This window comes from Myroides sp. LJL116 (assembly GCF_054871685.1).
On record NZ_JBTXLR010000001.1, the window covers coordinates 57672 to 115342 of the forward strand.

Annotated in this window: 59 protein-coding genes (1 of these 59 only partly in view); 20 read left to right on the top strand and 39 right to left on the bottom strand. The window is 33.4% G+C overall.

All coding sequences use genetic code 11. The features are described from left to right. Positions 1-231: the 3' end of a S41 family peptidase gene (locus ACYSNM_RS00260; protein WP_461755136.1), read on the top strand. It extends 1326 nt beyond the left edge of the window; only the last 231 of its 1557 coding nucleotides appear in the window; its start codon lies beyond the left edge, outside the window; it ends in the stop codon at positions 229-231. A 34-nt stretch (positions 232-265) separates the two neighbouring features. Here the strand turns inward: ACYSNM_RS00260 and ACYSNM_RS00265 are convergent, their stop codons facing one another. Beyond that, on the bottom strand, positions 266-2326 hold the full coding sequence (locus tag ACYSNM_RS00265; protein ID WP_461755137.1) for a M13 family metallopeptidase: 2061 nt from the start codon (positions 2324-2326) through the stop codon (positions 266-268). Between the two features lie 161 nt (positions 2327-2487). Between ACYSNM_RS00265 and ACYSNM_RS00270 the strand changes: the two genes are divergently transcribed. Continuing rightward, positions 2488-3192 (top strand): SCO family protein, encoded by a 705-nt coding sequence (locus tag ACYSNM_RS00270; protein WP_461755138.1) that lies wholly within the window; start codon positions 2488-2490, stop codon positions 3190-3192. Between the two features lie 278 nt (positions 3193-3470). Here the strand turns inward: ACYSNM_RS00270 and trpA are convergent, their stop codons facing one another. From trpA to pdxA, 28 genes are all read right to left on the bottom strand, one after another. Further along, positions 3471-4241, bottom strand: coding sequence for a tryptophan synthase subunit alpha (gene trpA, locus ACYSNM_RS00275; RefSeq protein WP_461755139.1), 771 nt, complete (start codon positions 4239-4241; stop codon positions 3471-3473). Next, entirely contained in the window at positions 4231-5424 is a 1194-nt protein-coding gene (trpB, locus tag ACYSNM_RS00280) for a tryptophan synthase subunit beta (protein WP_461755140.1), read from the bottom strand. The genes trpA and trpB overlap by 11 nt, the downstream gene beginning before the upstream one ends. Further along, positions 5417-6043, bottom strand: coding sequence for a phosphoribosylanthranilate isomerase (locus ACYSNM_RS00285; RefSeq protein WP_461755141.1), 627 nt, complete (start codon positions 6041-6043; stop codon positions 5417-5419). The genes trpB and ACYSNM_RS00285 overlap by 8 nt, the downstream gene beginning before the upstream one ends. Further along, a complete protein-coding gene (gene trpC, locus ACYSNM_RS00290) occupies positions 6036-6827 on the bottom strand; it encodes an indole-3-glycerol phosphate synthase TrpC (RefSeq protein WP_461755142.1) in 792 nt (263 codons plus the stop codon). The genes ACYSNM_RS00285 and trpC overlap by 8 nt, the downstream gene beginning before the upstream one ends. Beyond that, positions 6824-7813, bottom strand: coding sequence for an anthranilate phosphoribosyltransferase (trpD, locus tag ACYSNM_RS00295; RefSeq protein WP_461755143.1), 990 nt, complete (start codon positions 7811-7813; stop codon positions 6824-6826). The genes trpC and trpD overlap by 4 nt, the downstream gene beginning before the upstream one ends. 3 nt (positions 7814-7816) lie before the next feature. After that, on the bottom strand, positions 7817-8380 hold the full coding sequence (locus ACYSNM_RS00300) for an anthranilate synthase component II (RefSeq protein ID WP_461755144.1): 564 nt from the start codon (positions 8378-8380) through the stop codon (positions 7817-7819). 1 nt (position 8381) lies between these two features. Continuing rightward, entirely contained in the window at positions 8382-9770 is a 1389-nt protein-coding gene (locus tag ACYSNM_RS00305; RefSeq protein WP_461755145.1) for an anthranilate synthase component I family protein, read from the bottom strand. A 412-nt stretch (positions 9771-10182) separates the two neighbouring features. Further along, positions 10183-11556: an NADH-quinone oxidoreductase subunit N gene (locus ACYSNM_RS00310; RefSeq protein ID WP_461755146.1), complete on the bottom strand. Its 1374-nt coding sequence runs from the start codon at positions 11554-11556 to the stop codon at positions 10183-10185. 50 nt (positions 11557-11606) lie between these two features. Further along, the gene (locus ACYSNM_RS00315) at positions 11607-13040 is read right to left on the bottom strand and encodes a complex I subunit 4 family protein (RefSeq protein ID WP_461755147.1); all 1434 of its coding nucleotides are present in this window, start codon (positions 13038-13040) and stop codon (positions 11607-11609) included. 9 nt (positions 13041-13049) lie between these two features. Next, entirely contained in the window at positions 13050-14936 is a 1887-nt protein-coding gene (gene nuoL / locus ACYSNM_RS00320; RefSeq protein WP_461755148.1) for an NADH-quinone oxidoreductase subunit L, read from the bottom strand. A 6-nt stretch (positions 14937-14942) separates the two neighbouring features. After that, entirely contained in the window at positions 14943-15263 is a 321-nt protein-coding gene (gene nuoK / locus ACYSNM_RS00325; RefSeq protein ID WP_461752762.1) for an NADH-quinone oxidoreductase subunit NuoK, read from the bottom strand. Between the two features lie 2 nt (positions 15264-15265). Next, positions 15266-15781 carry an NADH-quinone oxidoreductase subunit J family protein gene (locus ACYSNM_RS00330; protein ID WP_461752761.1) on the bottom strand — a complete coding sequence of 172 codons (516 nt, stop codon included), beginning with the start codon at positions 15779-15781 and terminating at the stop codon, positions 15266-15268. A gap of 2 nt (positions 15782-15783) precedes the next feature. Beyond that, positions 15784-16320, bottom strand: coding sequence for a NuoI/complex I 23 kDa subunit family protein (locus tag ACYSNM_RS00335; RefSeq protein WP_461752760.1), 537 nt, complete (start codon positions 16318-16320; stop codon positions 15784-15786). Between the two features lie 6 nt (positions 16321-16326). Further along, the gene (gene nuoH, locus ACYSNM_RS00340) at positions 16327-17358 is read right to left on the bottom strand and encodes an NADH-quinone oxidoreductase subunit NuoH (RefSeq protein ID WP_461752759.1); all 1032 of its coding nucleotides are present in this window, start codon (positions 17356-17358) and stop codon (positions 16327-16329) included. A gap of 12 nt (positions 17359-17370) precedes the next feature. Then, entirely contained in the window at positions 17371-18405 is a 1035-nt protein-coding gene (locus ACYSNM_RS00345) for an NADH-quinone oxidoreductase subunit G (protein WP_461752758.1), read from the bottom strand. A gap of 43 nt (positions 18406-18448) precedes the next feature. Then, on the bottom strand, positions 18449-19807 hold the full coding sequence (gene nuoF, locus ACYSNM_RS00350) for an NADH-quinone oxidoreductase subunit NuoF (protein WP_461755149.1): 1359 nt from the start codon (positions 19805-19807) through the stop codon (positions 18449-18451). A gap of 4 nt (positions 19808-19811) precedes the next feature. Beyond that, on the bottom strand, positions 19812-20342 hold the full coding sequence (locus tag ACYSNM_RS00355) for an NADH-quinone oxidoreductase subunit NuoE family protein (protein ID WP_461755150.1): 531 nt from the start codon (positions 20340-20342) through the stop codon (positions 19812-19814). 4 nt (positions 20343-20346) lie between these two features. Then, complete coding sequence (locus ACYSNM_RS00360) at positions 20347-21582, bottom strand: NADH-quinone oxidoreductase subunit D (RefSeq protein WP_461755151.1); 1236 nt, start codon at positions 21580-21582, stop codon at positions 20347-20349. A gap of 24 nt (positions 21583-21606) precedes the next feature. After that, positions 21607-22128, bottom strand: a complete 522-nt coding sequence (locus ACYSNM_RS00365) for an NADH-quinone oxidoreductase subunit C (RefSeq protein WP_461755152.1) — start codon at positions 22126-22128, stop codon at positions 21607-21609. Between the two features lies 1 nt (position 22129). Beyond that, positions 22130-22681, bottom strand: coding sequence for an NADH-quinone oxidoreductase subunit B (locus ACYSNM_RS00370; protein ID WP_461755153.1), 552 nt, complete (start codon positions 22679-22681; stop codon positions 22130-22132). Positions 22682-22693: 12 nt separating this feature from the next. After that, the gene (locus ACYSNM_RS00375; protein ID WP_461752753.1) at positions 22694-23059 is read right to left on the bottom strand and encodes an NADH-quinone oxidoreductase subunit A; all 366 of its coding nucleotides are present in this window, start codon (positions 23057-23059) and stop codon (positions 22694-22696) included. Positions 23060-23269: 210 nt separating this feature from the next. Continuing rightward, a complete protein-coding gene (locus ACYSNM_RS00380) occupies positions 23270-23470 on the bottom strand; it encodes a cold-shock protein (RefSeq protein WP_461752752.1) in 201 nt (66 codons plus the stop codon). A gap of 232 nt (positions 23471-23702) precedes the next feature. After that, positions 23703-25055 carry an acetyl-CoA carboxylase biotin carboxylase subunit gene (accC, locus tag ACYSNM_RS00385; protein ID WP_461755154.1) on the bottom strand — a complete coding sequence of 451 codons (1353 nt, stop codon included), beginning with the start codon at positions 25053-25055 and terminating at the stop codon, positions 23703-23705. An 84-nt stretch (positions 25056-25139) separates the two neighbouring features. Then, positions 25140-25622, bottom strand: coding sequence for an acetyl-CoA carboxylase biotin carboxyl carrier protein (gene accB, locus ACYSNM_RS00390; protein ID WP_461755155.1), 483 nt, complete (start codon positions 25620-25622; stop codon positions 25140-25142). A gap of 27 nt (positions 25623-25649) precedes the next feature. Next, entirely contained in the window at positions 25650-26648 is a 999-nt protein-coding gene (locus tag ACYSNM_RS00395) for a beta-ketoacyl-ACP synthase III (protein ID WP_461752749.1), read from the bottom strand. Positions 26649-26812: 164 nt separating this feature from the next. After that, complete coding sequence (rpmF, locus tag ACYSNM_RS00400; RefSeq protein WP_461752748.1) at positions 26813-27010, bottom strand: 50S ribosomal protein L32; 198 nt, start codon at positions 27008-27010, stop codon at positions 26813-26815. Between the two features lie 9 nt (positions 27011-27019). Next, the gene (locus tag ACYSNM_RS00405) at positions 27020-27598 is read right to left on the bottom strand and encodes a YceD family protein (RefSeq protein ID WP_461755156.1); all 579 of its coding nucleotides are present in this window, start codon (positions 27596-27598) and stop codon (positions 27020-27022) included. Positions 27599-27656: 58 nt separating this feature from the next. Then, the gene (gene pdxA, locus ACYSNM_RS00410; RefSeq protein ID WP_461755157.1) at positions 27657-28721 is read right to left on the bottom strand and encodes a 4-hydroxythreonine-4-phosphate dehydrogenase PdxA; all 1065 of its coding nucleotides are present in this window, start codon (positions 28719-28721) and stop codon (positions 27657-27659) included. Positions 28722-28780: 59 nt separating this feature from the next. Here pdxA and ACYSNM_RS00415 point away from each other — a divergent pair, with 59 nt between their 5' ends. The 4 genes from ACYSNM_RS00415 to ACYSNM_RS00430 all read left to right on the top strand — a co-directional run bounded on the left by ACYSNM_RS00415 (position 28781) and on the right by ACYSNM_RS00430 (position 31075). Then, on the top strand, positions 28781-29374 hold the full coding sequence (locus ACYSNM_RS00415) for a riboflavin synthase (RefSeq protein WP_461755158.1): 594 nt from the start codon (positions 28781-28783) through the stop codon (positions 29372-29374). Positions 29375-29445: 71 nt separating this feature from the next. Further along, positions 29446-30027 carry an RNA polymerase sigma factor gene (locus tag ACYSNM_RS00420; protein ID WP_461755159.1) on the top strand — a complete coding sequence of 194 codons (582 nt, stop codon included), beginning with the start codon at positions 29446-29448 and terminating at the stop codon, positions 30025-30027. A 2-nt stretch (positions 30028-30029) separates the two neighbouring features. Then, positions 30030-30254: a hypothetical protein gene (locus tag ACYSNM_RS00425; RefSeq protein WP_461752743.1), complete on the top strand. Its 225-nt coding sequence runs from the start codon at positions 30030-30032 to the stop codon at positions 30252-30254. Next, positions 30254-31075 (top strand): mechanosensitive ion channel family protein, encoded by an 822-nt coding sequence (locus ACYSNM_RS00430; protein WP_461755160.1) that lies wholly within the window; start codon positions 30254-30256, stop codon positions 31073-31075. Before ACYSNM_RS00425 ends, ACYSNM_RS00430 begins: the two co-directional genes overlap by 1 nt. Before the next feature lie 73 nt (positions 31076-31148). Here ACYSNM_RS00430 and ACYSNM_RS00435 read toward each other — a convergent pair whose 3' ends face one another. Then, positions 31149-31976 (bottom strand): universal stress protein, encoded by an 828-nt coding sequence (locus tag ACYSNM_RS00435; protein WP_461755161.1) that lies wholly within the window; start codon positions 31974-31976, stop codon positions 31149-31151. Between the two features lie 174 nt (positions 31977-32150). Here ACYSNM_RS00435 and rimP point away from each other — a divergent pair, with 174 nt between their 5' ends. The 4 genes from rimP (at position 32151) to ACYSNM_RS00455 (ending at position 37661) form a co-directional block, all read left to right on the top strand. Next, positions 32151-32618 (top strand): ribosome assembly cofactor RimP, encoded by a 468-nt coding sequence (rimP, locus tag ACYSNM_RS00440; RefSeq protein ID WP_461755162.1) that lies wholly within the window; start codon positions 32151-32153, stop codon positions 32616-32618. Between the two features lie 14 nt (positions 32619-32632). Further along, positions 32633-33871: a transcription termination factor NusA gene (gene nusA, locus ACYSNM_RS00445; RefSeq protein ID WP_461752739.1), complete on the top strand. Its 1239-nt coding sequence runs from the start codon at positions 32633-32635 to the stop codon at positions 33869-33871. Between the two features lie 50 nt (positions 33872-33921). Further along, a complete protein-coding gene (infB, locus tag ACYSNM_RS00450; protein ID WP_461755163.1) occupies positions 33922-36861 on the top strand; it encodes a translation initiation factor IF-2 in 2940 nt (979 codons plus the stop codon). A gap of 125 nt (positions 36862-36986) precedes the next feature. After that, complete coding sequence (locus ACYSNM_RS00455) at positions 36987-37661, top strand: zinc metallopeptidase (protein ID WP_461755164.1); 675 nt, start codon at positions 36987-36989, stop codon at positions 37659-37661. Between the two features lie 39 nt (positions 37662-37700). Here ACYSNM_RS00455 and ACYSNM_RS00460 read toward each other — a convergent pair whose 3' ends face one another. Further along, entirely contained in the window at positions 37701-38441 is a 741-nt protein-coding gene (locus ACYSNM_RS00460) for an endonuclease/exonuclease/phosphatase family protein (protein ID WP_461755165.1), read from the bottom strand. A 230-nt stretch (positions 38442-38671) separates the two neighbouring features. Between ACYSNM_RS00460 and ACYSNM_RS00465 the strand changes: the two genes are divergently transcribed. Both ACYSNM_RS00465 and ACYSNM_RS00470 read left to right on the top strand, forming a co-directional pair. Further along, positions 38672-39604, top strand: a complete 933-nt coding sequence (locus ACYSNM_RS00465; RefSeq protein ID WP_461755166.1) for a bifunctional riboflavin kinase/FAD synthetase — start codon at positions 38672-38674, stop codon at positions 39602-39604. Then, positions 39597-40919 carry an HTTM domain-containing protein gene (locus tag ACYSNM_RS00470; RefSeq protein ID WP_461755167.1) on the top strand — a complete coding sequence of 441 codons (1323 nt, stop codon included), beginning with the start codon at positions 39597-39599 and terminating at the stop codon, positions 40917-40919. The genes ACYSNM_RS00465 and ACYSNM_RS00470 overlap by 8 nt, the downstream gene beginning before the upstream one ends. A 15-nt stretch (positions 40920-40934) precedes the next feature. On the opposite strand, the gene ACYSNM_RS00475 is transcribed toward ACYSNM_RS00470, so the two are convergent. The 6 genes from ACYSNM_RS00475 to ACYSNM_RS00500 all read right to left on the bottom strand — a co-directional run bounded on the left by ACYSNM_RS00475 (position 40935) and on the right by ACYSNM_RS00500 (position 45854). Further along, positions 40935-41720 (bottom strand): UDP-2,3-diacylglucosamine diphosphatase, encoded by a 786-nt coding sequence (locus ACYSNM_RS00475; RefSeq protein WP_461752733.1) that lies wholly within the window; start codon positions 41718-41720, stop codon positions 40935-40937. 3 nt (positions 41721-41723) lie between these two features. After that, entirely contained in the window at positions 41724-42176 is a 453-nt protein-coding gene (locus ACYSNM_RS00480) for a 6-pyruvoyl trahydropterin synthase family protein (protein ID WP_461752732.1), read from the bottom strand. Positions 42177-42254: 78 nt separating this feature from the next. Continuing rightward, positions 42255-43058 (bottom strand): hypothetical protein, encoded by an 804-nt coding sequence (locus ACYSNM_RS00485; RefSeq protein ID WP_461755168.1) that lies wholly within the window; start codon positions 43056-43058, stop codon positions 42255-42257. Further along, entirely contained in the window at positions 43058-43822 is a 765-nt protein-coding gene (locus ACYSNM_RS00490) for an enoyl-CoA hydratase/isomerase family protein (RefSeq protein WP_461755169.1), read from the bottom strand. Before ACYSNM_RS00490 ends, ACYSNM_RS00485 begins: the two co-directional genes overlap by 1 nt. A 150-nt stretch (positions 43823-43972) precedes the next feature. Continuing rightward, the gene (locus ACYSNM_RS00495) at positions 43973-45211 is read right to left on the bottom strand and encodes an MFS transporter (RefSeq protein ID WP_461755170.1); all 1239 of its coding nucleotides are present in this window, start codon (positions 45209-45211) and stop codon (positions 43973-43975) included. A gap of 34 nt (positions 45212-45245) precedes the next feature. After that, positions 45246-45854, bottom strand: a complete 609-nt coding sequence (locus tag ACYSNM_RS00500) for a thymidine kinase (protein WP_461752728.1) — start codon at positions 45852-45854, stop codon at positions 45246-45248. 103 nt (positions 45855-45957) lie between these two features. Between ACYSNM_RS00500 and ACYSNM_RS00505 the strand changes: the two genes are divergently transcribed. The 5 genes from ACYSNM_RS00505 (at position 45958) to ACYSNM_RS00525 (ending at position 51858) form a co-directional block, all read left to right on the top strand. After that, complete coding sequence (locus ACYSNM_RS00505) at positions 45958-47892, top strand: hypothetical protein (protein WP_461755171.1); 1935 nt, start codon at positions 45958-45960, stop codon at positions 47890-47892. 1 nt (position 47893) lies between these two features. After that, positions 47894-48565 carry a 16S rRNA (cytidine(1402)-2'-O)-methyltransferase gene (gene rsmI, locus ACYSNM_RS00510; protein ID WP_461755428.1) on the top strand — a complete coding sequence of 224 codons (672 nt, stop codon included), beginning with the start codon at positions 47894-47896 and terminating at the stop codon, positions 48563-48565. Positions 48566-48671: 106 nt separating this feature from the next. Further along, positions 48672-49094: an OsmC family protein gene (locus ACYSNM_RS00515; RefSeq protein WP_461755172.1), complete on the top strand. Its 423-nt coding sequence runs from the start codon at positions 48672-48674 to the stop codon at positions 49092-49094. Positions 49095-49097: 3 nt separating this feature from the next. Beyond that, positions 49098-50798, top strand: coding sequence for a single-stranded-DNA-specific exonuclease RecJ (gene recJ, locus ACYSNM_RS00520; RefSeq protein WP_461755173.1), 1701 nt, complete (start codon positions 49098-49100; stop codon positions 50796-50798). Between the two features lie 70 nt (positions 50799-50868). Further along, entirely contained in the window at positions 50869-51858 is a 990-nt protein-coding gene (locus ACYSNM_RS00525; protein ID WP_461755174.1) for an aspartate-semialdehyde dehydrogenase, read from the top strand. A 116-nt stretch (positions 51859-51974) separates the two neighbouring features. Here the strand turns inward: ACYSNM_RS00525 and ACYSNM_RS00530 are convergent, their stop codons facing one another. Next, positions 51975-54038, bottom strand: a complete 2064-nt coding sequence (locus ACYSNM_RS00530; protein WP_461755175.1) for a sensor histidine kinase — start codon at positions 54036-54038, stop codon at positions 51975-51977. A 286-nt stretch (positions 54039-54324) separates the two neighbouring features. On the opposite strand from ACYSNM_RS00530, the gene ACYSNM_RS00535 reads away from it, so the two are divergent. The 3 genes from ACYSNM_RS00535 (at position 54325) to ACYSNM_RS00545 (ending at position 56874) form a co-directional block, all read left to right on the top strand. After that, positions 54325-54984, top strand: a complete 660-nt coding sequence (locus tag ACYSNM_RS00535) for a response regulator (protein ID WP_461755176.1) — start codon at positions 54325-54327, stop codon at positions 54982-54984. A 129-nt stretch (positions 54985-55113) separates the two neighbouring features. After that, positions 55114-56541 (top strand): MBL fold metallo-hydrolase, encoded by a 1428-nt coding sequence (locus ACYSNM_RS00540; protein ID WP_461755177.1) that lies wholly within the window; start codon positions 55114-55116, stop codon positions 56539-56541. A 45-nt stretch (positions 56542-56586) separates the two neighbouring features. Continuing rightward, positions 56587-56874 (top strand): Dabb family protein, encoded by a 288-nt coding sequence (locus tag ACYSNM_RS00545; RefSeq protein ID WP_461755178.1) that lies wholly within the window; start codon positions 56587-56589, stop codon positions 56872-56874. 71 nt (positions 56875-56945) lie between these two features. Here ACYSNM_RS00545 and ACYSNM_RS00550 read toward each other — a convergent pair whose 3' ends face one another. Beyond that, positions 56946-57377, bottom strand: a complete 432-nt coding sequence (locus ACYSNM_RS00550; RefSeq protein WP_461755179.1) for a hypothetical protein — start codon at positions 57375-57377, stop codon at positions 56946-56948. Positions 57378-57671 lie beyond the last annotated feature (294 nt).

Sequence of the window (57671 nt, forward strand, 5' to 3'; positions counted from 1 at the left end):
CTACAAACTAACAAAGATGTTCTATTAAGTGATTTCAAGGCGTTTTTGCAAAATAAAAAGTTGTCTTTTCAATTAGAGAAATACCAAAATGAAGTGATAGGATATTTACACGAAGAATTTATACATCAACTCTTTGATGAAACTACCTATTATAAATACAAGCTTTCCCAAGATGAAATTTTAAAGGAGGCTTTACAAAGTATTGAAAAACAAAATGTCCTTCCTAATTAAAGGAAGGACATTTTTTATAGATAGATATATGGGATTACCATATTTTTACTCTTTCTTCTGGTTTGATATATAATTTATCAGTCTCTTGGATATCAAAAGCTTCATAGAAAGCATCTACGTTTTGTAAAGGTACATATGCTCTGTAATGTCCAGGAGCGTGAGGGTCAGTTTTTACTTGGTTTCTAACTGCTTCGTCTCTTGCTTTAGTTCTCCATATTGTAGCCCATGAAATAAAGAAACGTTGCTCTGGTGTAAATCCATCGATTAACCCTGGATCACCATTTTCTGCTAAATACTTTTGTAGTCCATCATATGCAGCATTAACTCCACCTAAGTCTCCAATATTTTCACCTAAAGTAAATTTACCATCTACAAAAACACCAGGAAGTGGTTCTAATTCGCTGTATTGGTCTGCTAGATTAGTACCTAACATAGTAAAGCGCTCTAAATCTTCCGCTGTCCACCAGTTGTTTAGGTTTCCATTTTTATCAAATCTAGATCCTGAATCATCAAAACTATGCGAAATCTCATGTCCAATTACTGCTCCAATACCACCATAGTTGATTGCCTCATCTGCTTGGTAGTCATAAAATGGAGGTTGTAAGATTGCTGCTGGGAAAACGATCTCATTATATACAGGATTAAAATAAGCATTTACTGTCTGAGGTGACATTCCCCAACGAGATTTATCTACTGGTTTTCCATAATCAGAAGTATTTTTAGCTACTCCCCATTTGGTTGCATTTCTCATGTTGTCATAGTAGTTTCCTCCTTGGTCTACATTTTTGATTTCCATTGTAGAATAGTCTTCCCACTTATCTGGGTAACCAATTTTAATAGTTGTAGCATATAATTTTTCTAATGCTCCTTTTTTGGTTTCTTCTGCCATCCAAGGTAAGTTTTGGATTCTTTCACCAAAAGAAGAGATCACGTTTGAAATCATCGCTTTTGCTTTTTCCTTAGCCTCAGCTGGGAATTTTTGCTCAACATATAATTGACCTAAAGCTTCTCCAACACTACTATTAACTACCGCTAAAGCTCTTTCTTCGATTGGACGTTGTTCTTGTGCTCCTTCTAAAGTTTTAGAGTAAAATTCCCAATTTGCTGTTTCCATCTCAGGTGTTAATATACTAGCAGATCTATTTACTAAAGTCCACTTTAAGTATGCTTTAATTTGAGGTAGATTATTCTGTGTTAAGATATTGTTTAATGCAGCGATATATTTTGGCTGTGAAACAATTACTTTATCTAATTTATTCAAGCCTTTAGCTTCAAAATATTGCGTCCAATTGATAACTGGTGCAAGTTTTTGTAATTCAGCTAAAGTCATTGGGTTATAAGTTAATCTAGCATCTCTTCTTTCAACTCTTGTTAAACGAGGTTCAGAAAGTTTTGTTTCGATTTCTAAAACGCTTTTTGCATCTTGTGCTGCTTCTGCAGGCTGTTCTCCTGCAAGAGTAAGCATACGTGTTACGTGATCAACATATTGTTGACGCTTTTCTTTCATATCCTCTGAATCGAGCATATAATAATCCTTATCAGGTAATCCTAAAGATCCAAGAGATAAGTATACCACATTTTCAGAAGAGCTTTTCGCATCAGCGCTTACATAAGAGGAATATAGACCAAGTCCTCCATAATCAGCTAATTCATTAATTAACTTCTCTACTTGCTGTACAGAAGTCATTGCATTAATTTGATCTAATAAGCTTTGAATTGGTTGGGTACCAAGTTCTGTTCTAGTTTTTGAATCTAAATAAGTGTTGTAAATCGCTACAGCTTTTGCTTGATCAGAATTAGGATCTAAGTTTTTATCCTGTGAAGCTTGTTTTAAAATAGCTAAGGCATCTTTGTCTGTATTTTGTCTTAACTCATCAAAACTTCCCCATCTAGTACGGTCATCTGGAATTTCTGTTTTATCATACCAAGTACCGTTTACATAGCGGAAAAAATCATCTCCAGGCTTTGTATCCGTATCCATGTATTCTAAAGTGATCCCATGATTCTGTTGATCCTGGTCTGTTTTTTTGTCATCTTTACAAGATGCCAAGGTAACTAAAGCGATAGCTGAGGCTAGTAATACCTTTTTGTTCATAATATTTAAGTATTTTAGTTTTTGTTGATATAATAACAAAAATAACAAATAAGTTTAGCTAATATAATATTTCATACTTTTTTTTATATAAATGTCATTTGGGTAGACTTTAACTAATTTTAGAAATCGAATTTGTAAATTTGTTGAAAATCAGAGTTATTATGTTAGAGTACTTCAAAAAATACAAATACTTTTTTTTATTTTTATTCTTATTGTGCGCAGGAATTTTGGTAATGTTTTATAATGCTTTAAAATATCGAAAGTCGCTTCCTGTTTTCACCCCATCAATGGTTAATCCAGAGTTAGTAGATACTTTAATTCAGCATCAAGCCAATAAACAAAGGCATAAAGTAGCTGATTTTACTTTTTATAATCAAAATGGGGATACTATTACCCAGAAAGATTATGAAGGACATATTTATGTAGCTGATTTTTTCTTTACTACTTGTACCACTATTTGTCCTATTATGGGAGATAATATGGAATGGTTACAAGAAAAAGTAAAAACCCTACCAGGGGTTAAATTACTTTCTCATACTGTAACTCCAGAAATAGACACTGTTGAGGTTTTAAAACAATATGCTTTAGACAAGAATGTAGACGATTCTATTTGGAATTTAGTTACAGGAGATAAAAGAGATATTTATTTCATAGCTCGTAATTCATACTTAGCAGTAAAGACAGGTTCTGTTGATGAACTTTATGATATGGTACATACAGAGAATTTTGTTTTAGTAGATAAAAATGGAAGAATTCGTGGTTTTTATGATGGAACCAATTTTGATACTAAGGACCCTGAGGCCAAGAATATGCAAGAGCTTTGGGAAGATATACAGTGGCTTTATGAGCATCAAAAAGATAAATAATTAAATGTCAAATAGATAAAAGAAGGTTGAATACCTTCTTTTTTTTTGGATAAACTTTAAGGGTAGCCAATTTTGTTTTATCTTATATACTTACCCTATATGATTAACTAGATGGAATATATAGAAATTATTGTTTACGTTTTATTTGTTTTAGCACTATTATTTTTAATAAAAGTTCTACTTACAAAGAGCAAGAAACCTAGGAAAAAATCGTGTAGAAGTTCCGACAAAGATTGTATATAATAAAAAAGTCATCTTGAAAAGATGACTTTTTTGCTTTATCGTATTTGATTGATAAAAGCCTTTATGCTTTTTTGGTCTATTCCATGTTGTGTAATATGTTTTATAAACGCAGTTCCTATAATTGCCCCACTGCTGTATTTAGTGGCTGCATTAAAGCTTTGTTTATCTCTAACTCCAAAACCAATTAGACGAGGATTTTTTAACCCTAAACTTTCTATTTTTTGATAATAATCACGGTTAGCTTCTAGATCAATAGCACTCCCAGTAACACCTGCACTAGAAACCATATAAATAAAACCTGTAGAATTTTTATCGATTTCTAAAATCCTTTGTTCACTTGTCTGATTACTTACTAGTAAAATATTACTAAGGTTATTCTCAAGCATTAAGCTTTCAAATTTAGATTTATAAAAGTCAAGAGGTAAATCAGGAATTATTAAACCGTCTATACCTATTTTGGAACAAGTGGTAATAAACTCTTCAATACCATATTGCAGAATAGGATTTAAATATCCCATTAGAACAATAGGAATTTGACATTGTGTTCGAATGTCTTTCAATTGTTCTAGTAACTCTGTTAAGCTAAGACCGTTTTCAATGGCGATACTCGAACTCTCCTGGATTACAGGGCCATCGGCTAATGGATCAGAGAATGGAATACCTATTTCAATTAAATCTACTCCTTCTTGCTCTAAATGCTTAATTATAGTGGTGGTGTCTTTTAAGTTTGGGTATCCTGCAGTAAAGAAAATAGACAAAATATTTTTATCTTTCTTTTCAAATAATTCTGTAATTCTATTTTTCATTTGTAAAATATTTTTCATAAGTTAACATGTCTTTGTCTCCTCTTCCTGATAGATTTACAACCACAATGTCAGAGGGTTTAAGTTGCATTTGATTCAGATAAGCTAAGGCATGAGCCGACTCTAAAGCAGGGATTATTCCATCTACTTTACTTAAATGCATTGCCGCCTCTATTGCTTGTTGGTCTGTAACACTAGCTACTTTTATCTTATCCGTCTGATGTAAGAAAGCATGCGCAGGTCCAATTCCTGGGTAGTCTAGTCCCGCTGAGATAGAGTAAGGTTCTGTTATTTGACCATTTTCATCTTGCATTAAGTAAGTTAAGCTTCCATGAATTATACCTTGTTTACCTCTAGCTATAGTTGCTGCAGTTTGTTGAGTATCTACTCCTTTTCCTGCTGCCTCAACAGCAATTAGCTTGGTATGTTGATTGTCGATAAAATGATAAAAGGCTCCCATAGCATTACTTCCTCCTCCGATACATGCGATAACATAATCTGGTTTATCTGTATGCTCTTTTTCAAGTAGTTGGTTTTTTATTTCTTTACTTATAACGGACTGAAATTTAGCAACCATATCTGGATAGGGGTGAGGTCCAACTACAGAACCAATTACATAATGAGATTCTGTAGGATTGTTAATCCAATGTCTAATTGCTTCGTTAGTAGCATCTTTTAGTGTTTTACTTCCACTATGGGCAGGAACTACTGTTGCTCCTAACATCTTCATTCTTTCCACATTTGGTTTTTGACGCTCAATATCTATTGCTCCCATATAAATAGTACATTTTAAGCCTAAAAGTGCACATGTTGTGGCAGTTGCTACGCCGTGTTGTCCTGCTCCGGTTTCAGCAATAATATGTTGCTTATTTAGTCGTTTAGCCAATAAAATTTGTCCAACAGTATTATTAATTTTATGTGCTCCTGTATGATTCAGATCCTCTCTTTTCAAGTAGATTTTAGCATTGAATTGTTTGGATAAATTCTTCGATAAGAAAAGTGGAGTAGGTCTACCTACATAGTCTTTTAGTAGCTGGTCTAACTCTTGTTGAAATTGTGGGTCTTGTAAAATTTGAAGATAATTATTTTGTAATTCTTGTATGTTAGGGTATAACATCTCTGGGATAAATGCACCTCCAAAGTTGCCATAGTAACCGTTGAAATCTGGATCGAATGAATTATTCATGACGTATTGTTTTTATTATTTGTTGTGTTTTTTCTATGTTTTTTAATCCTGGAGAATCTTCAATTCCGCTATTAATATCAAAACCTACTAATTGGCAATGCTCTAGTTTTAAAGCTTGTGTTATATTTTGGTTGTTGATACCTCCACTTAGTAAAAAAGGAGTTGTTCCGGTGTAATTTTTTAATAGCTCCCATGGGAAGGTTTCGCCACTACCTCCATATAAAGGAGTCTTTGTATCAAAAATGAAATGAGTACAATAGACTTCATAAGGGGTTGTCTTCTGAAAATCACTAGCCTTTGCTATAGAGAATGCCTTAATTACCTTAATATTTTTACTCTGGAAAAATGCACAATCACTTGGCGTTTCATCGGAGTGAAGCTGGATGTAATCCAAGTCAAACTCTTGTATTTTTGCTAGGATAAATTCTTTTGAAGCATGTACAAAAACTCCTACTTTTTTTATCCCATTCAAATTACTTTGATCTAATTTGGGTATGGAAGGCATATACCTCTTAGATTTCTCATAAAATATATAGCCTATCAAGTCGGGGTTTAATTTATTTATTTGCTCGATGTTTTGTTGCTGTGTTAAGCCACAAATTTTAATTAACTTACGCATTTAGTTGATTAATTAAGGCGCAAAGCGCCTGTTTTGGATCCTCTTGTCTCATAAAATATTCTCCCATTAAAAAACCATTAAAGCCATTTTCCTTTAAAGTTTTAATGACGTGGGGATTATCTAGACCGCTTTCAGCAATTTTTATAGCATTACTTGGTAAGCGTTTTGCTAGTTCAATACTATTTTGAATGTCCACTTGAAAGTTGATTAAATTGCGATTGTTGATGCCTATTAGGTCAAAATTTAAATCCTTACATCTTTCTATTTCCTCTTGGCTTTGCGTTTCTAAAAGTACCTCTAGTCCAATTTGGTGGGCTAAATCTATATAATCTTTTATTTGCTGGTCCTCTAGTATCTTTGCAATAAGTAAAATTGCATCAGCTCCAATGGCTTTTGCTTCTATAATTTGATAAGAATCTACTATAAAGTCCTTTTGTAAGATGGGAATTTGAGCGATTTCACATGCTTTTTTTAAATCCATCTTCTCCGCACCGAAATAATCTTGATCATGTAATACTGAAATAGCAGAAGCACCATTATTTTGATAGGTTTCTATGAAATAGTCTACTTGAGCATTTTCTCTGATTATTCCTTTAGATGGAGATTGTCTTTTAAACTCTGTAATTAAACCATTTTTGGAAGGATCTAAGATTGCTTGTGAAATAGACTTACCCTTTTTAGAAAATAAAGCGCTGGACTCTAAATCTGCAATAGACCTTTGTTTTTTTCTTTGGTTAAGTTCTTGTAGTTTATTTTCTTTTATTTCTTGTAGTATATTTCTCATAGCTGACGTAATATTTCAAATTTTTCTTTTGCTTTTTTTCCTAATAGGGACTCTTTGGCTAGCTCCATTGATTCATGTATGCTTAAATTAGGATAGTAGGTATGTATTGCTAAGGCACTATTGGCTAAAACGACACTATTTTGCTGATCTGTTCCTTTACCTTTTAAGATCTGCCAGAAAATATAGGCTGATTCTTCAGCGGTCTTTCCACCCTCTATACTTTGTGCTGATATAGCAGGTAAATCGAAATACGTAGAGTCAATGATTTTTTCCTGTTGATTTGTAACTATTTTACATGATTGAGTTAAGCTACATTCATCATATCCATCAAGGGAGTGTATAATTGTATATTGTGTATTGGCTTGTTGTAATAAGTACTGATACATACGCAATAGCTCTAAGTTGGATAAACCAATTAATTGCACCTTAGGACTACATGGATTAGTCAAGGGACCTAACATATTAAAAAATGTTTTAACCCCTAACTCTTTACGTACACTAGCAATATTATGCATCGCGGGATGAAATAAGGGAGCATGTAAAAAGCAAATGTTTGCTTGAGCTAATTGTTGTTTTAAACGCTTGGTATCACTTGTGAAATGAATTCCTAAGTTTTCCATCACACTCGAAGAACCTGAAATGGAAGAAACACCATAATTTCCGTGTTTAGCTACAGGGATTCCTGCACCAGCTACCACAAAGCTAGATAGAGTAGATATATTAAAAGTATCTTTTCCATCTCCACCTGTTCCACAAAGGTCCATTGGATTGAATTCTGATAGATCAATTTTTGTACACAATTCTAACATTGCTGCTCTAAAGCCTTTAAGTTCTTCTAAGGTAATAGCACGCATGGAAAAGCAACTTAGTAAAGCAGCAGTTTGTATTTGGGTATATTCATGGTTAGCCATGTTTATTAGAACTTGTTTAGCTTTTTCAAAAGACAAGGTTTTTTGTTGGGCTAATAGATGTAATATTTCTTTCATAATTTAATTTTTTATCCAGTTGTCAATCATCGTTTTTCCATCCGTAGTAAGTATAGATTCTGGATGAAATTGTACTGCTCGAATAGAATATTCTTTATGCTTAAAGGCCATAATGTTCTGATTATTATCTACCGAAAGTGCAATTAGTGAATCTGGTAAATCGCTAAGGACTAAAGAATGATAATGGCCGATGGAACTATCTTGTTTTATACCATTGAAAAGGTAATCTTTCTCTAAAATTGCCATGGGAGAGCTTATTCCATGCAAGGGATTTTCTAATTGTTTCAATGTAGCTCCGAAGTATACTCCTAAAGCTTGATGCCCTAAACAGACTCCTAATATATCTTTAGTAGAAGCACATTGTTCAATAAGCTGCATTAGCTGTCCATTTTCTTGTGGATTTCCAGGTCCTGGAGATAATAGAATTTTGTCGAATTTATGTAGTTCATTAAAATTGATCTTATCATTTTTGACTACTTGGACACTTACTTCTTTATGTTGTTTTAGTATGTAAACAATGTTATAAACAAAGGAGTCGTAGTTATCTATTACAAGTATGTTCATCATTTTATATATTTTGAGCAAGATTAATTGCTGTTCTAACTGCGGTTAATTTGTTGTTTATTTCCTGTAATTCACTCTGTAAATTGGATAGAATTACTACTCCACAACCAGCTTGATAATGTAGGGTGTTGTTTAAACTTAGGACAGAACGGATAAATATTGCTTGATTTATATTTCCATCTAGACCTAGAATACCAACACTTCCACCATAAAATCCACGAGATTTTGTTTCGTACTTATTGATTAATTCTATTGCTTTTCGTTTGGGAGCTCCGGAGAGTGTACCAGCAGGGAAAGTGTTTTTAAAGACGTTTATGGACTTACTTTGATTCTCTAACACACCACTTACTTTAGAAACCAAGTGAATCACATGAGAGTAGTATTCTACTTTTTTGAATTCTTCTACCTCTACCTTGTTACTTTCTATACTTAAATCATTTCTGGCTAGATCCACTAGCATAATGTGCTCAGCACTCTCTTTTGGGTCATTTTGTAAGGCAATAGCTAACTCTTTATCTTTATTGGCATCATGGGTTCTTTTAAAAGTTCCAGCAATAGGATGTATATAAGCTTTATTCTTTTTTACCACTAGTTGGGCTTCTGGGGAAGAACCGAATATTTTGAAATTTCCATAATCAAAATAAAATAAGTAAGGAGATGGGTTAATACTTCTTAGTGTTCGGTACACATTAAAGTCATCTCCTTGGAATTTTTGCTCATATCCTCTAGATAAGACTAATTGAAAAACATCCCCTTTTTTACAATGGTTATGTACTTCTTTCAAGCTTTCCATAAACTCCTGATCGCTTTGGTCTGTTTGTTCCTCGGAAATGTTTTTAAAGGGATAAGCACTTGGTGAGGCGCATTTCAAAAGTTCAACAATATTATCAAGGGTAGGTTGCTTGTTTTGCTCAACATGTTCGATAATATATAAATCATTATTGAAATGATTAAAAACTAATAAGTATCTAAAGAAGTGGTATTGAATGACAGGTAAGTTATAAGTGCTTTTTTGTAGTTCAATATCTTGGAATAATTCTAAACTTTCGTAGTTGGAATACCCAAATAAGCCATTATTTATAAAAGTAATATTTTGATCTTTTTCTACTTTAAAACTATTGATGAACTTAGTTAGCTCCTGTGAAATATCTATAGCACTATTGGCTAGAAGGGTTTTTTCGGAGTTGGGTTTTGTAACGATAGTTTCTTCTTTCGTAGAAATAAAGCTAGCAATTGGGTCTAAACAGATATAGGTATAATTGTTCTCTTTACTATTATATTGAGAACTCTCTAGTAGAAAGCTATGTGGAAATTTGTCACGTAGTTTTAAATATAGCTCCACTGGAGTGTGTAAATCGGCAAGTTCTTTTTTGTATAAGGTTTGGAAAGTCATGATGTGTTTTGTGTTAGATTAAAAAAAAAATAGGTCTTCCGAAAAATTCAGAAGACCTATTTTATTATTACTAAAAAATTAATATATATATACAGGGGTATCAACCGAATTCTTTTTGGGAATTGGACTGCCACCACCATGATAAAAATGTATTAATAAATTGCATAATCGTAAATAAAAAAAAATTTGTAAAAAAAAAGCCTACTAGAGAGACTCTAGTAGGCTTTGTATATTTTGTATTCGTTTTTATCTTAAAAAAATCAAAACTTGAATTACATACATGATCCAACTGAATCCCAACTCGGATTTAGTCTGCTCCACCAATTTGTATGTAAGTTATTTGTTTTCATGTTTATCTTTATGGGGCTAATATATGAAAAATTCTTTATAAAAATTCTTTTTCAATAAAAAACTAGAAAAAATTAGTGATTAGACCTGGATATATTCCGATTATAATATTAATTAGGATTGCAAGTCCACCAATTACTTGTATGCATAGTTTATTAGAAACAGGCTCTTGTTGTTGGTCTTTATCCCAGTACATTGCTATAACAATCTTCATGTAATAGTAGATACTAATAAAGGAGTTGATAACAGCAAAGATTACTAATGCTATATAACCATTTTCTAGTGCTTGAGTTAATAAAAAGAACTTAGCAAAGAAACCTGCAAAGATCGGAATACCTCCCATAGAAAGTAAAGCTACTGTCATTATGATAGCATAAAGTGGGTTGGTATAACCTAAAGCTTTAAAATTCTCTATGTAATCATTGTCTTTATCTTGGGTTACAGCTATTAGTATACTAAAAGCAGCAATTCCCGCCACACTATAAGCTACAGCATAATAGAAAAGATTGGATGCACCTAAATCAGTAAGTGAAGTTAATGCTATCATCATAAAACCTGCATGGGAAATTCCAGAGTAGGCTAGAAGGCGTTTGACACTTTTTTGGCGTATCGCCATAATGTTTCCTACAGTCATAGAAAGTATCGCAATAACTACTAGAACTAAAGTAACATTTTGTGTAATGCTTGGTAGTAATTCTTGAGAAAGTTTGAAAAGGGTAGCTATAGCTGTTACTTTAACTAAAGTACTCATCATTGCAGTAGTTAAAGTAGGAGCCCCTTGGTAAACATCTGGTGCCCAAAAATGAAATGGCACAGCTGCTATTTTAAATAACATTCCAATAATGATAAGCATACTACCTAAGGAATACCAAACTGGTAAAGCATTATTTAGAGAAATATCAGCAATTTGTTGCATATTAAAAGAGCCTGTTGCTCCGTAAACAAGTGCGATTCCAAATAAAATTGCTCCAGAGGCAAAAGACCCTAGAAGGAAGTACTTCATGGCCGCTTCATTACTTTTAATGTTTTTGGGATCACTTCCACAAAGTACATATAATGAAATAGAAAGTATTTCTAGACCTAGAAAAAACATGGCCATATTTCCAAAGCTTACCATACAAATTGCTCCCATTAATAAAAATATTTTTAGAGAGACATAGTCGGCTATTTTTGAAAAGCTTTGCTTATAAAAATTCTTGCTAAGAGCAAGGATTGCTATGGTAAGTCCTATAAATAAAGATGAAAATGCCGAAGAAAACCTAGTAGAAATAAACATACTATTATAGTAAGATTCTACCTGGTCAATATTGCAAACGGTGTAGATTAAAATAGCTAATAGACCAACTATACTAACTGGAATGACCAATTTACGTAAGTTGATTATCTCTAAAATAAGTACTAAAACCGCTAATACGCCAATTGCTATTAATGTATTCATTTGTTGAATTTTGAAGGGTGATGATCTTTTGTTTTAGACGATCTAATTTTTTACTTGATATAGGAAACAATTTCAATTAAGGAAGGAGTAATTAGATCTACTATAGGTTTTGGATAAATACCAAAGAAAACTATTACACCTATTAATAAAGTCAGTATGCAACCTTCTCTGAAGTCAAGGTCTTTGAATACCTTAGTTGTAGAAGACCCTAACATTGATTTTTGAAACATTCTTAACATATAAAAAGCACCTAAGATAATAGTAGTACCTCCTACGATGGCATACCATATATTAATATGCGATAAACCATAAAGTATATTGAACTCTCCAATGAAACTGAATGTACCTGGTAAACCTATAGAAGCAAATAGTAGGAATAAGAAAGCTGTAGCAAACTTAGGAGCTTGTTCTCTGATTGCTCCCATTTGAGAAATATCTAAAGTTTGGTATCTTTTTTCTATAATACTAGCTACATAAAAAAGACCAACAATTACAAATCCATGTGCAAGCATTTGTAAAACTGCTCCTCTGAAACCATCTAAAGTTAAGGTATAGGCTCCAGCAGCAATTAGTCCAACGTGAGCAAGAGAAGAGTAAGCAAAGAATTTCTTAATATTCTTTTGTCTTAATGCCATTAGGGAACCAAATACTAAACCAATTAGACATAATACAAGAATAACTGGCATTAGTTGCTTGGAGATAGAAGGAGTTATTGGCAACTGCCATCTTATTACCGAATATAAACCCATTTTCAACATTATTCCTGCTAAAAGCATAGTTCCTGCAGTAGGAGCTTTTTCATAGGTAGAGGCCTGCCAAGTATGGAAAGGGAAAATAGGAATCTTTACCGCATAAGCAGCAAAGAAAGCTAAGAACACCCAATATTGTTCTTTCAAACTTAAATTTGCCTTATATAAGTCCAATAATAGGAAACTATTGGTTTTAGTATAAAGGTATATTAGACCAGCTAACATAAATAATGAACCTGCAAAAGTATAGATGAAAAAGGTCAATACTGTCTTTTTAATAGAAGTACTATCGGCATTACTCCAAAGTAAAACAATAAAGTAAATAGGAAGTAAAGCCAATTCCCAAAATATATAATACAAAAGACCATCACTTGCTAAAAAGGTACCTGTCATTGCAAAACACATAAACATAATTAAACCATAAAATATGTGTGGTTTTTTTATCGTATCACAAATCGAACTCCAAATGATAATTGGAGTTAAACTAGTTGTTAGTAAGACAAGTGCTAAAGAAAGTCCATCTGCTTTTAATGCAAAATGTATATTGGGTTTATTTACCCATTGAGTTATATAGCTAGTATCTAATCCTTGATTATGTTGGCATATTAATACAATTGTTTGTATGAATGCCACTAGTCCAAAAAGTAATGCAACTTTACTGGCTAATTTTTTGCCCGAAATATACGTGGCAAATGCTCCTACTAATAAGGTTATTAATAATATAGTAACGTTCATCTTTTAAAATTATCTTACAATGAATAAATAATATAAAATAACACATATACCTAAAACAAAAGCAAATAGGTATAAGCCAATGTTCCCATTTTGTACCTTTTTACCTTGCTCAGATAAACCGTCTGTTATTTTTGCCAAGCTAAATACTGTACCAGAAATAGCAACTTCAATCACGTTTTTACATAAATCAGCTAATAAGAAGATTGGTTTTACAATAATCAAATCATAGAATTGGTCAATGTAGAATTTCTCATAAAGTACTTTATGTAAGCCTTTGATTTGGTCATCGGCTTGAGGTACTTGTGCATTTTTAATGTATTTGGTATAAGCAATTACTAAACCTATAATAGCACCTATCAAGGCAATTGCTATTACCATATATTCAGTGGTTCCAAAATGGTGGATTTCATAACTACCTTTTTTGGTTATTATAGGAGATAGATAGTGATTTAACCAGCTATTTCCAGGAAGACCTATAACTCCAGCAATTAAGGAGCAAATTCCTAGAATCCATAATGGAATCGTCATGGATTTTGGACTTTCATGTAATTGATTCTTTTGCTCTTGTGTACCTCTAAAATTCTTGAAAAAAGTTAAGAATAACACTCTAAACATATAGAAGGCCGTCATAATAGAAGCTATCATTGCAATAATGTAAAGAAACTTATTATGCTCAAATGCGCTAATAAGAATCTCATCTTTTGAGAAGAAGCCTGAGAAAGGAGGGATACCAGCAATTGCTAAAGTTGCTAGTAAAAAAGTTGCTGAGGTTGCCTTCATAAACTTATTAAGCCCACCCATATTTCTAATATCTTGATCCCCTGCCATAGCATGAATAACGGAACCAGCTCCTAGGAATAAACAAGCTTTAAAGAAAGCATGTGTTACCACGTGGAAAACTGCATTTTCATATGCTCCAAATCCTAGTGCTAAAAACATTAACCCTAGTTGAGAGACAGTTGAATAGGCAAGTACTTTTTTGATATCATTTTGAACTAGACCAATAGTAGCAGCAAATAAGGCTGTAAAAGCACCAATTATAGCTATTATGTTTTGTACTGTTGGAGCTAAGTCAAAAACAAAATTCATTCTCGTGATTAAAAATATACCTGCTGTAACCATAGTTGCAGCGTGTATCAATGCAGAAACAGGAGTAGGTCCGGCCATTGCGTCAGGCAACCAAGTGTACAAAGGAATTTGTGCACTTTTTCCTATTGCACCAATAAATAATGCCAGTGCTGCCCATGAAATCCATGTATTTATTTGGTTGTTTGTACCTTGAAGTAAGGTTTCTTTTATTGTCATATAATCCAAAGAATTAAACAACATTGCAAGAATGAAAACACCAATTAAAAAACCTAAGTCTCCAATCCTATTTATGATAAAAGCTTTTTTAGCTGCATTATTATTCTGTTTTTCTTTATACCAAAAGCCAATCAGTAAATAAGAGCATAATCCAACACCTTCCCATCCAATGAAAGTTATTAACAAGTTACTACCACTTACTAACAATATCATGAAAAAGATGAATAAGTTTAAATAACTAAAATACTTATCCACATTAGGATCTGATTTCATATAGCTTATAGAATACCAATGAATCAAAGTACCTATACCTGTTATGAAAAGTAACCATAATAAGGAAAGCTGATCTAAAAGAAAGCCAAAAGAAATATGAAAGTTCGATAAGGCCATCCACTGGAAAAGATCCACTTGAATTGGCTGTCCTGATTTATCTACTTCAATGAAAGCAAAAACGGAGATTATAAAGCAAATTAAAATAGCTAATGTTGCAAGTATCCCTGAGTTATTACCTAGCTTTTTACCAAAAAGTAGATTTATAATAGATCCCAGTAAAGGGACTAACAATAAAAGTAAAATTATATTTGTATCCATATGGAGTTAGCCTTTAAGGTTTTTTAATTTATCAATATCAATGGAGCCAATGTTTCTGTATATACTTACTAGAATAGCTAATCCTACAGCAACTTCTGCTGCTGCAACTGCCATAGTAAAGAAAACAAATATTTGACCTTGCGCATCCTGATGGTAAGTGGAGAAGGCTACTAAAAGCATATTTGCTGAGTTGAGCATTATCTCAATACACATAAACATTACTATTGCGTTTCTTCGATATAGAATACCAAATACTCCTATACAGAATAATAGGATGGATAAGTAAATGTATTTTTCAATACCTATAATTTCAATTACATTTCCCATAGTTATACTGTTTTTTGGACTTTGTCCTTTTTAGATATCAATACTGCTCCGATCATTGCTAAAAGAAGAAGGATACCTACCATTTCAAAAGGTAGGACATATTCATTAAGTAATACTTTACCTAAAACTTGTACAGATTGAAAGTCGATTTGTTCATTTGCATAATGTAGCTCATAGGCCTGTGTTCCTCTAATTGTAATGGATAGTAACAGCAAACCAATTAAGCAAAAAGATAGTGTTGCTACTATTTTTGTTACAACTGGTTTAGATACCTCATGACTAATGTTTAGATTCATTAACATTATGGTGAATAACATTAAAATCATAATTGCACCTGAATAAACCATAATATGTACTAAACCAAGAAACTGGGAGTTTAATAATATATAATGGCCAGCTATCGAGAAAAAACTCACCACAAGCCATAATGCACTGTGAATAGGGTTTTTACTCAAAACCGTTAGCATTGCACTTCCTAAGGTAATAGTGCAGAGTATATAAAAAATAATATCGATCATAATTAGGCTTGATTTGAATTTTCAATTGCCTGTTGCAAAGGCATTACTAACTTATCTTTTCCGAAAATGAAACTTTCTCTTGTGGTATCAGAAGCAGTAATTTTTCCTGACTTAGTAAGGTAGATTGCTTGTTTTGGACAAGCCTCTTCACATAGTCCACAAAAAATACAACGCAACATATTGATCTCATATATTTCAGCATATTTCTCTTCTCTATATAAATGTAGTTGCTCTGATGTTCTTTCGGCAGCTTTCATTGTAATTGCTTCTGCTGGACAAGCTAAAGAACAAAGTCCACATGCAGTACAGCGTTCTCTACCTTGTTCATCTCTCATTAAAGTATGCTTTCCTCTATACACAGGACTAAATGGTCTTGTTTTTTCAGGATAAGCAATAGTCACCTTTTTTCTAAACATGTGTTTTAAGGTAACCATCATTCCTTTTATAATTGCTATAAGGTATAGTTTTTCGCTCCAAGTTAGTTTCTTGTCTGAGACTGTTTTCTTCCTGCCGGATAATGAATAATTGTTTACTGACATGTCAAATTAATTTAAAAGTAAAATAACTATTGCTGTAACCACTAGGTTTAGCAGAGAAAGAGGGATTAAGCTTTTCCATCCTAAAGACATTAATTGGTCGTAGCGGAAACGCGGTAAAGTCCATCTAACCCACATAAAAACGAAAATGAAGAAACAAATTTTTATAAATAAAGCTGCCATTCCTAAAAGGTTAGCTGGATTTACTCCCCAATTTGCATTTACCCAATCAAATCCTGGATAATTATATGCTCCAAAATATAAAACGGAAATAATAGTAGATGCAATAAATAGGTTGGCATATTCAGAAAACAGATAGAATCCCATTTTCATAGAGGAATACTCGGTGTGGAACCCTCCAATTAGCTCTTGTTCACATTCTGCTAAATCAAATGGAGCTCTGTTTGTTTCAGCAAAGGAACAAATCAGAAAAATAACAAAACCTACTGGTTGGTAAAATACATTCCAGTTCATACCGTTTTGTTGAAGTGCAATGTCTTTTAAGCTTAATGTTTGAGTAACTAATAAAAGTCCAATAAGGGAAAGTCCCATAGCAATTTCGTAAGAAATCATTTGAGAAGCAGCCCTGATTCCACTCATTAAAGAATACTTATTATTTGATGCCCATGCACCAATCATAATACCATATACACCTACTGATAAAACTGCTAATACAAATAGTAAACTAGCGTTTAAATTGGCTGCTTGTAACTCTATATCCCTTCCAAATAAATGTAATTTGTCTCCCCATGGAATTACTGCGCTTGTCATAAGAGCAAGTGTCATGGATAAAAAAGGTCCAAATTTGAATAAAAATTTATTTGGGGTATTAGGTTCATATTCCTCTTTTGCAAAGAGCTTCATCCCGTCGGCTAAAGGTTGTAGAATACCACCTTTACCTGCGCGATTGGGTCCTAAGCGATCTTGAATCCAAGCTGCTATTTTACGCTCTGCTAAAGTAGCATACATGGCCATTAGCATGGTTAATGCAAACACAGCAATAATGATTACTGCTTTATCTATAATTATAGTCTTATCCATATTCCTACTTATTTATTCTAAGAATTCTTTTGACTCATGCTGGTCAAATGGAACCTGTTTCATACTGATTTTTACTCTATCTTGTTCACGTCCCTTTAAGATTAAAGGATCGGTATCAATAACCACTTTGTCTAGTTTTTGTGTGTAGTTGTTTTGGTTAATTACAGAGGATTTTTCGAATTTTTTAGGACCTTCAATGACCCAATCTTCTTTTTGCTTATGGTCAAATCGACAGCTATTACAAATAAATTCTTCTACTTCATTGTAATGATCTTTGCGTGCCGATACTCGGTGTATTTCATCTCCAAACATCCATAAAACAACTTCTCCAGAACATTTTGTACAATTTCTATGTGCATTGTATGGTTTGTTGAACCAAACTCTAGATTTAAATCGATATGTTTTATCTGTTAAAGCTCCTACCGGGCATACATCAATCATATTACCTGAAAAGTCATTTTCAATTGCAGCATGAACATAAGTGGAAATTTGAGCATGTTCTCCTCTTCCACAAACTCCTTGAAAACGTTCATCAGTAAGTTGTTCAGCCACTTTGATACAACGGTAACAAAGAATACATCTATTCATATGTAATTGAATATTGTCTCCTATGTTTTCTGGAGTGAATGTTCTTTTCTCTTCTTGGTATCTTTTTTGCTCTTTTCCGTGGGCAAAAGCTAAGTTTTGCAAATCACATTCTCCTGCTTGATCACAAATTGGGCAATCTAAAGGGTGATTAATTAGTAGGAATTCTGTTACCGCTTTACGCGCTTCTAATACTCTTTCTGAAGTGATGGATTTAACTTCCATACCTTCCATTACACCTGTTTTACAAGATGCCATCAATTTTGGCATTGGGCGTGGATCCGCCTCACTTCCTTTGCAAACCTCTACTAAACAAGCTCTACATTTTCCTCCCGTATCTTCTAATTTAGAGTAATAGCACATTGCAGGTGGTACTAATTCTCCTCCTATTTTTCTTGCTGCTTGTAGAATTGTTGTTCCTGGTTCTACCTCTATTTCATGTCCATCAATAGTAACTTTCATAAACTGTACTGAATTAAGATTGTATAATTGCTATTCAATCTAGTTATTTAGAAATCATATTTTTCACCTGAGAAAACGGTTCACTTTTAAAGTGATCTCTCTGTTTTACTTTTTCAGGATAAAGAACATGATATTCAAATTCATCTCTAAAATGTCTAATCGCTGCTGCTACAGGCCAAGCTGCTGCATCACCTAAAGGACATATGGTATTTCCTTCAATATTGCTTTGTATACTCCATAGAAGGTCTATGTCTGCAAGTGTTCCTGTTCCATTTTCTATTCGGAAAAGTACTTTTTCTAACCAGCCTGTACCTTCTCTACATGGAGAACATTGTCCGCAGCTTTCATGTGCATAAAATCGGGAGAAGTTCCAAGTGTTTCTTACGATACAAGCTGTATCATTGTATACAATAAAACCTCCTGAACCTAGCATAGATCCTGTTTCAAATCCTCCATCAGATAGAGATTCATAGGTCATTAAACGATCATTTCCCTCTGCAGTTTTATAAATCAAGTGAGCGGGTAGAATAGGCACAGATGAACCTCCAGGGATTAGAGCTTTTAAAGGGCGATCATCCATCATTCCTCCACAATATTCAGGGGAGTTTATAAAGTCATAAACACTTAAGCCTAATTCAATTTCATATACTCCAGGATTTTTGATATGGCCTGAAGCAGAAATTAATTTGGTTCCTGTTGAACGTCCTACACCTATTTTAGCGTATTCTTCTCCAGAGTTATTAACAATCCAAGGCACATTGGCAATAGACTCAACATTATTTACTACTGTAGGATTTCCCCAAAGTCCACTTACAGCAGGGAAAGGTGGTTTCATTCTTGGATTTCCTCTTTTTCCCTCTAAAGATTCTAGAAGCGCAGTTTCTTCTCCACATATATATGCTCCTGCACCACAGTGAACATATAGATCGAGATTGTAATCTGTTCCCAGAATATTTTTACCTAACCATCCATTTTGGTAAGCTTCTTTAATGGCTCTTTCTAATATTTTAAAAACCCACATATATTCTCCTCTTATATAGATGTAGGATAAGTTAGCCCCAAGTGCATAACTTGAAGTAATCATCCCTTCTATTAATAGATGAGGTATATGTTCCATTAAGTAGCGATCCTTAAAAGTACCAGGTTCAGATTCATCCGCATTACAAACTAAATGACGAGGTTTACCTGATTTTTTATCAATAAAACTCCATTTTAGTCCTACAGGGAATCCAGCTCCACCTCTTCCTCGAATACCTGAAGCTTTAACCTCTTCTGTAATTTCATCTGGTGACATGGTTTTTAATGCTTTCTCCACAGAGTTGTAGCCACCATTTTCACGATAAACCTCATAGGATTTTATACCAGGTATATTTATTTTATCTAATAATATTTTCTTTGCCATATTACTATTTATCATGTAAGGTTATTTTTCCATCGATACAATCTTGGATTATATCATCTATTTTTTGTGGGGTAAGGTTTTCTTTGTAAAAATCTCCTAACTGCATCATAGGTGCATAACCACAAGCCCCCAAGCATTGTACTTGAACAACTGAAAACATACCATCTTTAGTTGTCTCTCCAGGTTGAATGTTTAACTTATTACAAGTATAATCTACTATGTCTTCCGCGCCTTTGATTGCACAACAAGATGTAACACAAAATTCAAAAGAGTACTTTCCAACTGGTTTTTGATTGAACATACTATAGAAGGTTACTACTTCATATACCTCTATAGGTAATATTCCAATAATTTGAGCAACCTTATCCATTAAATCTACACTTAACCAGTTTTCATGAGCATCTTGTACTTCATGTAGTATTGGAAGTAAAGCTGACTTTCTTTTATCATGTGGATACTGGCTTAAAAGTTCATCGATTCTTTTTTGAAGGTCCTCGGTGATATTTATAGTCTGTTTATATGTTTTATTTTCCATTTTCTTAAGCATCTAATTCCCCAGCAATAATGTTTAAACTGGATAAAGTTATAATAGCATCTGATAACATTCCGCCTCTTACAATATCATTATATGCTTGATAAATAATAAAGCAGGGTCTTCTAAAATGAAGTCTATATGGAGTTCTACTACCATCTGTGATCAGATAAAAACCTAATTCACCATTTCCACCTTCTACAGGGAAGTAAAGTTCTGTAACTGGTACAGGGATTTCTCCCATTATAATTTTAAAATGATAGATTAATGCTTCCATATTAGTATACACATCCTCTTTAGGAGGTAGATAATAGTCGGGAACATCGGCATGAAATGGACCCTCTGGCATTTTCTCTAGAGCTTGTTTGATAATTTTCATACTTTCCCATACTTCTGCGTTTCTAACACAAAAACGGTCATAGCAATCTCCTGATGTACCTACAGGTATATCGAAATCAAAATCTTCATAAGAACAATAAGGTGTAGCTACTCTCACATCATAATCTACTCCTGCAGCTCTTAAGTTAGGACCAGTAAAACCAAAATTAATTGCATCTTCAGCACTAATACCACCAACATTAACAGTCCTATCCATGAAGATTCTATTTCTAGATAAAAGGCCTTCAAATTCTTTCCAAATTGTTGGGAATTCGCTTAGAAATTCATCAATTAATTGGAATACTTTAGGACTCCAATCTCTTTCAAAACCTCCAATTCTTCCCATATTAGTGGTTAGTCGTGCGCCTGATATTTCTTCAAAAATCTCATAGATTTTTTCTCTGTATTGGAATACGTATAAGAACCCAGTTAGTGCACCGGTATCTACACCCATTACAGAACTACATATAATATGATCGGCAATTCTAGCTAGTTCCATTACGATAACACGCATGTATTGTACGCGTTTGGGAATTTCAATAGATAATGCTTTTTCTACAGTCATCCACCAAGCCGTATTGTTAATAGGGGAGGAGCAATAATTTAATCGGTCTGTTAAGACATTGATTTGATAAAATGGACGATTCTCTGCTATTTTTTCAAATGCTCTATGAATATAACCTACTGTACCCTCTCCATCAATTACCTTTTCACCATCTAGCAAAATTATATTTTGAAAGATTCCATGTGTAGCAGGGTGGGTTGGTCCAAGGTTTAAAATTTGTAGTTCAGTACCGTCTTGTTGAAATTTCTCCTCAATTAATTTGGCATATCGTTGCTCTGGTGGTAATAATAAGTCAGACATGAATTTGATTTTAAAAGGTTAATTCTAACAGTTGTGAACTGTTCTTCCGAAGAAACGGTCATCTTTATCCGTTCGTTGGGAATCTTCTAAAGGAAAATCTTTTCTTAATGGGAAAGATTCCATTTCATCCATATTTAAAATACGCTTCAATTGAGGGTGATTTTTAAATATTATACCGTAAAAATCAAATGTTTCTCTTTCTTGCCAATTAGCGCTTTTAAATAAATCTGTAACAGATTCTACTTGAGGATTTTTTATGTTTAAAAACGTCTTAAGTCTTAAACGAATATTGTCTTGCCAATTATGAAGATGGTAAACCACTGCTAGTTGTCGTTCAACTGGTTCTTGATGGTAGTGTATACCACATAGATCAGTTAAGAAATTGAAGTTTAGTACAGGATCTTGCTTTAAAAACTCAATAATTGGATGAATTTGTTCACTGCATACTTCTAATACAAGAATATCATGTTGGATATGTGCTTGTTTAATAGCTCCATTAAATTTCTCTTGTAAAGTATCTTGTATGATGGAATAATCTAATGCCATGCTATTTATTTAAGTTATAGGATTTAAGTAAATCATCATATTCTTTGGAGCCTCTTCGGTTAACAGATTCATTTTTAACGATTTCCTGTAAACGCATGATTCCATCTAGTATTTGCTCTGGCCTTGGTGGGCATCCTGGTACGTAGACATCTACTGGGATAACTTTATCTATACCTTGTAAAACAGAGTAAGTATCAAAGATTCCACCTGAACTAGCACAAGCTCCTACTGCAATTACCCACTTAGGTTCTGCCATCTGTTCATAAACTTGTCGAAGAATAGGTGCCATCTTTTTTGAAATAGTTCCCATTACCATTAGCATATCGGCTTGTCTAGGGGAGAAGCTCATTCTCTCCGATCCGAATCTAGCTACATCGTATGTGGATGCCATAGTTGCCATAAACTCTATTCCGCAACATGAAGTAGCAAAAGGTAATGGCCACATTGAATTTGCTCTTGCTAGGCCAACTACTGAGCTGAGTTTGGTTGCAAAGTATCCTTCCCCTGCAAAACCTTCAGGAGCTTCAACGGTTGTATATTTTTTATCACTCATAACATGCTGTTTTTAGTCCCACTCGAGTCCTTTTCTTTTGAACTCATAAAGAAGACCAATTAAAATTAAAAATAGGAAGATTCCCATTTTAGCTAATCCTTCCCATCCAAGCTCTAAAAAGTTTACAGCCCATGGATATAGGAAAACGACTTCTACATCAAATAATACAAATAGGATTGCTACTAAGAAGTATTTCACATTAAATGGGATCCTGGCGCTTCCTAAAGAATCTAAACCACATTCCCAAGTACTGTCTTTAATCTTGGAATGCTTCTTAGGCCCTAGTTTTGCAGATACCCATATTGTCAAGGATACGAAACCTGCTGCTAAGCCTAATTGCATTAAAATTGGAATAAAATCGAGTTGACTTATTTGCATAGGTTATCAAATATTTGTGTTAAGAATATCACAAATATAACTAGTAGGTTTTTGATAACAAAATCAGGAGTTTGATGAATATGAGGTATTTAAGATTAATACCACAATATGAAATAAGACTAAATAAAAATAGAATGTTAAAGTATATAAAAAGCCATCTTAAAGTAATTAAGATGGCTTAGTGAAAAATGTTAATTATATGATGATAAATTAATCTTCAATAATTGTAACATCAGTAGCGATAAGTCCTTTTTTTCCTTTTTCTTCAGAATAAGAAACTTTGTTGCCTTGTTCGATATTTTTGCTTCTTAATCCTGTGATGTGAACAAAAATGTCTTCGTTTGTCATGTCATTAGTAATAAAACCAAAACCTTTGTCTTCATTGAAGAACTTAACTACGCCTGTTTGCATTGTATAAAAATAAATAAATTATGCTCAAATATAATGTTTGTTTTTAATAACCCTTGTTTTTTTTCATCTTTTTTTTAAGTGCCATTAAATAAAACTTCGTTTTATAACTTATTTGTTTGCCAAAATAGCAATCTTGTCTAGGCTTTATTACTTCTTAGTAGGGCTAAGTTAAAAGAAGTTAAGAGGATGATAATAATGAAAAAAGCCTACACATTTGTGTAGGCTTTTTTTATTATTCTTGTTCAAGAGGTTTCATCTTAAAAGATTCCATAAATGCTGTAGTATAAACACCAGCAACGTAATTTGGATCATCCATTAACTGTCTGTGGAAAGGAATAGTTGTCTTAATTCCTTCAATCACGAACTCATCTAATGCACGTTTCATTTTGTTGATCGCCTCTTCTCTAGTTTGAGCAGTAGTAATTAACTTAGCAATCATTGAATCGTAATTAGGTGGAATAGTATATCCTGAATATACGTGAGTATCTAGTCTTACTCCATGCCCACCTGGAGCATGTAAAGTTGTAATTTTACCTGGAGAAGGTCTAAAGTCATTAAAAGGATCTTCCGCATTGATACGACATTCAATAGAATGTAATTTCGGAGTGTAGTTTTTACCTGAAATCGGAGTTCCAGCCGCAACTAAAATCTGCTCACGAATTAAATCGTAATCAATAACCTGCTCAGTAATACAGTGCTCAACTTGGATACGTGTATTCATTTCCATAAAGTAGAAGTTTCTATCTTTATCTACTAAATACTCAATTGTTCCAGCGTTTTCATATTTAATGAATTCAGCAGCTCTTACAGATGCTTCTCCCATTTTTGTTCTTAATTCTTCCGTCATAAATGGAGAAGGTGTTTCCTCCGTTAATTTTTGATGACGTCTTTGAATAGAACAATCACGCTCAGAAAGGTGACACGCTTTTCCATATTGGTCTCCAATAATTTGGATTTCAATGTGGCGTGGATCAACGATTAGTTTTTCCATGTACATACCTTCGTTTCCAAAAGCATTCTTAGCTTCTTGTCTAGCACTTTCCCAAGCTCTAGCCATATCAGCTTCTTTATAAACTTCACGCATTCCTTTTCCACCACCACCTGCTGTTGCTTTAATCATCACAGGGTAGCCGATTTCTTTAGCGATTGAAATAGCATCTTCTAAAGAATCAATTAAACCATCTGAACCTGGAACTGTAGGTACTCCGGCTAATTTCATTGTTGCTTTAGCTGTAGCTTTATCTCCCATCTTTTCAATCATTTCTGGAGATGGACCAATAAATTTTACTCCATGCTCTTGACAAATTTTTGAAAATTTAGCATTTTCTGCTAAGAAACCATATCCTGGGTGGATTGCATCTGCATTAGTTATTTCTGCAGCTGCTATAATGTTTGAAATCTTTAAATAAGATTGTTGACTTGGTGCAGGACCGATACAAACTGCCTCATCTGCAAAACGCACATGTAAACTGTCAGCATCTGCAGTAGAGTAAACAGCTACTGTTTTGATTCCCATTTCTTTACATGTTCTAATAACACGTAAGGCAATCTCACCTCTATTTGCAATTAAGATCTTTTTAAACATCTTTTGAAATTTTAGTTTTAAATCTAGTTTTTTACCTTAAAATTAGTTTATGGTAAATTTGTTCCCTGTTAAGTTAGATTATTCTTAAGACGGGTCTACTAAAAATAATGGTTGATCAAACTCCACTGGAGATGCATCATCTACAAGTACTTTTACAATCTTACCTGAGATTTCTGATTCAATTTCGTTGAAAAGTTTCATTGCTTCAATAACACAAACTACGTCTCCTTGTTTGATTGTTTTTCCAACCTCTGCAAACGGCTCTTTGTCTGGTGCAGGTTTACGGTAGAAAGTTCCAATGATAGGTGACTTCACAGTAATGTATTTTGAGTTTTCGTCAGCTGCTGCCTCCGCTTGAGGTGCTGTAGCTACAACTTGAGGTGCTGCAGCTTGAGCTGGAGCTTGTTGTACAGTGTTAACTGGTAATTGTTGAATGTAAGTTGTCTCTGTATTTCCAGTTTCCGTTGTTTTAATGGTGATTTTGAAATCATCCATTTCTAATTTTACTTCTGTAGCACCTGATTTGGCTACGAACTTAATTAAATTTTGAATTTCTTTAATGTCCATACCTAATGTATTGGTTAGTTGTTGTTTCTAATTTTTGTTATATGCCCACTTCAAGTACATTGCTCCCCATGTGAATCCACCTCCAAAAGTAGCGAATATAATATTGTCTCCTTTTTTCAATTGGTCTTCAAAATCACATAGTAATAATGGTAATGTTGCTGAAGTTGTGTTTCCGTATTTTTGGATATTCATTAGTACTTTAGAGTCATCTAAGCCCATTCTGTTAGCTGTAGCGTCTATAATACGTTTATTGGCTTGGTGTGCTGCTAACCAATTAATGTCATCATGAGATAAGTTGTTTCTTTGCATGATTTTTTCTCCAACATCTGCCATGTTTGAAACTGCGTATTTGAATACAGTTTTTCCATCTTGGAAAACATAATGTTGTTTGTTAGCTACTGTTTCTGCACTTGCTGGTAAGATAGAACCACCAGCTTCGATTTTTAAGAATTCTCTTCCGATACCATCTGATCTTAAAAATTCATCTTGTACTCCAAGACCTTCATGGTTTGGTTCAAAAAGAACTGCTCCTGCAGCATCTCCGAAAATAATACAAGTCGCTCGATCTGTATAATCTATAATGGAAGACATTTTGTCTGATCCAATAAGAAGTACTTTTTTGTATCTTCCAGATTCAATATAAGAGGAAGCTACCGACATCCCATACAAAAAGCTTGAACAAGCTGCTTGTAAATCAAATGAAAAAGCATTTGTGGCGCCGATTTGTGTTGCTACGTACACTCCAGAAGTTGCCACAGGCATATCTGGGGTTGCAGAAGCAAATATTACTAAGTCTATATCTTTAGGATCAATTTTAGACTTTTGTATTAAGTTCTCAGCGGCTTTGATAGCCATATAAGATGATCCTTGGCCAGGAACTTTAAGAATTCTTCTTTCTTTTATTCCTGTGCGTGCTGTAATCCACTCGTCATTGGTGTCTACCAGTTTTTCTAGGTCAGTATTGGTTAACTTATCTTCTGGTAAATAACAACCAATTGCTGTAATGGCTGCGTGTATTTTTGTCATATGGTGTTGCTTTACTTTATAAAAACATTCCAAAAAGAAGCGAAAAGTACAAAAAAAAAACCAATTAGAGGCGTTTTTGAGCTTAATTGTGTCTTTTTTGGCTTTTTAAGAGCAAAAAAAAACTCTCACACATTGTGAGAGTTTTTTTTACTTTGTTCTCAAGTCTATGCCTCTACTGTAGCAGTTTTGTCAATTACAACTTGTCCTCTGTAGTAAAGTTTTCCTTCATGCCAGTAAGCTCTGTGGAATAAGTGAGCCTCATTTGTTACAGGGCAGATAGCGATTGTAGGTGCTACTGCTTTGTAGTGAGTTCTTCTTTTATCTCTTCTTGTTTTCGAGGTTTTTCTCTTTGGATGTGCCATTTTACTATATTATTTATCCGTTAATAGTTTTTTTAATTCTGCCCATCGAGGGTCAATTTCTTGTTCTTCTTTATCTTCGTGATCGTGTTGATCATCGATTTCTCCTTCTTCATCTTCATCCTCTTCCTCTTCATTATAATATCCTAAGATATCTAAAGCTTCCGATTCTAAAGACCCGTCTAGTACACCTGGGTGAATTCTTTTTTGAGGGATACCCAAAATTATTAATTCGTAGATATACTGTTTTACATCTATTTGATGTTCTGTAAACGGTATTATTAAGATTTCATCATGATCGTCATTGAATTCTTCTCCAAATTTTACAATCATTTTTATCTCACCATCAATTGGTAAGTCAAAATCTTGATTTGTTATATCGCATGGAACATTAACTGTCCCTTCAATATTAACTTGTAATTCTAATAAGGTGTTTTTCTTATTAAGTAGAATTACTGCATTAACGTTCACCTCATTAAAATCCTTATATTGATAATCTTCAAAAAAATCATCTTCTATAGGGAAATCAAACTGGTGAGTTCCATTTTTTAATCCTATAAATGGAATCAAAAATTTGTTTTCGGTTTTCATGATTATACATGATTTGAGCGTGCAAAGATAAAAAATAATTATTATTACAAGCTAATTATCAATTTTTTTTTGTAGTAAAATCTTTTTCTTGTGTTTGTAAAGGGTTTGCCGCTGCTTCTTTGTTGAAGTTTCGGTTGTTATATATATCTATCGCTAAATAAATTGCCTCTTTAAAAGAAGAAGGATCTGCTATTGATTTTCCTGCAATATCATAGGCTGTTCCATGGTCTGGTGAAGTTCTAATCTTGTCTAGACCCGCCGTGAAGTTTACACCTTGACCAAAAGTCAATGCTTTAAATGGGGCAAGTCCTTGATCATGGTAGCAAGCCAATACAGCGTCGAAACTCTTATAAGTTTGCATTCCAAAAAAGCCATCTGCTGCAAATGGACCTGACACTAATATGCCTTGGTCATTTAAATTCTCAACAGTTGGTTGAATAATTTCAATTTCTTCCTGTCCAATAACACCATGGTCCCCTGCATGTGGGTTTAGTCCTAAAATTGCAATTCTTGGTTTATAGATGTTGAAATCATTGATTAATGCTTGATTAATAATCTTCACCTTTTTTTCAATTAATTCAGGTGTAATTGATTTTGCTACATCTTTTAATGGTAAGTGATCGGTGATTAAACCAACTCTTAGTTGATCACTTACTAATAACATAAGCGCTTCCCCTTCTAAATTCTCATTTAGATAATCTGTATGTCCAGGATGAGGAAATTCTTCATCGAAACTGTTGTATTTATTAATAGGTGCAGTAACAAGAACATCTATGTCTCCTTCTTTTAATGCTTGTGTTGCACTTGTGAAAGATTTTATTGCATATTTTCCGATAATAGGATCATTGGTTCCAAAGGTGATGTTTATATTCTCTTTCCAGATATTGTATACATTTACTTTATTGGGTACAACATTTGCTAGGTCATCTATACCTTGAATAGGAGTGTTGTTGCCAATGGTTTTCTTTATATAGGATAATGGTTTGGAATTTGCGAAAATAATAGGAGTGCATAATTCTAGCATTCTATTATCTTCAAAACACTTAAGTATGATTTCTCCCCCAATTCCATTTAAATCTCCTACGGAAATCCCTACTTTAATATTTTCTGTTTTTTGGCTCATAGTATCGTCGTAAATTATTACTACTTTTGATAGCAAATTTAATAAAAATAAATGGAGTTATGTTCACAGGTATAGTTGAAAACATAGGACAGATTGAAAAAATCGAACAAGAGTTAGGGAATTTACACATTACTGTACGTTGTAATTTCGTTGATGAATTGAAAATAGATCAAAGTGTGTTACATAATGGTATATGCTTAACTGTAGTAAGTATTCAAGATAATACTTATACTGTAACTGCAATTAAAGAGACTATTTTAGTAACTACAATTGGAAATTGGAAACAAGGGGAATATGTTAACTTAGAAAGAGCTATGTTGTTTAATGGCCGTTTAGATGGGCATATTGTTCAAGGGCATGTGGATCATGTTGCTACATGTGTAAGTATTGAGCCTGCAAATGGAAGTACTTATTATGGTTTTGAATTCAAGCAAGACTCTATGCATACGACAATAGATAAAGGATCTATCACAATTGATGGTACATCTTTAACAGTTGTGGATTCTGGAGTAAATACTTTTAAAGTAGCTATTATTCCTTATACACAAGAGCATACTATATTTCAGTACTACAAACAAGGAGATAAGGTAAATCTAGAGTTTGATGTGATTGGAAAGTATGTTGCTAAATTAATGCAAATAGGTAAAATATAGTTATTTGTAGCTATAAAGTAGCAAATTGGTTTTAATTTTATTGACTACATTTGCCTCTGTAATTATTCCCTATGAAAATTAATTTAGAGAACAATAATTTTACCTCTATGACAGATGAGGACTTGGTTCAATTTATCTGTAGTAGTGGTAATACACATTTATTCGGTATTTTATATGATCGTTATGCACAAAAGGTATATACTCGGTGTTTAGGATTTGCAGAAAATCGGGATGTGGCGGAAGATTTAACACAGGACATATTCGTTAAGTTATATTTGAATTTAAAAAAGTTTAGAGGGGATTCTAAACTTTCTACCTGGATATATGCTTTTGCTTATAATCATTGTGTGAATTACACAAAGCAGGTTTTAAGTAAAAAAAGGAAAGAGGATGTAATCGAGCAAGACAGTGATGTGCTGGATTTTGCAGAGCAAGAGATTTCAGATGAAGAGATTTTTGCTATGAATGTGGAGAAATTGCAAAGGGCATTAATTGAAATAGATGCTCAAGATCGAATTGTACTCCTAATGAAGTACCAAGATGATAAAAGTATAAAAGAGATAGCAGATTTACTTGAACTAGGGGAAAGCGCTGTCAAAATGCGATTACATCGTGCAAAGAAGAAAATTATTGTAATTTATAACTCCTTGTGATTATGGAAAATCCTTTTAAGAAAATACTGCAAGACGAAAAGCTACCAGGTTATCTGAAAGATAGAGTTATAGATAACTTGAATTTTATAAAGCTTTCTTTAGATGTTTCTGAACTTTATACCGTAAAAGTACCTCAAGCTCTTGGGAGTTTTATTGGCGAGGTAGATAAAGAAAAGAATGAAAAGTTAATAAAAGAGATCGTAGAAAAAAATCAGATTAAAAAATAATGGAGTTAAATAAGTTTGAATACCCAAATGAGTTAATGAGTTCAATCATGGATTCTTTAATTAAAGGAGCTATCGGATTACTACTAGCTTTAGGTTACTTGGCCATTTGTTGGGCAGTGCTAAAAATAACTAGTTTTATTATTAGAAAGATTTTTGGTCTAATCCGATTAGATAGACTAGATGATATACTTAAAGAGAATGAGCTTATAGGAAAATTAAATTTCAATATAAGCATATCGAATATTTTAGTAGGATTCCTTCGAATATTTTTGATTTTCCTAATGATTGTTATAGGGGCAGAAATGTTTGGATTATCTGTTGTTTCTAAAGAGATAGGAGATTTGATGCTTTATATTCCTAAGATATTTGTTGCTCTGTTAATTTTTGGAGCGGGAGTGTATTTTGCTTCTTGGATTAAAAAGACGGTTGTTGGATTATTAAAAGCAATTGACTTTTCAGGAGCACGCATTATTGGGAATGTACTGTTTTATTTCGTTTTTGTTTTTGTTGCAATAACGACTCTGAATCAACTAGGTATTAATACGGATATAATTACCAATAATATTTCAATTATAGTTGGAGCTGTGTTGTTGACTATGGCTTTATCTTTAGGCTTAGGTGCTAAGGATATTGTATCTCAATTACTTTACTCTTTCTATACAAGAAAGAATTTAGAGTTAGGGCAGTTAGTAAAGATAAATGAGCTTCAAGGTTATGTTATCGCTATTGATAATATTTATGTTTGTTTATTAGTGGATGGAAAAAAGCACTTTTTGCCAATTGAACAAGTTGCAAAGAGTCATATTCAAATAATACAATAAAACCTTTCCTAAATAGGAGTAAAGTAAAAAGCGATGTAGTTAGAAAAAAATCTAGCTACATCGCTTTTTATTTTTAGTCTATTTGAAAAACAATGATTGAGCAATCTACTCTATTGACTAAGTCTTCACTAATGCTTCCATTGAAGAAATGGGATAGACCTGTTCGACCATGTGTTGCTATACCGATAAGATTTGCATTTGCCTTTTTAGTAAAGTTGTTGATTCCGTTTTCTATAGTTAAATCATTATATATTTCAAGGTTGTATTCTGAATCAGAAATCTCTTGTAAAAAATCCTCTAGTATTTCTTCAGCTACATAGGTAGGTTTAAAATTATTAGGTGTATTAACCATTAATAAGGTAAAGGTGGTTTGTAGAATCTTGCTTAACTTCAAGGCCTTCAAAAAAGGTGTTTTTGTTCCTTCGCTAAAGTCTGAGGCAAAAACAAAGTTAGAAATCTTGAAATCATCTACTTTTCCTTTTATTACTAATACTGGTATTTTGGAATATCTTACTACTTTCTCGGTATTTGAACCTACAAAGTATTCTTTTACTCCACTTGTTCCGTGAGATCCCATAATAATAAGGTCGCAATTATTGGTTGTTGCAGATTTAATTACGCCTTGGTATGTTTTTTCAAGTATTAAACTTGTGTTAATTGTTAATCCATCAAAAATAGGGTCATGAGCTAAATCATTCAGTTTTTTTTCTGCAGCATTCTTAAAAAACATGACCTCAGGTATTTTACTGCCAACGTTGATAGAGTCACTACCTTGGCTAGGTAGGTCTAATATATGTAAAAGAGTGATTTCAGCATTAGATTTTTTAGCTAATACTGTCGCAGCCTTAATCGCATTGAAAGCTTGTTCAGAAAAATCGGTAGGGACTAAAATTTTTTTCATATGTCTGGTTTTTTGGGTGTTCACAAGGTAGTATTCTTGTTTAAATAAAGTTAAGGATATAATTATCAATAGACAAAGTTTTATTTATAATAAAATAAATCGTATATTTGTGCTGTTATTTATTAAAAATATTAAATAATGAGGGGACATAATTGTCCCCTCTTTTTATAGCATATGACATTAAAACAAAAAATACAGGAGAAAATTGCACAGGCATTTGAGCAATATCCAGAGTTGTTTTTGATAGATTTTACTATCTCGCCTGACAATAAGGTTGTAGTTACAATTGACGGTGATTATGGTGTTACATTACAAGATTGTATCAACGTAAGTCGTGCTATCGAACAAGATTTAGATAGAGAAGAGGAGGATTTCGCTTTAGAAGTTGCCTCTGCAGGAGCTACCTCTGCATTAAAGTTTATTAGACAATATAATAAGAATATTGGAAGAAAACTAAAGGTAGTTACTTTAGATCAAGAGAAATATGAGGCAACTCTAGATGCTGTTGTTGACAATAATATCGTTCTAAAGTGGAAAAGCAGAGAGCCTAAGCCTGTAGGAAAAGGAAAGGTTACTGTGGAGAAGGAAGTACAAATTCCTTTTGAAAATATTAAAGAAGCTATAGTTATAATTTCATTTTAAAAACAACATATCCCATGGAGAATAGAGATTTAGTAGATTCATTCTCAGAATTTAAAGACGAAAAAGATATTGAGCGTGTAGCGCTTATGGCAATTCTTGAAGATGTTTTAAAAAACGCTTTAAAAAAGAAGTATGGATCAGATGATAATTTCGATATTATTGTTAATCCAGATAAAGGAGACTGTCAAGTTTTCCGTAATAGAATTGTTGTTGCCGATGGGGAAGTAGAAGATGAAAATGCGGAGATTTCCTTATCAGAAGCAAGACGCATCGAATCGGATTTCGAGGTAGGTGAAGAAGTTTCTGAAGAAGTGAAATTAGAGGGGTTAGACAGAAGAGCAATTTTAGCTTTACGTCAGAATCTATACTCTAAGGTTACTGAACATGATAATACTACATTATATAAGCAATTTAAAGATTTAGTAGGTGAAATTTACGCAGCTGAAGTTCACCATGCGCGTCCGAAAATCGCTATTTTAATGGATGAAGGTAAGAATGAAATCATTTTACCGAAAGATAAACAAATTCCTTCTGATTTCTTTAGAAAAGGAGATACCGTTAAAGGTATCATCGAATCTGTTGAGTTAAAAGGTACTAAGCCTCAAATTGTTATGTCTAGAACTACATCTAAGTTCTTAGAGAAATTATTTGAGCAAGAAATTCCTGAAATTGAGTCAGGAGAAATTACTATTAAGAAAGTTGTTCGTATCCCAGGTGAAAAAGCCAAAGTTGCAGTGGATACTTATGATGATCGTATTGATCCTGTTGGAGCTTGTGTTGGTGTAAAAGGATCTAGAATTCACGGTATTGTTCGTGAACTAGGTAACGAAAATATTGATGTTATCAATTATACAGAAAACACAGAGTTATTTATCAAAAGAGCTTTAGCGCCAGCGAAGATCAATAAAGTGGTAATTGACGAGAGTAATAAGAAAGCAAATGTTTACTTAGACTTGGAAGAGGTGTCACGTGCAATCGGTAGAGGAGGACAGAACATTAAGTTGGCTGGAATGTTAACTGGATATGATATCGATGTAATGCGCGAATTGGACCCAGAAGATGATGACGTAGAATTAAGAGAATTCAAAGACGAAATCGACGAGTGGGTAATCGAAGAATTTAATAGGATTGGTTTGGATACTGCTAAGAGCGTATTAAACCTAGGTGTTGAAGAGTTAGTAAAAAGAACAGACTTAGAACAAGAAACGATCGAAGACGTTATTCGTATTTTGAACGAAGAGTTCGAAGACTAGGAATTTACTATAACTGCAACACAACACATTTAATACACTAAAAAGATAATATGTCTGAAGAAAGAGCAATAAGAATAAATAAAGTTTTAAGGGAATTAAATATTTCTCTAGATAGAGCCGTAGACTTTTTGAAAGGCAAAGGGTACGATATAATCGACGCAACACCAAATGCTAAAATTTCTAAGGAGGAATATAGTGTTTTGTGTAAGAATTTTTCTGCTGATAAAGGGAAGAAGGAAGCTTCTATTGAAGTAAGTGAGGAGAAGAAGAAAGAAAGAGAAGTTTTGAAACAAGAGCGCGATAAGGAACTTGAAGAGAAGAAAAAACAAGAGGAAGCACGTATAAAACGTGAACAAGAAATCATCAGAGCTAAGGCAGAAGAAATTGCTGCATTAAAAACTGTTGGTAAGATTGATCTTGACCCTAAGAAAACTAAAGCTCCTTCAGGTGATTCTAAAAAAGTAGAGAATGTTGTTTCAGATAAAAAAGAATCTGTAAAAAAGGATTCTTCAAACATAGATGCCACTGTTTCTAAAGATAAAAAAGAAACAAGTGCTAAAGTTGAACAAAGACAAGCAACGAAAATAACGAACACACAAAAGCAAGTGGAAGCTAAAAAAGAGGTAGAGAAACCACAACAGAAAAGTTCTGTAGAAGGTCAAGATACTTCATCTAAAAAACCAGGAAACAAAAAGGTTGATGTGGAAGTAAACACAGATACTGAAGAACCGAAGTTAGGGGATGAAGTAATTAAAACTAATTACCAAAAGCTTTCTGGAACTACTTTTACTGGGCAGACAATTGATTTATCTCAATTTGATAAGCCTAAGAAGAAAAAAGAAGATCCTAAGAAAGGGAACCAGGCTAATGCTAAAGATGGTGCAGCAGGTAAGAATAAAAGAAAACGTATAGCTAAGCCTGCAAATTCTGAAGGTGGTGCAAACACATCCACGGATAATAAGAATAGACCAGCTGGTGCAAACCAACGTTCTGGGAACAACAATAACAACAGAGGTGGTGGGAAATTTGGTAATAGAAATCACAACCAAAAACGTCCAAATACTCCAGTTGTTAAAGCTGAGCCAACAGAAGAAGAGGTTAAAAACCAAATTAAGGAGACTTTAGAGCGTTTACAAGGTAAAGGAAACAAATCTAAAGCTGCTAAATATCGTCGTGATAAACGTGCGGATCACCGTAAAAAATCAGATGACGAACAAAAAGCTCTAGAGGCTGGAAATAAAGTTTTAAAAGTAACAGAATTCGTAACTGTAGGAGAAATCGCAACGATGATGGATGTGCCTATTACAAAAGTAATTGGAACTTGTATGTCATTGGGAATCATGGTAACGATGAATCAACGTTTAGACGCTGAAACACTTACTATTGTTGCAGACGAATTTGGATATGAAGTAGACTTTACAACTGCTGATATTGATGAGGCAATTGAAGAGACTCCAGATAGACCAGAAGATTTACAACCAAGAGCTCCAATTGTTACTGTAATGGGACACGTGGATCACGGTAAAACATCTTTATTAGATTATGTTCGTAAAGCGAACGTGATTGCAGGTGAATCAGGAGGAATTACGCAGCACATTGGTGCATATGGAGTTACTTTAGAAGGAGGTCAAAAGATTACTTTCTTAGATACTCCAGGACACGAGGCCTTTACGGCTATGCGTGCTCGTGGTGCGCAAGTTACAGATATCGTTATTATTGTGATTGCGGCGGATGATGACATCATGCCTCAAACTAAAGAAGCGATAAGTCACGCAACTGCAGCGGGTGTTCCAATTATCTTCGCTATTAACAAGATTGATAAGCCAACGGCTAATCCAGATAAGATTAAAGAAAAATTAGCTGCTTTAAACTTCTTAGTTGAAGAGTGGGGTGGTACATACCAATCACAAGATATTTCTGCTAAGCAGGGTATTGGTATGAAAGAATTATTAGAGAAAGTACTACTTGAAGCAGAAATGTTAGAGTTAAAAGCTAACCCTAATAAATTAGCTACAGGTACTGTAGTGGAAGCTTTCTTAGATAAAGGACGTGGATACGTTTCTACTGTTTTAGTTCAAGCTGGAACTTTAAGAGTAGGAGATTATTTATTAGCAGGTTGTAACCATGGTAAAGTTCGTGCAATGCATGATGAGCGTGGTAATTCTGTAAAAGAAGCAGGCCCTTCAAGACCTATCTCTGTATTAGGTTTAGATGGTGCGCCAACAGCTGGAGATAAATTCAATGTATTCGAAGAAGAGAAAGAAGCTAAACAAATTGCCGCTAAACGTACTCAATTAGTTCGTGAGCAATCGGTAAGAGCACAAAGACATATTACTTTAGCAGAGATTGGAAGACGTATTGCTTTAGGAGATTTCAAGGAATTGAATATTATCTTAAAAGGAGACGTGGATGGTTCTGTTGAGGCATTATCTGATTCATTCTCTAAATTATCTACAGAAGAGATTCAAATCAATATTATTCATAAAGGAGTTGGAGCGATTACAGAATCTGACGTGTTATTAGCTTCTGCATCAGATGCTATTATTATCGGATTTAACGTTCGTCCAATGGCTTCTGCTAAGGCATTAGCTGATAAAGAAGAAATTGATATCAGAAACTACTCTATTATTTATGCTGCGATTGACGATCTTAAGGATGCAATGGAAGGTATGTTATCTCCAGAGTTAAGAGAAGAAGTTACAGGTACTGCTGAAATCCGTGAGTTATTCAAGATTTCTAAAGTTGGTACAATTGCAGGATGTATGGTTACAGATGGTAAGATCTACCGTAACTCTAGAATTCGTTTAATCCGTGAGGGTGTAGTTATCTTCACAGGTGAGTTCACTGCTTTACGTCGTTTCAAAGATGATGTTAAAGAGGTATCTAAAGGATACGATTGTGGTATCCAGATTAAGAACTACAACGATATTAAAGAGTATGACGTAATTGAAGCTTTCCAAGAAGTAGAAGTTAAGAAAAAATTGAAATAGTCAGTTTTTAATATATTATAGAAAAGGGGGTTACTACAGTAATCCCCTTTTTTTTGTGTCATTTTGTCATTATTTAATGTGAATGGAATATGTTTTGATAGTTTTATTAACTAAAACGTTGAAAAATGGGAATTTGGATTTTTTTAATTATTTGTTCTTTCTTAGGATATATTATCCAAGGGAGATTAAATAGCAAAATGGAAAAGTATTCTACTATTGCATTAGCCAATGGTAGAAGCGGTGCAGAGATTGCACAACAAATGCTTTTTGATCATGGTATTTATGATGTAAAAGTTATTTCTACTGTTGGTAGACTTACGGATCATTATAATCCAATGGATAAAACGGTAAACTTAAGTGAAGTGGTCTATAATGAAAGGAATGCTGCTGCGGCGGCTGTAGCAGCTCATGAAGTTGGACACGCTGTCCAGCATGCTTATGGGTATAAATGGCTGAAATTACGGTCTAATTTAGTTCCAATTGTCAACATTAGTTCAAGATTTGTGCCCTTTTTATTATTAGGTGGTGTAGTTCTGATTAATAGTTATCCATCGCTTCTTTTGCTTGGAATCATTATGCTGTCTTTAACTACCCTATTTACTGTTATAACCTTGCCAGTAGAATATGATGCTAGCCATAGAGCACTTCAATGGTTAGAGAAGAGCAATATGGTTAACAGCTCAGAATTAGGTATTGCTAAAGACTCTTTAAAATGGGCAGCTAGAACTTACCTTATAGCGGCTATTTCTTCTTTGGGAACCTTGCTTTATTATGTGAGTATTTTTCAAAGACGTAACTAAAATAAAAAAGCCTAACTCTTTTGAGTTAGGCTTTTTTATTTATTTCAGATTATATTGTACCAATAAGGGGATGTGGTCAGAGAGTTTTCTTGCTGTTTCTAAGTCTTCAAAATCTTCAAAAAACAAGATAACTTCACTATGTGTTATAGACATATTTGCACTATTGTGAAATAGGTTATCATATTCCGAAGCTAAACAATCTCCTTGTATACACTTTTGACGTAAGCTTGTTTTTTGCTTGGTAAAAGCTGGTTCATATCCCATCTTTTTTATGGGATTGAATACACTATGGGCTTGTGTTAAATTAAAATCCCCCAAAAAGACAAGGTTATGATCAATGTAAAGACTTGGGTAATTTCTAAAATATTTTATTTCTGTTTCTGGTTGGTGCTTTTTAGGTAAAGCGTGAAAGTTCAACAAAGTAATTTCCTTTCCTTTATAGGTGAAGGTAGCTACATAAGGTTCTCTTTCTATTTGTTGAGCAAAATGTTGATCTAAATATGGTTTATTTTTAAGTTTTACTTGACTTGTTTTAAAGAAATAGACATATCTCTCTGATCGATATGGGGAACTTTGGGTTGGTTCACTAATGACGTAATCCCATTTAGAAGAGGTAGAGTTATTTAATTCTTGATGTATTTTTGCGGTAGTTTGTGCTCCTGTTGGATTAGTAACCACTTCCTGAATAGCAATAATATCTGCTTTATCTAATATAGTAGCTATATAAGTGATTTGCTCGGGAGTTTTACTTTTACCTAGGTTCATTAAATTCCATGTCATTATTTTTACCTGTCCTTGTATCGTGATGCAAAGGAAAAGAAATAGTATTAAGAAGAATTTTTTTTGTAAACTAGTAGTCATTATGTGGATTTATTTTAAGACAATGGATTTGTTGTAGCCTAATATCGTCTTGGTTTTATAAAAATGATGTATTTTTGAACATCCTTGTATTTGTACCCTTTTAAAGGAAGGGGCAAATGTAGTAATCTAATCTTTGTAATTAAATTAAAGTGAAAGCATTTTCTTCCATAAACGAATTTTCTTGTAATAAAAAAGTAGTAGCAACTCTTGGAACCTTTGATGGGCTTCATTTGGGGCATCAAAAAATCATTAAAGACTTAGTGGAAAGCGCAAAGCAAATGCAAATGGAGAGTCTTTTACTTACTTTTTTTCCTCACCCTAGAATGGTCTTAAAGAAAGAGCAGGATATTCGTTTATTGAATACTCTAGAAGAAAAACAACAACTTCTAGATAACTTGGGCTTGGATAACTTAGTTGTGCAAAAATTCGATTTAGAATTTTCATCTTTAAGTGCTAAGGAGTTTGTACAGCAAGTTTTAGTTGAAAAATTCAATATAGCTAAGATTATCATAGGGTATGACCATCGCTTTGGAAAAGGCGGGACTGGGGATATACAGATACTTAAGCAATATGGACAAGAGTTTGGCTTTGAAGTAGAGGAAATCTCTGCCAAAGAACTGGACAGTGTTTCTATTAGTTCTACTAAGATTAGAAAAGCATTAGAGCAAGGAGATATAAAGATTGCTAATAGTTATTTAGGCTATAATTACTTCTTTGAAGGAACAGTTGTAAAAGGAAAGCAATTGGGCAGAACCCTTGGATTTCCAACAGCTAATTTAGTTTTAAAGTACGATTATAAATTAGTACCTAAATCAGGTGTATATGTAGTAGAGTCTGTTTTGGACGGGAGAAAAGTAAAAGGAATGATGAATGTGGGATTTAATCCTACATTTGAAAATCACCCATATAGTATAGAGGTGAATTACCTTGACTTTAATGCGGATCTTTATGGGAAAGAAATTCAAGTTAGTATACTAGCTAGAATTAGAGACGAACAGAAATTTGCAAGCTTAGATGAATTAGTACAACAGTTAAATAAAGATAAGGTTTTTACACTTGAGTATTTTCAGGACAATGTTTAAGAAGGCTTTCTATCCTATGGATAATTCTGCTTTAATAGTTTTCAGAATTATCTTTGGCTTTTTATTTGCGTGTGAATCCTTTGGGGCTATAGCCACAGGATGGGTAAGGGATAATTTAGTAGAAGTTAAAATGACTTTCTCCTTTATCCATATGGATTTTCTACAAGTCTTAGTAGGTCCGCAAATGTATGTCTATTTTGGTTTGATGGGCATCGCCTCTTTAGGTGTTATGTTAGGTTACAGATATAGGCTTAGTATTATTTTAGTTACCCTGTTATGGGCAGGAGCATATTTTTTACAAAAGACCTCTTATAATAATCACTATTATCTATTGCTAATAATAAGCTTGTTTATGTGCTTTTTACCTGCAAATGATTATTGTTCTTTGGATGTGAAAAACAAAAGACATAAAAGTAGATTATGGATGCCGGTGTATGTAAAGTGGTTATTTATAGGCCAAATATTTCTGGTTTATTTTTATGGAACCTTGGCTAAGTTTTATCCCGATTGGCTTAATGGCGATTTTATTGGTTTGATGTATCAGTATGCTAATATACCTGATTCCTTTAAAGCTATTTTTACTGAACAATGGTTTGTGTTGAGTATAGCTTATCTAGGTATTTTATTTGATGCTTTAATTGTTCCTTTATTACTTTATAAACCAACTAGAAACTATGCTTTTTTTGGAGCCTTAGTATTCCACCTTTTTAATTCTATTACTCTTCAAATAGGGATATTTCCTTATTTCGCACTTAGTTTTGCAGTATTTTTTTATAGTCCAAGTTTTATTAGAAGTCTTTTCCTTAAAAGAAAACCAGCTTTGGAATTAACTAAACAGGACTTAGAAACTAAATATTTATCTAATGTACAATTAAGCATTTTAGGAACTTTATTTGTGATTCAGATACTTTTGCCTTTAAGAGGATATCTTTTACGTAGTGATATGCTTTGGACGGATCAAGCACACCGTTTATCGTGGCGTATGATGCTTCGTTCACGCTCAGGGTATACTTATTATACTGTAGAGGATAAAAACTCAAAAAAGAGACATTCTTTTGACTTAGACACGATGCTTACACCTAAACAGCAAGCAAGACTGAACACTCCAGATATGATATGGCAAATGGCTCAAGTTATTAAGAAGCATTATGCCCAAAAGGGACAAGATGTGCAAGTGTTTGCAAGAAGCTATGTTTCGATAAATAACAGGACATATCGCCCTTTTGTGGATTCAGAGGTGGATTTAGCTAGTCAAAAATGGGATTATTTTTGGCCTGCGACTTGGATCTTAGATAAACCAGAAGATCTACCATAAAAAAAACTTCCTGAGTTAGGAAGTTTTCGTATCGTTTAATTCTTTTTTATATTCTATCAAAGTAAGCTCTTTTTTGAAACTTACATAGGTAAAGTAGTTAATCCAGTCTCCTAAATTGACATATTTAGAATTATTGCCTAAATCTAAGATCATAGGTAAATGTCTATGACCAAAGATAAAATAGTCATAATGCTGTTTCTCTAGTTTAGCTTTACTATAAATCACTAACCACTCTTTATCTTCTCCTAAAAAGGTGATGTCTTCATCTCCAGAGATAAGTTTGTTTTTTACGGATAAATAGGAAGCCAGTTTTACTCCAATATCTGGATGCAACCATCTAAATAGCCATTTAGAGAATTTATTGGTAAAGACTTTTTTCATTCTTTTATAGCCTAGGTCTCCAGGTCCTAGACCATCTCCATGACCTATAAAGAAAGATTTACCATTAATATGGAAAACTTGTGGTTGGTGAAAAACTGGAATTCCAAGCTCTTGCTGGAAATAGTCATCCATCCATAAATCATGATTACCTACAAAAAAATAAATAGGTATACCTTTATCTTTTAGCTGGGCTAATTTTCCCAAAATACGGACAAAGCCTTTAGGTACTACTGTTTTATATTCAAACCAAAAATCAAATAAATCTCCTAAGATGAATAAAGCGCCCATATCTTGCTCTTTTTCATTTAGCCATTGTAGAAATAGCTGTTCCCTTGGAAGACTTTTGGCTTTGGTTGGTGCACCAAAGTGATGATCTGAGGTGAAATAAACAGTTTTATCTGTATTTATAGTTATTTCCAAATCTTACATATTATCAGATTGATACCATTCTGCATAAGAGGATTCCGTTTCTTGTAAACGCAAACTAAAAAGTTCGATTCCTTCAGGAAGTCTTGATTTTATTTTATGAGCAAAATCAATCACCATATTTTCACTCGTAGGTTGGTAGTCTACTAAAATTACATGGTGTCCTCTTTGTTGAAGTTCTTTAGCAAGCTCTAAATGTGGGGTATTTTGATTGAAGACAGTAGCGTGATCAAATACATCTACCACTTCTTCTTTTACTATCTTTTTTAAATCTCCAAAATCAATAACCATTCCAAATTTAACATTGCTGCTATCCTCAATAGGGCTACCTACCACTGTTACTCCAAGTTTGTAACTATGTCCGTGCACATTTCTACATTTTCCATCATATCCATATAATGCATGACCTGTCTCAAATGTAAATTGCTTTGTTATTCTAATCTTTGGCATAAGTAAAAAATTTTCACAAAGGTAAGTAAAAATAGCCTGTTTTGAGAATCTTCTGCTTTGCTTTTGAAACAAGGTTAGTTAAAATAGGCGATAGCTCAGCTGAATGCTAGCTTTTGGCCACCACTTTAACCATTTAGTATACTTTTGGCTGTCTTCAATATATAGCTCAGAACGGGTTAATGTAGGCAGTTTTTGTCCATTTTGGTAGATAGAATAGGCTCCTTGATAAATGATACCAAGTTCTGCTTTGATTCCAAATCGATTCTTGGGAATGGCTCTACCAATACCTATACCTAGGTAAGGTTTTACTACATCTCCTAATTTTAATTCTGCATCTACTCTTGCTTGTATTACTTCCAACTTTTTACCATCAAAAATAATTTCTGGCCAATCTTTTCCAGGTTTTAATTCTATAAGATTACCATACTGATCCTCTAATCTTCCTTTTGTTCCAAATTTGGTATTGCCCAAGTATACACCAGCACTTATATAAAAGATACTTTTTTCGAAAATATAATAATCTACTAATAAGTGGGCATGGAATAAATGGATATTCGCCTTTGTTTTAAGCTTTGGTTCAGTGTGAAAGTATTCTTTTAAAACTCCATTAGGATCCTGTAAATCCATGGAAAATTGTTTTGTATTATATTTGAAAAAATCTACTCCAGCACGCAATTTTAATCTTTTAGCTATTGGTGTAGAAACTTCAATGGTTGTTCCTAAAGTGGAAAATCCAGCCGATAGCCCCATATGACTAAAGGGTTTATTGTCCGTTAATAGATCTGATTTAGAAGATTTACTTTGCCCCAATACTGCAGAAGTACTTATGAGTAAAACCAGAAAAAACACTGTTTGGAGAGTGGAAATATTTCTTTTATTCATTATTTTTTTTTGAATTGCTCTAAGGCATTTTTAGTGAAATCAGATAGGACTAATTCCCCAGATATGGTAGCACGCTGGGTTAATAACTCATCCCAGTTAGAGGTTCCTTCCCAAAAAACTAGCTTCATTTGCTGTAGGGCTTGTGGATTATAAGAACTTACTCTCTTGGAGAATTCTTCTATACTTTGATCCATTTGGTCTGTGGTATGGAAAAGTTCATTATATAACCCTTTTTCAAATGCCCAAGAAGAAGACTTCCAACTATGTGCCTCTAGAGTCATCTCGCTCATTGCCATTTTACCAATTTTTCTGGAAACAGCTGGTTCAATTACAAAAGGGCCAATCCCGATAGCTAGCTCAGATAATTTGATAAAAGCCTGGTCGGTAGCAAAAGCATAGTCACAACTAGCTACTAGCCCAACTCCTCCACCTACAGTTTTACCATGAACCCTAGCAATGAATATTTTTGAACTTTTTCGGATAGAATTTATCACTTTTGCAAAACCATTAAAGAAGATATGACCTTGTTCTTTTGTGGTTATTTGTAATAATTCATCAAAACTAGCACCTGCACAAAATGCTCCTTCCCCTTCACTTTTTAAAATAACCGTGGTGATTTCTGGATTTTGTTCTAGTTGGTCAATTTGTTGACTTAACTGGTTTAATAATGAACTTGGAAAAGAGTTGCTCGCTGGACTATAAAAAGATATAGTTGCAACTTTATCTTTTACGTTCAATTGTATATTTGTAGAATTTTCTTTCATTGTTTATGATTTAATCTAAATATAAGGGAAGTTTTGTTAAGACGAAGACTTTTAGATGGTAAAAGTCAAAGTTTTACTTGCCAATTAACCTAATGTAAAAAGGATAGCCAATAAGCTATCCTTTAATATATAATGTATGTTTTGGGTAAATTATTGTTCTAATTTCATTTTTTTTATGGAATAATGCAAGCCAATTGCTGAAATAACTACTAGCAGGGCAGTTAATAGCCATAAAGTACTATAGCCATAATCTGTTGCTACCTTAGTTCCTAAAATTGGAGCTACGATGAATCCAATAGCAAAAACAAGTCCGTTTACTCCCATGTAAGCTCCTTTGTTTTGTGTTCCTGCACGCATAGCTGTAACTGTGGCGGTAAATGGCATGGCTAACATTTCAGAAAGACATAATATTGACATAGAAATATAAATAGCTATTAAGCTATAATCAAAGGCTAATATTGCATAACCAAAAGCACTTATAACTACTCCATAAACGATTGCATTTCTAAGGGAAAGATGACGTTCTGCTACGTAGACTAAAAGCATTTCTGTAAGGAAAATAAGTAGACCACTATACCCTAGAACCAATCCAATTTCTATCTCTCCAAGTCCACCAACTTTATCATAGAAGATAGGTAGGGTACTTAAGAGCTGTAAAAAGGCAATTGCATATAACGTACAAAAGAAAGAATAAAGTAAGAAGGGTTTATCCTTATAAGGGGATATACCAGGAACTTCCTCTAATTGTATCTCCTTTTGGTTGTCTTGTTCTTGTTGCATTTCCTTTAATATTTCTTTATTGGTTTTCCTATTTCTAAAAAAATAAATAAAGACAATAGCTGCAACAAAAGCTGCAAAAGCATTGACATAAAAAAGTAAAGCCCATGAAAAAGCTGCTAGAAAACCTCCCATAGCTGGGCCAATGGAAAATCCAAGATTCACCGCCATTCTGTTCAAGGAAAAGGCTCGGGTAATGTTCTCTGGTTTTGCATACATGGTTATTGCTACTGAGTTTGCTGGTCGGAACATCTCACTTACCGTGCTTTGCACAAGCATCATTAAAGCTAGACCAATGACAGAGGTGAAATGGGGTAGCATAATAAATATCGGAATACTACACAGTAAACTCATGTATTGTACTTTGTAATTACCTATCTTATCGGTGATCCATCCTCCAATAGTTGAACCAAAGATAGAACCAACACCAAAACAGGCCAATACATAGCCAATTTGGGTTTGTGTAAAATTTAATTCTTTAGTCATATAGACTCCAAGAAAGGGTAATACCATGGAGCCAGATCTATTAATGAGCATCACGATGGAAAGCATCCATGAAGCACTAGATAGCCCCCTATAAGAATCGATATAAATTTGAATAATTTTACGCATAATTACAAAGTGGGGTTGGTTGTTAGTTCACTTCTTATTCTTTTTTATTTTTCTTTGCTAGTTCTTGTTCAGACATCGCTAAATGAAAAGCCGCTCGAGATAAAGGTTCATATTCTTGAGTTTCTCCAAGAAAAACTAAATCTTCACTTTCTGTTTTTCTAAAACTATAATTTGCAAGATGACCAGTTCGAGTACATATAGCATGTACTTTGGTTACATATTCGGCAATAGCCATTAAATTTGGCATCGGTCCAAAAGGTTGTCCCTTGAAATCCATATCCAAACCAGCAACGATTACACGAATTCCCATATTAGCTAAGTCATTACAAACTTGAATAATATTATTATCAAAGAATTGAGCCTCATCTATAGCTACTACATGACATTCTTTTCCTAGTTCCAATATTTCTGCAGCATTTTCTACAGGTGTCGATTTAATCTGGGTATCGTTATGGGAAACCACATATTCATGGTGATAACGAGTATCAAGTGCGGGTTTAAATATTTGAACGTTTTGTTTTGCAAATTGAGCTCTACGCAAGCGTCTGATAAGTTCTTCTGTTTTACCAGAAAACATTGAACCACAGATTACTTCTATAGAACCAAATTGTTCTTTATGATTGACAGGATTTTCGAGAAACATTTTGTAAATTTCAGGCTGAGAACAGCGTTTTTTTTTTGTTATTTTGTACCAAGCAAATTTATCAAAAAAAAGCTGCGAAATTTACTAATAGAAATTAAAAGTTATGAAGAAGGTCTTAGAAACAGAATTACTCAGTATGGCGCATCGCATTTTGCGTATGAAAAATAAAGATGTAGATAACTTGTTGAACGATGCAAAGAACCTTTATGAAAAGTTATTGATTTTAAAGTTTTATCAAGATAATTTTGAATTAGGACTTATCAAGGATATTAGTCAAGAAGAATTAGACCAAAAACTAGAGCAATATTCTGGACAGAGTATGGGGTTGCTAGCTGAGCAACAAAGACATCAAATGCCGCAGGATCTATTAGAACAGGATTATCCTTTAGTAATAGATGGGGATAAGGAAGAGCTAGATCATATACAACAGTTGGAGAAGATTTCTCCAGAAGTAAGCTTTGAAACTCCTGCTATAAAAGAAGTAGTATATACTTTTGATCAAGAGATGGATTTACAGGAGTCTGAAGAAGATTTAGATAAAAAAGAAGTTTTTGATTTTCTAGATAAAGTAGAAGCAGAGCAAGAGGATACCCAAGAGAATAATTCTCTTATAGTAGAAAATATCCAAGATATGTCTATTCAGGAGCAGATCTTAGTACAAGATATTATTTCTGAGGCTAATTTTGCGGTTGAATCTCTACAAACTTTAGAAGGTCAGCAAGAGCTTCAAAATCAAATAACTTCTGAGACAGATAAGATTTTGGCCCAAGAACAAGAGCGCATCTTGGAAGAGGCTCGTATTGTTGCTGAGCAAGCTGCTTTTGAAGAAGAGCTATTAGAGCAAGAAATTGCCGCTGAGCAGGAAGCTTTAGAGCAAGAGCGCATCTTAGAAGAGGCTCGTATCGCTGCGGAGCAAGCTGCTTTAGAACAAGAGCGCATTTTAGAGCAAGAAATTGCTGCCGAACAAGCTCGTATTGCTTTAGAATTAGAAGCTTTAGAACAAGAGCGCATCTTAGAGCAAGAAATTGCTGCCGAACAGGCTCGTATTGCCGCTGAGCAAGCAGCCTTAGAACAAGAGCGCATCTTAGAAGAAGAAATTGCTGCCGAACAGGCTCGTATTGCCGCTGAGCAAGCAGCCCTAGAACAAGAGCGTATCTTAGACCAAGAAATTGCTGCCGAACAGGCTCGTATTGCCGCTGAACAAGCAGCCCTAGAACAAGAGCGCATCTTAGAGCAAGAAATTGCTGCCGAACAGGCTCGTATTGCCGCTGAACAAGCAGCCCTAGAACAAGAGCGTATCTTAGAGCAAGAAATTGCTGCCGAACAGGCCCGTATTGCCGCTGAGCAAGCAGCCCTAGAACAAGAGCGTATCTTAGAACAAGAAATTGCTGCAGAGCAAGCTGCTTTGGAACATGTAAATGCTTTAGAACAAGCTCGCTTATTAATCGAAAAAGAAGCTATTGAAAGAGAGCGTTTAGCAGAAATGCAACGTATTCAAGAAGAAAAGGATTTAGAGGAGCTAATAGCTCTAGAGGAACAAATAAAAGTAGAGTCAAGAGAATCTTCTAATCAAACACAAGGGGCTTTTCATGACAGAAGAGAAGTAGACCCATTTGATGGATTTAACTTTATGGATTTAAATTTCGAAAGAGTTTCTGATTCAAAAGAGCAAGAAGAAGTTAAGGATTCTAGTTCTTTAGCACAGGACAATCAGTCAGCTTCTAGCCAAGATACCTTATTTAACTTAGAATCTACTTCGGTTACTCAGCCACATATTCAAAAAACAAAGTCTATTAATGATATTTATAACAATACAATTAGTGTTGGATTAAATGATAGAATTGCTTTTGAAAAGAATTTATTTGGTGGTAGTGGAGAAGATTTCAATAGAGTATTATCCCAATTAAATACAGTAAGTACTTTTGCTGAAGCACAAAGCTTGATTGACCACTTAGTAAAGCCTGAATATGGAAACTGGGAAGGAAAACAAGAATATGAAGATCGTTTTATGTTAATCATTGAAAAGCGTTTTAATTAATATGGGTAAATTATATTTGGTGCCAACACCGATTGGAAATCTAGATGATATGACCTTTCGTGCGATTAAAGTGTTAAAAGAAGTAGATTACATCTTAGCAGAGGACACAAGAACAAGTGGTAAGTTATTAAAGCATTTTGAAATTATGACTCCAATGATGAGTCATCATATGCATAATGAACACAAAACAGTGGAGAATCTAATTTCAAGACTGGAAAACGGTGAAAATTTGGCTTTGATTTCCGATGCGGGTACACCAGCTATTTCTGATCCAGGTTTTTTATTAACAAGAGCTTGTGTAGAAAATAATATTGAAGTAGAATGCTTACCAGGAGCTACAGCTTTTGTACCAGCTTTAGTAAATAGTGGATTACCGAATGATAAATTTGTGTTCGAAGGTTTCTTGCCTGAAAAGAAAGGCCGTCAAACTCGTTTTCTGATTTTAGCAGAAGAAACACGTACCATGATCTTTTATGTTTCTCCTCACAAGCTAAATAAAACTTTACAGGAGTTTATACAGTATTTTGGAGAAGATAGAAGAATATCTGTTTCACGAGAACTATCTAAACTTCATGAACAAACTAAAAGAGGAACTGTTCAAGAAGTATTGGAATATTTTGAAGCTAAACCGGCAAAAGGAGAAATTGTAGTGGTTGTAGCAGGGAAAAAATAAATCTATAGTCTTTTATAGATCAACTTAAAGTCAATGTGTCACTTGTTATAGGTGATACATTGACTTTTTTTTGATACATTTGGATTGAATCAAAACCAGATAAATTATGTCACATAAAGTTACTACAACATGGATTGAAAATATGCAATTTGAATCTACCAACCCAAGTGGGGATGTTATCCGCATTGATGCTGGAAAAGAAAATGGAGGAGATGGTATGGGATTACGTCCTAAAGCTCTAATGCTTTCTGCATTAGCTGGATGTAGTGGCTTGGATGTAGCCCATTTAATAAAAAAAATGCGTTTAGAGGTAGAGGAGTTCAAAATGGAGACCGAAGGAGTTTTGAGTGAAGAAGACCCACAAACTTATACAGATGTCATTTTAGATTACCATTTTTATGGAAATAATTTAGACCAGGCCAAATTAACTCGTGCCGTAAATTTATCCATTGAAAATTATTGTGGTGTAATGAATATGTTCAAAGGATTTGCGAACGTGCAAACTAATATTCATTTCCATAATAAATAATCAATGCGGTGGATATTCAAACCAGAAGTAGATAAAAAAAAGGTAGAACAACTACAACAAGCACTTGGAGTTGACAAAGTAATAGGTCAGCTGCTTGTGGAAAGAAATATTCTAACCTTCGAGCAAGCCAAAGATTTTTTTCGTCCTACACTAGATTTATTACATGATCCATTTTTGATGAAAGATATGGATAAGGCCGTTATGCGCTTATCGGATGCTTTGGAAAACAAGGAAAGTATACTTGTTTTTGGAGATTATGATGTAGATGGAACCACTTCTGTAGCTTTAGTATCCTCTTATTTAAAGAAGTTTTCTTCAGATGTACGAACCTATATTCCAGACCGTTATGAGGAAGGTTATGGAGTTTCTTTTCAGGGTATAGATTATGCTAAGCAAAAGGGGATTACCCTTATTATTGCATTAGATTGTGGTATAAAAAGTAATGATAAAGTGGAATATGCTAAAAATCTTGGTATAGACTTTATCATTTGTGACCATCACCTACCAGGAGATCAAATTCCAAATGCAAGTGCAGTATTAGATCCAAAGCAGAAAGATTGTTTCTATCCTTATAAAGACCTATGTGGATGTGGGATAGGATTCAAACTTATTCAAGCCTTAGAACAACGCAATAACAATGGACCAGAGGTATTACAAGGATATCTAGATCTAGTAGCTATGGCTATAGTGGCAGATGTTGTTCCTTTAACTGGTGAAAATAGAGTTTTAGCTTTCTTCGGCTTACAAGTTATTAATGCTAATCCAAGACCTGGGATAAAGGCCTTGCTTTCTTTTTATCCCCAGCATAAGTATACTTTACAAGATATTGTATTTAAGATTGCGCCAAAAATTAATGCAGCCGGGAGGTTAGAGCATGGTAGATATGCCGTAGAGCTATTAACAGAGCTTACTTATGAGCAGGCTCTAATTAGTGCTAAAAATATTATTTCTCTTAATGAAGAGCGTAAACATATCGATCATAATATTACAGAACAAGCTTTAAAGAAAATTACCGATTCCATGGAAATTAATAGTAAAGCTACTGTAGTTTTTGATCCTACATGGCATAGGGGTGTACTAGGAATTGTTGCCTCAAGGCTAATTGAAACTTACTATAGACCAACTATTGTATTTACGCAAAATGGAGAGTTTTTAACCGGTTCAGCACGCTCAGTGAAGAACTTTGATGTATATAAAGCCATTGAGCAATGTAATGAATATTTAGTTCAATTTGGAGGACATAAATATGCAGCAGGTTTAACTATTAGAAAACAGGACTACACAAGCTTTAAGAAGAAGTTTGAGAGTATTGTAAATAATAGTATTACTGAGGATGATTTAATTCCTCAATTATTAATAGATCAAAAAATAGATCTCAGTGTAATTACTCCAAAGTTTCTTAGGATTTTGAAACAATTTGAGCCTTTTGGTCAAGATAATGAGATGCCGGTTTTTCTAACTAGCAATGTATATGATATAGGAAAAGGGCATCCTATGGGACAAAATAGGGAACATCTAAAATTATATGTAAAACAAAGAGGACAAGATACAGTGTCCTTTGCAGTTTTAGGTTTTGGTTTTGGGAAGTATTTTGAAGAAATTACAAATCGCCGATTTTCTAATTTAGTTTATACAATTCAAGAAAACTACTTTAGAGGCAAATCAAGTACGCAGTTAGTCTTAAAAGACATGCAAATGGTTTAGTATAAAATTTGTTTTTTACTGTTTAAAAAAATAAATTTGTTGACAATAAAACAACTATAAAATATAAAAAATGAAAATAGCATTAGTCGGAGCTACAGGAATGGTTGGTGAAATCATGCTTAAAGTATTAGCAGAGAGAAATTTTCCTGTAACAGAGTTAATTCCTGTTGCTTCACAAAGATCAGTAGGTAAAGAAATTGAATTTAAAGGGAAGAAATACTCTATTAAATCTATGGAAGAGGCTATTGCATTGAAACCAGAAATAGCTTTATTTTCTGCAGGAGGTAGTATCGCTTTAGAGTGGGCACCTAAATTCGCTGAGGTGGGTACAACAGTAATTGATAATTCATCTGCTTGGAGAATGGATCCAACTAAGAAATTAATTGTTCCGGAAATTAACGCAAGTGAGTTAACAAAAGAAGATAAAATTATAGCTAATCCAAACTGTTCAACTACACAGTTAGTAATGGCTTTAGCTCCATTACATAAAGCTCATAAAATTAAAAGAGTTATTGTATCTACATATCAATCAATCACTGGTACTGGGGTTAAGGCAGTAGAGCAATTAGAAAATGAATACAAAGGAATTAAAGCAGAGATGGCTTATCCTTATCCTATTCATAGAAACGCAATTCCTCATTGTGATGTATTCGAAGAAAATGGATACACAAAAGAGGAAATGAAGCTTTCAAATGAAACTAAGAAAATCCTTCAGGATGACTCTATCTTGGTTGCTGCGACAGCAGTGAGAATACCAGTAGTAGGAGGTCATAGTGAAGCAGTTAATATTGAATTCGAAGAGCCAGTTTCTGTACAAGAAGTTAGAGCTATTTTACAAAATACTCAAGGGGTTGTATTACAAGATAATTCAGATACTAATACTTATCCGATGCCATTATTTGCAGAAGGAAAAGATGATGTGTTTGTAGGAAGAATACGTAAGGATATTAGCTGTGAAAATGCTATCAACTTATGGATTGTTGCAGATAACTTACGTAAAGGAGCTGCTACAAATACAGTTCAAATAGCACAATACTTAGTAGATAATAATCTAGTTTAGTACAGTAGAATTTCAATAGATACATTCTTTTGAAAACAGTATAAAAAAAGAGCATTTTTTCTAAAATGCTCTTTTTTTATTTAATATAGTTATAGTAGTAAGCAAAGGAGGTAGAATTAATCCAGATAAGATGAGTCTTCATACTTTTGCTTAACATCAAAGCAGATGCTCACACCTTGATCTTTTGAGGTTTTAATTACCAAATGAGTTTGAAGTTCTTTAATCCTCTCATTCATGTTTTTCATGCCTAGACCTTTATTTTTGATTCTAGGGTCATTTTTATTATACCCAATGCCGTCATCTGAAATCTTCACTCTAACTCTCTTATTTTTAATACCTGTCAAGGATATAATAGCTTGGGAAGCTTGAGAATATTTATTGATATTTTGTAAGGACTCTTGAATGATTCGATAAATGTTTAACTTTTGTTCATTACTATATAGATGCCAATTGATATCCTCATCCATTTGGAAAATAAATCTGGTATTGAAAGGATTGTTTTGATTGGAAATTAAGTTTTCTAATAATTCATCAAAAGGGTCAGCGTCGTGCATTACTTTTGTATTCAATATATGCGAAATCGTTCTAATTTCTTGCTCCGACTTATGTAGTTCCTCTATTAATACATCCTTTTTTTCTGGTGGAAAGCAATCTAGTTGCATTAAATGGAATCTAGCTGTAAATATTCTGTTGATAACCCCATCGTGGAGTTCTTTGGCAATTCTTTTTCGCTCAGAGAACTTAGCATTTTCTGCTAGTTCTTTTTGCTCTAACATTAGCTTATAAATTTTCTCGTTAGCTAATTGGTTTTTATTTCTCAATAATAGGCGTTTGTTTTTCGCATATTGTATGATTGAAAACATGGTGATACTAAAACCAAACACCAATAGACAAGTAAGAATAAGGATAGTTTGATTATTACCACTTAGCCTTTTATTTAACTCGCTTATTTTATCGACCTCAAACTCTATTCTTGCAAATTTGTTTTTGGTCTGACGCTCTAAGTTCATTAAAGTGTCATTTAATTGGATATATTCGTTGATATATTGGGTTTGATTTTCTTTGTCGTTAGCAGCTAAAAAAGCTAGGGCTTCTTTGGTGTTTTGTAGTCTTCTTTCCTTTTTAGAGATTATATAAGATTGCTTAGCGGAGGCTAAACTTTTTTGAGTTTGATCCATTTTTTTATAATAGTTAGCTTCAACCATTAAAGCACTTGGAATTCCTCCTGCATATAAACCAATGGATCTATTGTCTTTTTCTAAAAAGGTTATTTCTTGTATTTGTGGAAGTATATTCTCATATTCATTAAGCTCTAATTTTGCTTTAAGTAAGTTGATCAATAAAGTAGAGTGTAATTGTGGATTTTGATCCAAACTTGGATTCTCATAGATACCTTTTAATGCATATTTTTTAGCATTTGGGTAATCTTTGGCATGATAGTATAAATGAGATAAATTATTATTTAAATTGGAAAGAAAGAAGTCTATTCTGTCTTGTGGTAAGGTCTTTTTCGAGGCCATTTCCGTTATAGCAATAGCAGAAATATCATAGTATTTTTTTGCTTCTTCAAACTCAAGTAATTCTGTTAAGTTTAATCCCATCATATGATTGCTTTCATATTTTAAGATAAAATCATCTGAGTTGTTGAGGTATTTTATTGCCTTAATGTTCTCTTTTTCACTTTCAGAAAAAATACCATTTTCGAAAAGTATTTTAGCCTTTGCTAAGGCTAAGTGACCTGACTTTAAACTATCATTTAAAGTATTGAAAATTTTTTCTGCTTTAACCAAGTTAGAGTAGGTACTATCTAATTGTTGTGTCTTATAAAAGCTTCGAGATTGAATTTGATATAAATCTGCTTGATTGTGTAAATCGTTCTTTTGAAGGGAATAATCTAGCGCTTTGTTAATCAGTTTATTAAAGTTTATAGAATCAATTGTATTACTACTGTTTTGTAAAATAGTAACGAAGAGGTTTCTATTTTCCTGTGTGTTTTCTTGAATCTGATTAGCAATACTTAAGAGCTCCTTTACCTTATCCTCATACAGAGAATCTTTCTCTGTTAGATTATTGGTTAAAGGGCCTAAAAGGGTATAGTCTGCATACTGCTTATCCTTATTGCAAGACAACAATAGGAAGACACATACAGCCAATACAATCAATTTGAAATAGGATACCATATTTATATACCTCTCTAAAATTTAAATTTGAGATAAATGTAGGACAAATAACTATAGAAAGAATTATTTTTTTATGAACGATAGTAAATTTTTATTAAAAATAAGAAAGCTTTGTACTATGAATTCCTGTTTGTTAACTTTATTGTATTTATACATATTAAATGTTATTTTGTGGGAAATAATAGAGATTATCGCTTTTTGTAGATAATAAAAAAAAACAAATTGTGAATTATTGTTCTTATATTTGATACTTTAAACAAGTAGTATTTCTATTATATGACAAGTTATGCTTAAGATTTTATTAGTAGATGACCATCCTTTAATTGTAGAAGGATATGTCTTGGCTTTAGCTAAAGATAAGGAAAATTTCTTACAGGCAAGCTTTGAAAAGGCTTTCGATTGTGAGTCTGCCAAACAATGTATTGATCTCGCTGTGGACAACGGAGAGTCTTTTGACTTGGCTATTGTAGATTATTCCGTGCCAAATGCACCGGATGCGAAGATGGAAGATGGAGGAGATATTATTGTCTATTTAAACAAAGTTATGCCAAATTGTAAGACATTAATGCTTACAGGGCACACTGAGGTTCTTACCATCTACGAAATTGTAAAAAATGTGCGACCAGATGGTTTAGCAAGTAAACATGAAATTTCCCCTTTAAGTTTAATTTCGATTGTAAATGAAGTTTTACAAGGAGTTCGCTATCAAAGTGATATTGTAAAACATTGTTTAAGCGAAATTGTTAGGAAAGAAATGATGTATGATGATTACAATCGTGCTATTTTAGTATTCTTAGCTAAAGGCTATAAATTACAGGAGCTTGATAATCATATTCCTTTATCTAATCCAACAATTAAAAAGCGATTAGCTAAAATGAAGAATGCCTTTGGGGTAAATGATACAGCTACATTAGTGCAAAATGCTATTAAATTAGGGTTTGTGTAATTAAAAAAATCTAAATATCTGTTTTTTTGATAGATATAGTGGGAAATGTTTTTTTAAAAAAAAGTGTAAGCTGATAATTATCAGTATAATAGATTTTGATTTGCTTTATTTTTGGTTTAAAACCATATAATGAAGATTCAACAAATTTACACTAATTGTATGTCCCATGCGGCATATTACTTATATAGCAATAACCAATGTGCTATTTTTGATCCACTAAGAGATACTCAAGCTTATTTAAATTTAGCACAACAAGATAATGCAATTGTTAAATATGTTTTTGAGACTCATTTTCATGCAGACTTTGTAAGCGGGCATCTAGATTTAAAAAATCAGACCAATGCCCAAATTGTTTTAGGACCTACAGCAAAACCAGACTACCAGGCAATAATAGCATATGATAATCAAGTGTTTAATGTAGGGGATGTTAAAGTCGAAGTTTTACACACTCCGGGACATACCATGGAGAGTGTTTGCTATCTAATTTATGATGAAAGTGGGAAGCCTTCTTGTATTATTACAGGGGATACTTTATTTATAGGAGATGTTGGTAGACCTGATTTAGTACAATTGGTTAATTCAGAAATAACTTCAGAAATTCTTGCTGCACATTTATATGATTCTTTACATAATAAAATTATTCCATTACCTGATGATTTAATTGTCTATCCTAATCACGGTGCTGGTTCAGCATGTGGAAAGAATTTGAGTAAGCAAACCCAAGATACTCTAGGTAATCAGAAGAAGACGAATTATGCTTTAAACCCTAGCCTTAGTAAAGATGATTTCATCCGAGTATTACTAGATGGTTTAACTAGTGCTCCGGCTTATTTTCCAGATAACGTACTCTTAAATATAAAGGGAAGTACCCCATTGGAAAAGGTGTTAGAGCAATCAGATACACCACTTAATTTAGAGCAGTTTCTAAGTTTACAAAACAAGTATGATGCCTTGATTTTAGATACAAGACCTACTGTAGAGGTTAGCAGAGGATTTTTAAAGAGTGCTTTGCATATTGGCTTAGATGGATCATTTGCTTTATGGGCAGGTGAGCTCATAAAAAATATTAATACTCCAATTCTACTAATCTGTTCCAATGAACAACAGCAAGAAGTTATAACTAGATTATCACGCGTTGGTTTTGATAATGTATTAGGCTACTTAACTGAGAAAGGGGTGCAAGAGTTATCCACTTATAAAGAACTAGATAGTTTTCACAGAATATGTCCAACTAAATTCTTAAGTACTACTTGGCCGGAAGATTCTATTGTATTGGATGTTAGAAAAAGCGCTGAATTCGCTGCTGGTAATGTAGACAAAAGTCTTCATATTCCATTGAATGAGTTAGCCCAAAAAAGTGAATCCTTAGATAAGGAAAAGCAAATTTTTGTTTACTGTCAAGGAGGATATAGGAGTAGTATTGCTTGTTCAATTTTAAAGAAACTAGGTTTTACAAATGTAGTTGATGTTAAAGGAGGTTACAGTAAATTGAGTCAGAAAGAGGCTCTAAGCTGTTGTTCAGCTATAGGATGTGGGAAGAAAACGCAGGTTAATTAAAGTTTTTTTCCTTACTTTGATAATTGTTAATTTAAAATAAGATATATGGTTACTCATATTGTTATGTGGAAGCTCAAAGAGCAAGATAAAGAGCAAAATAAATTACAATTAAGAAAGGAATTATTAGCCTTAGAGGAATTTATACCACAAATAAAAAGTATAGCAGTGGATTTTAACCTTGCAGTTGCTCCTAGTGAAAATTATGATGTTGTGCTAACATTAATAGTAGATTCGTGGGAAGATCTGGATATCTATGCTAAACATCCTGAGCATGTGAAGTTAATTGACTTTGTTCGTTCAATTGTTACAAGTAGGGTAGCTATTGACTATTAAAAAAAATAAGCTTGGTAATTAAGTAAAACTTATTTACCAAGCTATTTAAAGTAATCATTGAAAAGACGATTTTAATGGTGGCCATGTTTTTTATGGCTATAATAGTGTTTATTATGTTTCTTTTTCTTGTACTTAGGTTTGTGATACTTTCCTCTTTGATATCTATCATCGTAAGAGTACCATGTATTTCTTTGTTCTAAAGTCAAGATATTCTCAATGTCGATACGAATATTTTGTATCATTTGTTGTTGCTTATAGCTTAACTCTCTTTGACTATGACGACCACCTCTATACCAAGAATTGTAATCTCTTTCATAACGTCTTTTATATTCTTCAATTTCCCTGTATTGTCTTTTAGTAAGTCCTAAGTTGGAGTTATCTTGAAAAAAGATAGAAACTGCGCCTCCTAAGTCTAATCCAAAAGTAGTAGACCTAGATTTTATCTGACCATGAGATAAACCAAATGCTAATGAAAAAAGCAGGACAAAAAATGTATTCTTCATAATGTTTATATTATTGTTGTATTATAGAGATACAATAAGAGTGCCAAGAAAAAATCGGTAAATTCTACCCAAGCCTTTGATTAGTGCCATTTAATGGTTTGTTTAGTAGATGTGATTGACCAATAGGGGTACCATCCTAGGAATTTACTGGGGTCTGCATTCTAACAAATAGTGATCTAAATATTATGTATAGGTTTAATCTCTGAATTGATACAATAAGTAGGTATGTACTTAAAAATAAGCAATATGTAATAAATACTATAGAGGGTGTGTATAGAATTATATAAAAGTAGT

What these genes read in the sequence shown, in the direction of transcription:
- rsmI (WP_461755428.1), top strand. Translation starts at nt 47,894, where the DNA reads ATGGGTAAATTATATTTGGTGCCAACACCGATTGGAAATCTAGATGAT.
- recJ (WP_461755173.1), top strand. Translation starts at nt 49,098, where the DNA reads ATGCGGTGGATATTCAAACCAGAAGTAGATAAAAAAAAGGTAGAACAA.
- accC (WP_461755154.1), bottom strand. Translation starts at nt 25,055, where the DNA reads ATGTTTAAAAAGATCTTAATTGCAAATAGAGGTGAGATTGCCTTACGT.
- ACYSNM_RS00405 (WP_461755156.1), bottom strand. Translation starts at nt 27,598, where the DNA reads ATGAAAACCGAAAACAAATTTTTGATTCCATTTATAGGATTAAAAAAT.
- ACYSNM_RS00265 (WP_461755137.1), bottom strand. Translation starts at nt 2,326, where the DNA reads ATGAACAAAAAGGTATTACTAGCCTCAGCTATCGCTTTAGTTACCTTG.
- ACYSNM_RS00420 (WP_461755159.1), top strand. Translation starts at nt 29,446, where the DNA reads ATGAAAATTAATTTAGAGAACAATAATTTTACCTCTATGACAGATGAG.
- ACYSNM_RS00460 (WP_461755165.1), bottom strand. Translation starts at nt 38,441, where the DNA reads ATGACATGGAATTTAATGAACCTAGGTAAAAGTAAAACTCCCGAGCAA.
- ACYSNM_RS00345 (WP_461752758.1), bottom strand. Translation starts at nt 18,405, where the DNA reads ATGAAAGTTACTATTGATGGACATGAAATAGAGGTAGAACCAGGAACA.
- ACYSNM_RS00310 (WP_461755146.1), bottom strand. Translation starts at nt 11,556, where the DNA reads ATGAATACATTAATAGCAATTGGCGTATTAGCGGTTTTAGTACTTATT.
- trpC (WP_461755142.1), bottom strand. Translation starts at nt 6,827, where the DNA reads ATGAGAAATATACTACAAGAAATAAAAGAAAATAAACTACAAGAACTT.
- ACYSNM_RS00370 (WP_461755153.1), bottom strand. Translation starts at nt 22,681, where the DNA reads ATGAGTGATAAAAAATATACAACCGTTGAAGCTCCTGAAGGTTTTGCA.
- ACYSNM_RS00360 (WP_461755151.1), bottom strand. Translation starts at nt 21,582, where the DNA reads ATGTCTGACTTATTATTACCACCAGAGCAACGATATGCCAAATTAATT.
- ACYSNM_RS00470 (WP_461755167.1), top strand. Translation starts at nt 39,597, where the DNA reads ATGTTTAAGAAGGCTTTCTATCCTATGGATAATTCTGCTTTAATAGTT.
- trpA (WP_461755139.1), bottom strand. Translation starts at nt 4,241, where the DNA reads ATGAAAAATAGAATTACAGAATTATTTGAAAAGAAAGATAAAAATATT.
- ACYSNM_RS00430 (WP_461755160.1), top strand. Translation starts at nt 30,254, where the DNA reads ATGGAGTTAAATAAGTTTGAATACCCAAATGAGTTAATGAGTTCAATC.
- ACYSNM_RS00375 (WP_461752753.1), bottom strand. Translation starts at nt 23,059, where the DNA reads ATGCAAATAAGTCAACTCGATTTTATTCCAATTTTAATGCAATTAGGC.
- ACYSNM_RS00305 (WP_461755145.1), bottom strand. Translation starts at nt 9,770, where the DNA reads ATGACTTTCCAAACCTTATACAAAAAAGAACTTGCCGATTTACACACT.
- ACYSNM_RS00545 (WP_461755178.1), top strand. Translation starts at nt 56,587, where the DNA reads ATGGTTACTCATATTGTTATGTGGAAGCTCAAAGAGCAAGATAAAGAG.
- ACYSNM_RS00505 (WP_461755171.1), top strand. Translation starts at nt 45,958, where the DNA reads ATGAAGAAGGTCTTAGAAACAGAATTACTCAGTATGGCGCATCGCATT.
- ACYSNM_RS00425 (WP_461752743.1), top strand. Translation starts at nt 30,030, where the DNA reads ATGGAAAATCCTTTTAAGAAAATACTGCAAGACGAAAAGCTACCAGGT.
- ACYSNM_RS00365 (WP_461755152.1), bottom strand. Translation starts at nt 22,128, where the DNA reads ATGGCATTAGATTATTCCATCATACAAGATACTTTACAAGAGAAATTT.
- nuoH (WP_461752759.1), bottom strand. Translation starts at nt 17,358, where the DNA reads ATGGATAAGACTATAATTATAGATAAAGCAGTAATCATTATTGCTGTG.
- nusA (WP_461752739.1), top strand. Translation starts at nt 32,633, where the DNA reads ATGGAGAATAGAGATTTAGTAGATTCATTCTCAGAATTTAAAGACGAA.
- ACYSNM_RS00300 (WP_461755144.1), bottom strand. Translation starts at nt 8,380, where the DNA reads ATGATGAACATACTTGTAATAGATAACTACGACTCCTTTGTTTATAAC.
- rpmF (WP_461752748.1), bottom strand. Translation starts at nt 27,010, where the DNA reads ATGGCACATCCAAAGAGAAAAACCTCGAAAACAAGAAGAGATAAAAGA.
- ACYSNM_RS00335 (WP_461752760.1), bottom strand. Translation starts at nt 16,320, where the DNA reads ATGTCAGTAAACAATTATTCATTATCCGGCAGGAAGAAAACAGTCTCA.
- ACYSNM_RS00525 (WP_461755174.1), top strand. Translation starts at nt 50,869, where the DNA reads ATGAAAATAGCATTAGTCGGAGCTACAGGAATGGTTGGTGAAATCATG.
- nuoL (WP_461755148.1), bottom strand. Translation starts at nt 14,936, where the DNA reads ATGGATACAAATATAATTTTACTTTTATTGTTAGTCCCTTTACTGGGA.
- ACYSNM_RS00380 (WP_461752752.1), bottom strand. Translation starts at nt 23,470, where the DNA reads ATGCAAACAGGCGTAGTTAAGTTCTTCAATGAAGACAAAGGTTTTGGT.
- ACYSNM_RS00500 (WP_461752728.1), bottom strand. Translation starts at nt 45,854, where the DNA reads ATGTTTCTCGAAAATCCTGTCAATCATAAAGAACAATTTGGTTCTATA.
- ACYSNM_RS00415 (WP_461755158.1), top strand. Translation starts at nt 28,781, where the DNA reads ATGTTCACAGGTATAGTTGAAAACATAGGACAGATTGAAAAAATCGAA.
- ACYSNM_RS00315 (WP_461755147.1), bottom strand. Translation starts at nt 13,040, where the DNA reads ATGAACGTTACTATATTATTAATAACCTTATTAGTAGGAGCATTTGCC.
- trpD (WP_461755143.1), bottom strand. Translation starts at nt 7,813, where the DNA reads ATGAAAGAAATATTACATCTATTAGCCCAACAAAAAACCTTGTCTTTT.
- pdxA (WP_461755157.1), bottom strand. Translation starts at nt 28,721, where the DNA reads ATGAGCCAAAAAACAGAAAATATTAAAGTAGGGATTTCCGTAGGAGAT.
- nuoF (WP_461755149.1), bottom strand. Translation starts at nt 19,807, where the DNA reads ATGGCAAAGAAAATATTATTAGATAAAATAAATATACCTGGTATAAAA.
- ACYSNM_RS00435 (WP_461755161.1), bottom strand. Translation starts at nt 31,976, where the DNA reads ATGAAAAAAATTTTAGTCCCTACCGATTTTTCTGAACAAGCTTTCAAT.
- ACYSNM_RS00485 (WP_461755168.1), bottom strand. Translation starts at nt 43,058, where the DNA reads ATGAATAAAAGAAATATTTCCACTCTCCAAACAGTGTTTTTTCTGGTT.
- trpB (WP_461755140.1), bottom strand. Translation starts at nt 5,424, where the DNA reads ATGAATAATTCATTCGATCCAGATTTCAACGGTTACTATGGCAACTTT.
- ACYSNM_RS00355 (WP_461755150.1), bottom strand. Translation starts at nt 20,342, where the DNA reads ATGGAAAATAAAACATATAAACAGACTATAAATATCACCGAGGACCTT.
- ACYSNM_RS00550 (WP_461755179.1), bottom strand. Translation starts at nt 57,377, where the DNA reads ATGAAGAATACATTTTTTGTCCTGCTTTTTTCATTAGCATTTGGTTTA.
- ACYSNM_RS00285 (WP_461755141.1), bottom strand. Translation starts at nt 6,043, where the DNA reads ATGCGTAAGTTAATTAAAATTTGTGGCTTAACACAGCAACAAAACATC.
- ACYSNM_RS00490 (WP_461755169.1), bottom strand. Translation starts at nt 43,822, where the DNA reads ATGAAAGAAAATTCTACAAATATACAATTGAACGTAAAAGATAAAGTT.
- ACYSNM_RS00515 (WP_461755172.1), top strand. Translation starts at nt 48,672, where the DNA reads ATGTCACATAAAGTTACTACAACATGGATTGAAAATATGCAATTTGAA.
- accB (WP_461755155.1), bottom strand. Translation starts at nt 25,622, where the DNA reads ATGGACATTAAAGAAATTCAAAATTTAATTAAGTTCGTAGCCAAATCA.
- ACYSNM_RS00540 (WP_461755177.1), top strand. Translation starts at nt 55,114, where the DNA reads ATGAAGATTCAACAAATTTACACTAATTGTATGTCCCATGCGGCATAT.
- ACYSNM_RS00270 (WP_461755138.1), top strand. Translation starts at nt 2,488, where the DNA reads ATGTTAGAGTACTTCAAAAAATACAAATACTTTTTTTTATTTTTATTC.
- infB (WP_461755163.1), top strand. Translation starts at nt 33,922, where the DNA reads ATGTCTGAAGAAAGAGCAATAAGAATAAATAAAGTTTTAAGGGAATTA.
- ACYSNM_RS00330 (WP_461752761.1), bottom strand. Translation starts at nt 15,781, where the DNA reads ATGATCGATATTATTTTTTATATACTCTGCACTATTACCTTAGGAAGT.
- ACYSNM_RS00480 (WP_461752732.1), bottom strand. Translation starts at nt 42,176, where the DNA reads ATGCCAAAGATTAGAATAACAAAGCAATTTACATTTGAGACAGGTCAT.
- rimP (WP_461755162.1), top strand. Translation starts at nt 32,151, where the DNA reads ATGACATTAAAACAAAAAATACAGGAGAAAATTGCACAGGCATTTGAG.
- ACYSNM_RS00395 (WP_461752749.1), bottom strand. Translation starts at nt 26,648, where the DNA reads ATGACAAAAATACACGCAGCCATTACAGCAATTGGTTGTTATTTACCA.
- nuoK (WP_461752762.1), bottom strand. Translation starts at nt 15,263, where the DNA reads ATGGGAAATGTAATTGAAATTATAGGTATTGAAAAATACATTTACTTA.
- ACYSNM_RS00535 (WP_461755176.1), top strand. Translation starts at nt 54,325, where the DNA reads ATGCTTAAGATTTTATTAGTAGATGACCATCCTTTAATTGTAGAAGGA.
- ACYSNM_RS00455 (WP_461755164.1), top strand. Translation starts at nt 36,987, where the DNA reads ATGGGAATTTGGATTTTTTTAATTATTTGTTCTTTCTTAGGATATATT.
- ACYSNM_RS00495 (WP_461755170.1), bottom strand. Translation starts at nt 45,211, where the DNA reads ATGCGTAAAATTATTCAAATTTATATCGATTCTTATAGGGGGCTATCT.
- ACYSNM_RS00530 (WP_461755175.1), bottom strand. Translation starts at nt 54,038, where the DNA reads ATGGTATCCTATTTCAAATTGATTGTATTGGCTGTATGTGTCTTCCTA.